Raw genomic sequence first — 41,405 nt, forward strand, 5'->3', positions numbered from 1 at the left:
TACCTCAATTCTTTTGCGCAGAATAATGATCAACGAACTGATGCCAAGCACCAGGAAGAAAAAGAGCATCAGCAAGGAAGAAGCATATCCTAATTGGAAATATTGAAATCCGAGTGAAAAGCCTAGAATATTTAAAGTTTCCGATGCATATCCCGGTCCGCCTTGCGTCATCGCGTAAATAATATCATACGTTTTGACAGCATCGATAATGCGCAGCAATGCGGCGGAGAAAACGGTCGGCAATAACAAAGGCAACGTAATTTTCCAAAACATTTGCCAAGAACTAGCCCCGTCGATTTGAGCGGCCTCGTAGTTGTCTTGAGGAATGGAGGTCAGTCCGGCCAAAGCAATTAGCGTAATCATAGGCGTCCATTCCCATATATCGACTAACGCCAAAGAGGGAATAACCTGCGACGGCGATGCGATCCACATTTGAGGCTTCAGTCCGAACATTCCTATAAACCGATTGGCTACGCCGATAGTCGGCTCAAAAATCAATAGCCAGACTAGCCCGATAGAAACGGGCGTTGCCACCATGGGCAGCAAAAATAACGTTTTGAACAGATTGATTCCTTTTAATTTCCTGTTAAACAAAACGGCAATGATGACGCCCAGCATAAGTTCGACGATAATGGAAATCAATGTAAAATAGAACGTTCGGCCCAAGGCTGACCAAAACCGGGCATCCTGCAGCAATTTGGCATAGTTGCCGAAGGAAACCCATTTGGGCGCTTGCGTGCTGGACATGCTCCACTCGAACAAGCTGATATAAGCGGTATACCCGATCGGGAACACGATCATTACAGCTACAAACAGTACCGACGGCAGGATAAAGATGTATTTAATGTTCCGCTCAACCCAACGTGCCACTGGTAATTACCCCTTCATGATGAATAGAGAGCGGGAGCCATATCGCAAACGATGTCTCGAATGTTCGGCTCCCGCGCTCCTTCAAATTTGGTTATTTTTTCTCTTTATCGATGATAGCCTGGAACTGCTGGTTGGCTTGTTTGGCCGCCTTCTCGACATCTTCCCCGGAAATCGCCGTAACGATAACGGATCCGATCACATCGCGCGCTTCGCCTACGTTGATGAGAATCGGACGGTCATAAGCTTTTCCGAGTTCGTTCGATTTGGAAATGACGTTGACGAGCTCCGGAGGGAAGCTTTTCTTGCCTTCGTCGGTGTTCCAAACGGATTGACGCGGACCGGGAATTCCTTTACCCTGCAAAGCGGTCATCGCCTGTTTGCTTGTCGCCCATTTGACAAACTCCCAAGCGGCAGCCTGGTTTTTCGACTTTGCCTGGATCGCCAGACTCCAGGAGGTTACGTTATACGGGGTTTGCCCCTTGCTTCCGGCCGGGAACAAGGCAAATCCGGTTTTGTCGCCGACGCTCGACTTCTGCGGATCGAGCAGGTTCGGATACAGACTGTCCGCATCGGTATAGAAGGCCGCTTTTCCTTGTCCGAAAATGCCTATTGCCTGCGGCCAGCTCATGTTGAGCACTCCCGGCGGGCCGTAGCTCTTTAACAGTTCGCCATACGTTTTAAACGCGCTGACCGCTTCCGGCGTATCGATTGTCGCCTTGCCGTCTTTCATGAAGTCTCCGCCCATTCCATACAGGAAGCTGGAAAATTGGGTGACGGCTGCGGCACGTTGACCGCGGGCGACGAATCCGTAAAAACCGTTATTCGGATCATTCAGCTTTGCGGCGGCCTGTTTCAGCTCGTCCAACGTTTTGGGAACGGGAATGTTGTTCTTTTCCAAAATGTCTTTGCGATAGTACAAAATCTCCCGCTCGGTAACGATCGGAACGCCGTACAGCTTGCCCCCCTGGATCAATGATCCGGTCGAAGCGTTGGTAAAATCTTTAAAGTCCCAATCCGGATCGTCCTTCTTGGTCATTTCGCCAACCCAACCGTTCTGGATAAACATTTTCCCTTCCTGAAGAGGGCGCATCATAAACACGTCGACCGAGGATGAGCCGGAAGTGAATTCAACGGTAAGCTTCTGCGTCAATTGGTCTTCGAAATACGATTCCAGATTAACCTTAATGCCGGTTTGCTGCTCAAACTCCGGAATTTTGGGCTTGATCAAATCGGTCCACGCATGGTTGGCCGTGACCAACCGGAGCGTAGTCCCTGCATAAGGCTTGCTGTTCTTTTCCGCCGCCGCAGATTGCCCGGCGGCTTGGCCGGCAGATTGTCCAGCGGGTTGCCCCACAGTGCCGCCTCCTCCGCACCCGGACAAAATCGTACCGAACAGCGTAATTGTCCCGGCCAGCATGGCTGCATTTCTTTTCATATTCACGCTTTTGACCACCTTTACGATAATTTTTGATATTAAACGAGGTACTCTGCCACTTTGCCTTTAAGGAAAATGACCGATTCGCGCAAGTCCCCAAGCCCGTTCACGCCATCTTCGATGGAGATCCAGTTGCGGAAACGGACGGAACGGAGCAAATCGAAAATTTGGTCGTAATCGTTTAAACCTTTGCCGATTACCCCATGCGCGAGCGCCTCGGAATATCCTTGCAAAGAATACGTTTTCAAATCCTGAAGCGTGTATCCTTCCTTCAAATAACGGTCGCTGGCGTGCATCGTGACTACCCTGTCCTTGACTTCCTTGAGCAGCCAAATCGGATCCTCTCCCGCGAAGATGGCGTTGGAAGGATCGTAGTTGACGCCGAACCATGGCGACGAGATTTGCTTTACGATCTCCAAATAAATATCCGAAAGCTGGGCAAATTCGGGGTAAACCCAAAATCCGTCTTTATAATGGTTTTCCATGACGAGATGCACTCTTTTTTGTGCCGCATAGGGGAGTAACTCCCGAATGCCTTCAACCGTCCAGCGAATGCCGTCTTCCCTCGACACCTCAGGCCGTTTCTGGCCGGAAAGCACCCGGCAGCTGCGAAAGTCCTCCGGCCCCAGAAAATGCATAACGTCGATAATCGCCTTCATTTTCTCAACTTCTTGTGCCCGGTGCGATGCATCGGGATGGGTAAAATCCGGCGAGGAGCACATCATGGGGATGACCATCCCTTCTTTGTGCGCCGCTTCCTTCACTTTCCCCAAGTATTCCGCAGTCGTCTCTTTCAGGAAGGTCGGGTACAGCTCCAGTCCGTCGGCTCCCAGCGTTCCGGCCATTTGAATCCATTCGAAAACGGTCATTCTGCCATCCGTCAATTCCTCCATGTATCCTTTCGGAAACACGGCAATTCGTGCTTGATTTTGGCTGGACATCGGTTTATTCCCCTTTTCTCGTGCTGCCTTTCACTTTCGCAACCAGTTCCTTCAAAATTCGAAGCAATTCCGTATTATCGGTGCTCGGTCTGAATTCTTCCTTGTCGATGACGAGCGGCGCTCCCACCACAACAAGCGGCGCGCCGTGCTTCGGCATTTCTGCAGCCTGATGGATCGACAAGCCGCCAACCGCTTGCACGGGGATCGAAACCGCATTCACAACCTCGTGCAAATGATCGAAAGGCGTGCGCTGCGGATCTTCGCCTCTTTCGTCAAAGCCCGTATGTACGATAATATAATCGACACCGTTTGCTTCCAGCATTTTGGCGCAGGCTACTTTGTCCGGCGCCGCCAAAATATCCCCCATCACTTGGATATTGTAATCTCGGGCCGCTTTCACCACAGCGCGGATAGTTGCCGGATGGGCTACTCCCATGACCACTACATGGGTAGCCCCGGCTTTTGCCATCATTTCCGCTTCCAGATAGCCCCCGTCCATCGTTTTCAAATCCGCTACAATCGGATGGGATGGAAACGCTTGGCGCAAAGCGGCTACCGCATGCAATCCTTCACCGAGCAGAAGCGGGGTGCCGGCCTCGATCCAATCGATTCCGGCTTCAACGGCGATTTTCGCCATTTCCAGCGCTTCCTCAATATTGGTTAAATCCAGCGATATTTGAACGATTGGTTCCATGTGGCTCACTCCTTATCATTGAATAGCCAGCTTCTAACGGATTAGCGGCAGATTACCGTTTCCCCCGTGAGATAATCGGAAAGAGGACTCGCTAGGAACAATACGATTTTGGCCATGTCTTCAGGCTGGGCTATTTGCTGTAGGCGGGACAGCCCATCCTGGCTTTCGACTGTGCGGGTAGCCAGGAACCGTCCGGTATACGTCGCGGCAGGAGCGATGCAATTGACATTCACATCGTACGGACGCAGTTGCTCGCTGAGACAAAGAGTATAATGAGATATGCCTGCTTTAGCCGCCGAATAAATAATTCCGACGCTGGTCGGCATATGAGCCGCCGAAGAACCGACATTGACGATCTTTCCGGAGCGGCGTTCCCGCATGTGAGCGCCTACAAATTTGCACATATACATCACATTCAGCAGGTTGCGGTTCACCACCGCCTTGATGTCTTCGATTTTGATATCGATCGCATCGTTCGGATCCGGACGCGGCGTATTCGCACCGATATCGCCGCCGGCATTGTTGACCAGAATATCGATGCGGCCAAATTGCCCGATAGCTTGCTGCACGAAAGATTCCACTTGCTCCGGAACGGTTAGGTCGCAGGTCAGAAATGCGGACCGCCGTCCCAAAGCCCGAATTTCCTCGGCTACCGCTTCACCCGAAGCGGCTTCACCGAATTGAGCGGCTGCGGACGAATTCACATCGTGAATAATAACGTCCGCCCCGGCCTGGGCCAGATGCAGGGCGTAATGGCGGCCCAATCCTCGGCTGGAACCCGTCACCAGCGCTACTTTACCTGTCAAGTTGATAGTCATACCCATTCTCCTCATCTGTGTGATGTATATCAGTCATTCGGAACCCAGGCATGCTGGTCACATGTGAGTCCGATTGCCTTCAACAATGACAGAACCTCTCCACCGAACTGCACGCACCGATTACGATGAAACGTTTCATTTCGTCTGCAAAAAAAAAATCAAGACTCGTTGGACGCATTTACATATCCCGATGATTCTCTCACCTTCAGTTCGGGGGTATACAAAATATGGGATACTCCTTCGTCAGCTTCCTGATTCAAGCGTTTAAGCACCAGCTCCGCGGCCTTTCGCCCGATCGTTAACGGAGATTGGCTGACGGAGGTAACCGATGGCGTAATGAGATTCCAGTTATATTCAAGCTCGCCGAACGAAACTACGGATATGTCAAAAGGTATGCGAACGTTTCGGTTTCGGCATGCCTTCAAAATTCCGGCAGTCATATTGTTGTTCGCCGATAGCAATGCCGTGGGAGGGTCTTTCAGATCCAAAAAATAATGGGCTGCGGAAATTCCACCCTCATAGGTAAACAGGCCGGTATATTGCAGTTCGGGAGGAAGAGCGATTCCGTAATCCGAGAACGCTTTAACAACCCCTTCATGGCGGATTTGTCCGTGAACGGTATTTGGATCTCCGTGCACAACGCCGATTCTGCGGTGCCCTAGTTCATGCAAATGGCGGACCAGCAGTTCCATGCCGTACAAGTTGTTGTCCGCGACTATATCGACGGGAAGCGAAACGACTGGACGGTCGACCAGAACAACGGGAATATGATTGATGATCGCCCGTATTTCATCGTTTGCCTTGCCGGTCGTGCAGACAATAAGCCCTTCGACCCTTTTTTCGTAAAGCATTTTCAAATTCTTTTTTTCAATTTCCGAATTTTCTTTCGTGGAGCTGATCAGCAGCTGATAGCCGTGCTGATACATTACCTCTTCAATTCCTTTAGCCAACGTCATTTGAAACGGATTGGTAATATCGGCCAAAAGGACAGCCAGCGTGTGAGTATTCGCGGATTTCAAGCTTCTTGCTACCGCATTCGGATGATAATTCAACCTCTTGACCGCATCCCAGACTTTCATTTGCAAATCCGGTTTCACATTGCCTTCGTTGTTGATGACCTTGGAAGCGGTACCAAGGGATACTCCAGCCATTTTCGCAACATCTTTCAGTGTAGGCTTCATTACACGTACTACCCCATCTTCCTGCACATCGTAAATGAAACGTTTCATTCATTATATTATGTTGGAATAATGGAACTGTCAACCATTTTATTTTTCAATCGCCGACAATATCCAACAATTTTTCGAATGAAATCGCCTCTCCTCTGTTCCGCTCGTGAAGAGCCCGGTAATATCGGCTCACCCGAAGCAAGAAGGCATCGCTCGTTGCCAAGCCGCTGATTTTACAAAGCCCCTCCTCTACTCCGTACTTGTTCAAAAGATCATGCAAGTCGGATTCATCCGGCCCGCGATAATGCAATGCGGCGGCAGCTGCAAGGGCGAGTGCTGCGCAGTCCCCGCCGGCTTCTTCGATGATCTTGGCCGGTGCAATGAGACGTTCCTTCGGGCCGAGCTTTCTCGGCACATCTCTTGCGTTGCGTGAAATATCATCTCGGATGCTCGGATCCTGGAATTTTCGCAAAGCTCTTCGGGCAAAATCCTCTTGGCTCCGCAAAGGCAAATTCATCTTCGCCGATAACGCCCGGTTAAGCGGTTCGAGCACCTGTTCCAACACCGTGCAAATATCCGGATCGGCAGCGGCATCCGCATACATCTCATAGCCTTTTAAAGCTCCCAAATAAGCAATACATGCACTTAAGCAGTTGTAGGTGTAAATTTTTCGCTGCAGCAGCTCGCGAAAACGGGGTTCGGGAACCATGCCAGGGAGCCTGTACGCTTCGGGCAGCACATGGCTGTCGTACGGCAGCTCGTCGTAGCTTTCCGATTGAATGTCCAGCCGGGTGCCGGGCATTTCCACGCTTGAGCAAAAGATAGCCGCTTCGGCAACAATTAAAATCTCAGGGTTGCCGCCCGCTGCTGTCCATGCATCCATAAGCGCCTTTCCTGGATTTACTCCATTCTCGCATGTCACGACATACACCGGCCTACGCTTATGCAATTCCGATCTTCGCTTCATAGCTTCAAGCAGGGGTACAGCCAGGTTGATCAAATTGCTCTCGCCGACAGCCGTAAAAATGAGATCCGCATCGGCCATCCAATCGATAGCAAGATCAGATCCGGCCATGGCTGCGCGGACCCCGTCTATGCGGATCGGACCGCGTCCGCCGCCGAAAAAATGAATCGTATAACCCCTATCTTCGTTTATCATTTTCACCAACTCTTCGGAGCTGTCGATAAAAGCCAGCTCGGCATTTCCCTGTTTCGCGAAGCGCGCCACAAAGCCCCTCCCTGTTTTTCCTGCTCCGACGATGGCAACCTTGATCTTGTCTTTCATGCTTAATTTGTGTGACTGTGCGGCGTTCAAGAGATCCACCCCTTTCGTTTCAATTCGAACACCTTGTCTTTGATTAAGAGAGCCAACCTTTCATCTTCTGCAATGCGACAAACCGACGCCAAAATCCAATCGATTCCTTTTTCTTCACGAAGCGACTTCAACTGTTTGGCGCTCGGGTCTTGGGGGTGATCGTAGTACAACGCTGCGGCTATTGCAGTGGCCACCCCCTCCGGTTCCCCCCCGTATTCCTGAACGAGTCTTGCGGAGCCTACGAGCCTGTCATCCGGTCCCAGCTTGCGAATCGGATCCCTCGCATTGCGTTCGACAAAATCGACGATACCCGGGTCCTGAAGCTTTTTGCGCGAAGAAAGAGCAAACGCCTTCTGCTCCTGCGGCAAAATGCCGTATTTGCGAACAAGTGCCTCCCCCGTTTCCCGATACACTCCATCCAGCACCTTCACGATCTCCGGATCGATTGCTGCGTCATATAACGATTCGTGGCCGCGTAAATAGCCCAGGTAGGATACAGTACCGTTGGCTGCGTTATATGTATAAAACTTCCGTTCGAGAAAGCCGGCAAATTGATCGATATAGCGGATTCCTTCAATCCGCGCAGGCTCGCCGGGTAGCGCTTCGCGGTCCACCGGCAATTCCCAATAATCCGAAACCCTCACACAAAGCGGATCGCCGTTAAGCATCGATTCCGTCGGCTCCACGCCTGAACGCATAACCGCCGATTCGGCGATTCCTACCCACCGGTCAAACGCTTCTGTACAAACACCCGGCAATCGGTTGCGGATTTCCTGCCGAAGCAAGTCCGCCGGCTTTTTCCAATTTTCACATACGATCATATGGATAGGACTGTCGACCTTGTATTCCATGCACCGAATGACAAAAGCTTCCGCGAGCGCCTCCGCAAGAGAAGCCAGGTTTTTGCCGCCTACCGAAATAAAGGCGATATCGGCTGCAGACCATTCGCGGGCGACGGCATGAACATCGGACAGCTCGGTGGCGTCGAAATCTTGGATAAGACCGTTGCGTTCAGGATTGCCCATAACATAAACGCGGTAATTCTTCCGTTCTTTTAACAAAGAGACAAGCTGAGTATTGACATCCACAAAGACAAAAGGAATACGATTTAAATAAAGCAAGTGGCCGATAAAGCCACGGGCAATTTTACCTGCCCCGAATACGATTGCTTTCATGGACGAACCCCACCCTCTTGCAAAGGTTTCAGCCGGGACGTTTTCTCGAAAAGCGGTTCCAAAGTATGATACAGCTCCTCAAAATAAGGGTAGCGATCCTCGTAAAACCGCCGAATCGGCTCGACCGGATCGCAGATATCCTTGACACGAGTCATCTCTGCCGCAGCTTGCTCGAGAGTAGCATACGCGCCTGTGCCGTAGGCAGCAAGCATCGCTGCCCCCAAACAACCGGCTTCCGACGTTTCAAGCGTTTGCACCGGGACTCCCAAAATGTTCGCTTTCATCCCGTTCCAAACTTTCATTTTGCTCGCTCCGCCTGCGATCCGGATCGTGCTGGGCCACCGCCCCAGCCGAACGTAAATCGCTTTCAATGCGAACCCGACGCCTTCGAGTACAGCTCTAGCCATATGAGACCGATCGTGTTTCGGCGACAATCCGAAAAAGACGCCTTTTGCATCGGGGTTCCACCATGGCGATCTCTCGCCTTGCAAGTAAGGAAGGAACAACAATTGCTCGGATCCCGCCGTGACCGCCGCAGCGGCTTCCATGATCGTTTCATATTCGGATTCATCCGCCCGAGAGCGGAACACTTGGCTCGCAAACCATTGCAAAGCGTACCCTCCGGAAGACGTAACCCCGTATACCAAATCTTTATCGCCTGTAAAAAATATCCGGTTAATGCCAGGTTCGGCGCCTGCAGCCTCATCATTGCCGGAGACCACGATGCCGATATGCTCGGACGTACCGGTCATATCGAATCCTATCGTTTCCTCGGATCCCAATAAACCGAGAACGGCGGCGTTCAGATCGTTCCACCCCAGTACGACGGGCAAAGATACGGGAAGGCGCAGAGCCTCGGCCGCATGAGGAAGCAGCTGGCCGACTACTTCCCACGGCTCCCCCGACGGCGGTACGATGCGGGGACTTACGCCGGCCCACTCCAATAAAGGCAAGCAAGCTTTTTTCGTTTGCTGATGCACGATGCCTCGCAGACTGGAAACGTCCGTTTTCCACTGCCCCGTCATTTTCCACAGCACCCAATCTTTCGGCTGCACGATGTAATTGGCCCGCTCTATGATCCCCGGCCGATAACGGTTGAACCATTTCAATTTTGGAACCGGCCAGGAAGCACCGGCAGGCAGGGTGGCGCCAAGCAGCCGTCGAAGCTCCGTCGGCGAAAAGGCCCTCTTCATTTCCGCAGCTTCAGTACTGGCTCGCCGGTCCATCCAACTGACAATACGGGTCAAAGGCCTATGATCGCCATCGACAAAAAAATGGGAGCTTATTTGCGAGCTGATGGATAAAGCGGCCAATTTCGAACGCTGTTCCGGACTTAACCGCAGCCGGACAACAGCGTCGCAAACTGCTTGCCAAATCTCATGCGGATCTTGTTCCGCCGCTCCGATCGGTCCGGAACGATATATCGGGTATCCGCTTGAAGCGGCAGCCGCTTCTCGTCCTTTTTCATCGAACAGAATGGCTTTGCACGATGAAGTTCCGATATCGATCCCCAAAAAGAATGCTTCCATCAACGATCACCCGGTTTGACGGCACCTGAATCGCGCAAATTCCGTTCGGTTTCCTCCAAATGCAGCCGCATCGCTTCGCGCGCCCCTTTCCGATCTTTGTTCGCAATGGCCTGTAAAATGTTTTTATGGGCTTCTAGCGCTAGTCGTGTAGGCCCGATACCGCGATAAGACAACTTGCGGCTTTCCACCATATACTCATTAAGGGATGCCAGCACCATCTCGAAAGCAGGTTGTCTGGCGGCGGCGAAAAGCGCGGCATGAAAAGCGACATCGGCATTGACATACCCCGTTTCGTCTTCCAAATGGTTCTCCATGTGCACAATCGCTTGCTCCATCTTTTTTGCATCTTCTGCATCCGCTCTCTCCGCCGCCAAAGCAGCCGCTTCCACCTCAATCGCTTTGCGCAGTTCTAGCACATCGAGAACGGAGACGCCTTTACGGCGAAACGTCAAAGCAACCGATTCGGTGATTTGTTCATGTGACGGAGGCCGAATCACGATCCGCTTTCCATGTTTGACATCCAGTACACCCTTCGAAGCCAAAATTTGCGTAGCTTCCCGGATCACGGTTCTGCTAACGCCAAGCCATTCGCATAACTTGCCTTGGGATGGAAACGGTTGATCCTGGCGCAACCTTCCTTCACAAATCGCATCCAAAATATGGTGAGCCGTTTGTTCCGCCAAAGAAGCTGCTTTGAGAAAATAAGTATTCTGCATAGACTCATGGCCATCCGGATTCATACACGCAGCCTCCTATTTCGTTAACTTGTAATATAAGATTATAATAATATAATATTATCATATGAGGCAAGTCAACAGTTCTCTAACAGCCGGATGTGAAACACAATTAAGCCGGAATGGGATACTCCGTTCCGGCTTGGTTTGCAGCAGTCTCTATGAACGTTTAATAGCTGATCTCTGATACTACTTTGTACAATTTTCATAATGATTCCCTCAGGCTGCAGAGTGCCGTACGCATAATACATTCTGATACGGACAAAGCGCTGGTCTTGAAGAGCTTCGGTCATGATTTTTGCGATAATGCTTGTTTCCTATCTATATTCCCTCATTAAGAACATTCGTTCCCTCATTATAAATGTTCATGGTCATCTCATAACGATTCATATACGTCATCCAACAAACTAAACCGGGGAGCCACTAGCGCTCCCCGTTAGTCGAATAAATGTTAATCCCCATAACTTCCACATTTGGGATACTATTTACCGCTTCGACTTATAAAACTCATGATACAGCTTCATCAGCGCCCGCTTCTCAATACGCGACACGTAACTTCGGCTGATGCCCAATTCCCTCGCGATCTCCCGCTGCGTCCGCTCCTCGCCGCCGGCCTCGAGCCCGAAGCGGCCCACCACCACTTCCCGCTCCCGCTCGTCGAGGATGTCGAGGTTCTTATAGATCTTCGACCGTTCGATCTTGAGCTGCACCTTATCCACGACATCGTCGGCTTCCGAGCCGAGGATGTCGATTAACGTTATTTCATTCCCTTTCTTATCGGTTCCGATCGGGTCGTGCAGCGACACGTCTTTGCGCGTTTTTTTGAGCGAGCGTAGGTGCATCAAGATCTCGTTCTCAATACAGCGTGCCGCGAACGTGGCGAGCTTGGTGCCCTTATCCGGACTGAACGACTCGATCGCCTTGATCAGTCCGATCGTACCGATCGAGATCAAGTCCTCCATGTCCTCGCCGGTGTTGTCGAACTTTTTGACAATGTGAACAAGAACCGATGTAAGTTATAAGAATCAAAAAAAAGAGAGGACAGCATTCAATTACTGACCTCTTAATTCGTACTGCTTTTATTGTTTGATCCATCAAGGAGCGGAAGAGATAACGAATTTTTCCCATCCGGCAATCGAGATTCTGTTGGCGTACAGCACGCCGCTGAAATTCAAATCGGTGGAAACATAATCGTTGTTCGCTACCGATTGGAAAGAGACCGTACCGTCTCCGTTATCGATCTGCTTGAACTTCTCCCAGGTATTCATCACGTCCGCTTCCGCAATCAGCTTGGTACTCTGATTCAAGTCGGCGGTGACAAACTTATTGTTGATCATCGAAAGGAAGGACACGGTGCCGTCGGCATTAGAATAGATCTTGAAGGTCTCCCAAGTCCCCACTGTAGTACGGTTTGCGATCAGAGGATTATTGCCGTAATTACCCGCACTTACGTAATCCCCGTTTGCCATAGCTTTCAGGCTGGAGTTGCCTTGGGGGCTATTGAGAAACTTAGCGATGGATTTGGTGAAATCCCACTGATTCTGTGCGACACCGCTGCAGGTACTGCTGGTATAGCCGGGATCGATCGGGCTGCATTGATAGTCCCGCTGGCCATCCCAGTATGTCATGCGGGCCATGCCTTTCGAGGATTCATAGTTTCGAATGTTGTTGAAGTCGGATAGGTAAGTGAATTCCCCGGAATCATCTCTGCCGTTCATCAAAGATAGACCGGTCATATGATAGACCTGAGTGTCGGATAGCCAGGAATACTTGCCTTTTAACTGGGTGTGGAGAGAATCGGATGCATTCATGGCGGCCGTACCCATCTGCGTACCGATAGTACCGAAGTCGAACGGCATGATATTCCACGAATTTGGCGTGAACCCGATGTTCACCGCGGTTTGAACAACGTTCAGACCGTTCGAATCCAAACCGCTAGGTGTGGAGGGCAAGGTGATGGAGATGTTCAGGCTGGGATTGTTTTGCTGCAAAATCTGCAAGGCGCCGAGTTCTTTGCTGACGGTCGCAGCATCCGTTTCGTCGGTGCCTTCAGCATCCCATTCGATCGCTTTCAAACTGTACTTGTTAATCACCTGTTGTTCGGCATTGGCCGTGTCCGCAGCGCTGGCGCAGGTTTGGCCGAGCTTAGTGCCGGCCGCTCCACCGAAGGAGACGACAGCATCGCCGCCGCTCGCACGAACACTGTTTATGTAATTGGCCGCCGTCGTATCGGTGGCTACGGCATCTGAGCCATCCCACTCCGGCGTACAACCGCCGCCATTTGGGGCTAAAATAAAGGCTAACGTTAACCCTTTGATACCGGTTGAACTCATGTAGGAACCGGGATCAGGCGGACTGCTTAACACTTCCACATACGGTGCGGCAGCGAACCATTTGTCGTTTTGCAAGGCAGGTGTTGGAGAAAAGCTGATCCAGTTGACATTGAACCCCGTAGTTACACGTAGACCTGCAAGGTTTGCGTACCTGCACTTAGGTTGGCTGTAACGCTGACCGTTGCCCAATTTTGCCAACCGCCGGTTTGCGGGATGTTGGCTGTGGCAAGGACGTTGCCGATACCATCTTTTAATTGAACCTGTTCTCCGCTATTTGGCGAAGCGACGCGGAAAGCTACCGTATAGGAGCCGGAGGAGGCGACGTTGACCGTATAATTCATCCAATCCCCGGCATCGATCCAGCCTACATCCAGTCCGCCGCCGACATCCGTAGTGGCTTCCGTCTGAACCCCGAACATCGAATCCCAGTTCTCGGCTTCGATTTTTCCCGGAATCGGCTTGCCGGTTGCGGCATGGCTCGTTGCTGAGAATAACGGCATCTGAACAAGAAGCAGTGCTGCGGTCAAAAACAATACAATGACTTTGCTTTTAGCCAAACGAAAAAAATTCGTCCTCATACGATTACCTCCTCAATAATTCAGAATTTCAAAGCCGGCCCCCCTCTAGCAACTGACCGCCGGAAACGAATCGTCTCCGGCGGTTTAGCTACTCTATCTACATTCTCCGTATCCGTAAAAAGTTGGTATTATTGATATGCTCTGAATTCTGCAATCGACCACCAGCTGGTGGAGCTCTTCGTTTCGGTTACTTTGATGTACTGCGCCTGCGTGATCGGGAAGTTCACCGTAACGATTGGTCCGGTTCCTTCGCCGACGGCGACCGTCGTCCAGTTCACATTGTCGTTCGATACCTGCACCATGTATCCTCTTGCATAATCGCCCGTGCTGGTTCCGGAATCCATCACGATATGATTGAACCATTGGACCGAGCCCACATTGACCTCGTACCACTGCCCATTCGTTTGGGCTGCGCCGCTGCTCCATCTCGTGCCGGAATTATTGTCCAAAGCGTTGGCCGGCGAGCCGCCCGATTCGGTCGACGATGCGGAGGCGGTCCACGCGCTCCGGCTTTGCTCTGCTTCCCCGTATACATTCAGCTCGGCGATCGACCACCAGCTGGTGGAGCTTCCGGTTTGCACGATTTTCAAATAGCGGGCAACCTGTACCGGAAATTGCACGAGAACCGACGCTCCAGTCCCCGAACCGTTCGCCACCGTCGTCCAATTCGTGCCGTCGGTCGATACTTGAACCTGATACCCGCGTGGGTAATCCGAGACCGAGGACCCTGCATCCAGCAGTACCCGGTTAAAGGTTTGATTTCGGCCCATGTCCAACTGGTACCACTGTCCGTTCGCCTGTGCGGTGCCGGTGCTCCAGCGCGTGCCGGTATTGCCGTCGATAGCGTTTCCGGGAACATCGCCCAATGTATCTGTGTTCGAAGCCGAGGCGCCCCAGCCCGTCCGATCAAGCGCAATCTCCGAATAGGCGTGGAACTCGGCGATCGACCACCAATTCGAAGGACTGGCGCCGGTTTGAATGATCTTGATATATTGGGCATATTGCGGTGCAAACGGGACCACCATTTTATGCCCGAACCCGTTGCCGCTGGCTACCGTCGACCAGTTGGTTCCGTCACTCGATACCCGCACCTGATACCCGCGCGGGTAATCCCAAGTATCACCGGATTTCGTTTCGATGGAAATTTGATCAAAGACCTTCTTAGTCCCCATATTGACCTGGAACCATTGTCCGTTCGATTGAACGGCTCCCGAACTCCACCTGGTGTTCGAATTCCAGTCCAAGGCGTTCGCCGGCGAATCGCCCGATCCCGTTGACGACGCGGTTGCAGTCCAGCCGGTTTCGTCAAGCGGCGTCGTCGCGATCCAGGTCTGGCCGCCCGTAAAGTTGCTGACCGTGTTGATCAGGTCGGTATTGGCCTGGAAATGGCCAGTATCGAACAAGCTCCATTTGGACGAGATGGTGGAAGAAATGTCGCTGTTGAGCACCGGAACCGGGTTGGCATCGTTGTTATAAAAGCCCCAGTTTGCACCGTCTCCCGTGCCTGTTACCTTATACGTCCAGTTGCTCCATGCCGCATGAATGGCATTCAAGCCTGACATCCAGCGGGACCACACGTCGTCGAAGAAATACAAACAGTACTCCCCTGCATACACCGGAACGTTCCATTGCTGCTGATATTGGGCCAACGTATTCAGATTGTTCGTCACCAGATTGTTTTGCGAATCCCAATCCTTCGGATTGTCCATGGCATAGGGATGGATTTCGTAAACCACGTTAGTCCAGCCATACGTGGAAGGTGCTGCGATCTTGTCGAAGCCGAAGAACGCCTCGATAAAAATGGCATGATCCGGGTCGATCTCGCGAACGGTATTGTAGAGCCGGTTGTAAAGATCGCTTTTGGTTGTGATCTCGGTAGAACCCTCGTTATAGCTCAAGATGGGCTCGTTGATCAAATCGTAGCCCGCCACCGCCGGATTACCTTTGTAATGGGTGGCGATCCCTTGCCAGATCGTGTTCGCCATATCCTGATACGATGTGTTCGTCCAGAACGCATTCGGATTCGGCCCTTGCCGGCCGCAGCTTCCCCACGGACAATCCCCGCCGGGCACGGTGTGCAGATCGAGCAGCGCATAGATGCCTCGGGACGAGGCCGCGCTGACGATCGAGTCGAGCTGCGTCCATGGATTCGCCTTCCAGGTTCCGTCATCATTAAGCAATTCATGCCAGCTGATCGGCACGCGAATGAAGTTCATGCCCATATTTTTGATGTTGTCCAGATCGCTTGCCGTAATCCAACTATTCTGGAAACCGCCCAGCAAGCTGTCGGCCGTCGAAGTGCCGAAGCGTTTCTCCAGCATTTCGTACATCGAATAATCATCGTTGTTCAAGTATACGTTAAATTCGCCGATCGACCACCAGTTGCCCGAGGTTCCCGTCTGTGTAATTTTAATGAACCGGGCGCTGACGGCTGTGAAATTGATCGGAAGCTGCTCGTTCGTGCCCTGCCCGCTCGCAATCTGTGTCCAAGAGGTGCCGTCATTCGAAACTTGAACGGTATAACCTCTGGGGTAGTCGCCTGTGGAGCCGGATCCGGAGTCCAGCACGATCTGGTTGAAGGTTTGATTCGAGCCCATATCTACCTGGAACCATTCCCCGCCCGTTTGCGCGGCGCCGGTGCTCCATCTCGTGCTTGCGTCGCCGTCCAGCACATTGCCGGCCGCCGTTCCCGAAGCCGCCGAAGAGGCGCTGGTGACCCAGCCATTCCGGTTAAAAGAACCGCCGGAGAAAACGACAAGCTCGCTGATGGACCACCAGTTGGTTGAAGTGCCGGTTTGCACAATTTTAAAGTAGCGGACAGTCTGGCCCTGGAAGTCGAAGCGGATCGTTCGCGAATTGCCGAAATCGCCGCTTGAGGCCGTCGTCCAGTTTACATTGTCGTTCGATACCTGCAGCTGGTAACCGCGCGGATAATCACCCGTCGACGTCGGACCCGCATCCATCAGAATGCTGCTGATCGACTGCGATTTTCCCATATCGACCTGGAACCATTGGCCGGATGCTTGGGCGACGCCGCTGCTCCACCTTGTGTTCTGGTTTCCGTCAAGCGCGTTTGCCGGGACATCCCCGTACGTGTCTGTGGAGGATGCGGTTGCGGTCCAGCCTGTACGATCGAGTACAGGATCCGAGAACACGTTGAACTCGGCAATCGACCACCAACCGGCGGAACTGCCGGTCTGCACAACCTTGATGTACTGCGCGACCTGTGGCGCAAACCGGACTACCGAATTCGCACTGTTACCGGCCCCGCTTCCGACGTCCGTCCAGTTCGTACCGTCGTTCGAAACGAGAACCTGATAACCCGCCGGAAAATCGCTCGTGCTGGAAGCTGCGTCGATATAAATCCGGTCAAACGTTTGCTTGGCCCCCATGTTCACTTCAAACCACTGGCCGTTAGTCTGCGCCGCTCCGGTAGTCCAGCGCGTCGTACCGTCACCGTCGAGAGCATTGCCGGCCGTCGAGCTGCTGACGGATGCGGTGGCGGTCCAGCCGGTTCGGTCCAAGGCGAACTCGCCCAAGGGCGACATCCAGTTTTCCTGCGACAACCACCCACCGAGATTGGTGCCGCGCAGGGTGACAATGCTGCCGGTACCCGAGCTGTTTTTCAGAAACTTTCCGTCCGCTTTCAGGAAGTCGCTCGCCCCAATAGCGGCAGCATGAGCAACCTGAGTTTGGGGGATCGCGAGCAGCGATTCCAGAATGAGAGCAGCGGCTAATGCAAATGACCAAACTCTTTTCTTCTTCATCATTTTCCTCCTCCTCGGAAATATTTTTATGAAAAGCTCCTCATGTGTGGAAGCGTTTTCATCTAAGTTCGTAAGAGACAGCATAAATGAATCATGCTGCCATCTTTTTCTGTGTCGATGCTTCATACCTCTTGTGTCTTGACTTCAAGCCATTCCACCAGGATTTGATTGTTCCCGCATTTTAAAACAATTTGGTGCAAACCAGGATCGAGCCGAAGCTTTTTATCCAAACGATAGGTTTCCCAAAATAACCCTCTTATCTCGATCAAGTCAACCGTTGTGTCGTCGACAATGACGGCAATTGTACCGCTTCCGTTTATGGCGAGCAATCGCATGTCAATTATGAAGAAAGGCAATTTTTCAACGGAATCTATTCGGAATTTATAAGCCGCCCATTCTCCGGAATTTAATTGGATACATAGTTGCTCGTCCCCCCGCAACGGTTCGCCGGCGGTATGCTGGAAATTGGGGACGGATCGCTCCCCTTCTATAAAGTGAAGCTCCATTCCGTCGTTGATCCGAAAGCCGATGTTCCTCTCCGTAAGCCTATTGATCCCAAAGCTGACGCCTTCACCTTCATAACCGTAATAAATGGCAGGGATGCGGATGGTCGGTCTGCGAAACAGGCTGCGAACCACCTCCGGATGATAGTCGCATCGGTCGAAAGGAAGATGATTCAGGTATTCCCACAAGATACGCTCCGCTTCTGCTTCATCCGGCTTGGATCCGCCTTCCAAATAGTCAACCAAGCGCTGCCATTCCGCCGGTTTTTTGACCGAACACGGCGAGTTGTCGGTGTCCATCTTCTTCCACGTCCAGAAATTCCACGAGATGCCGTGATCTTCAAACAAACGAAATGCGCCGGCATACCAATCCTTGTTGTTTTCACCGCCTTCGCCCATGAAAATCGGTACTTTCCACGCTTCTCTCTTGTCCAGATAAACGCGGATGCTTTCGGTGTCCGGATTGTTCCAATATTTATGGAACTGGAGCATGCAATTGTCATCCGGCTTCTCATCGAATATAGACCAATCCGTTGCCCAGTGTACGCCTTCCAAGATGATCATATGGCGGTCGTCCGCTTCGCGGATCGCCTTCACGATGTCCCGGTACAGCGGCATTACCAGGCTGTTATATTGGGAAAACCAATTCGGCAGCGGCTCATTCAGCAAATCGTATCCCGCTACGATCCATTCATCCTTGTAACGCTCAGCCAGCATCCGCCAGAGTTCTACAGTGCGATTCCGATTGCGTTCATCCGTAAATAATTCAGGCAAGTCACGCTCCGAATCGTCAATATTCGTACCCGTTTGGCCTCCGGGCGCACCGTGTAAATCCAGAATCACATACAACCGGTAGGTCCTGCACCACCCTATGACTCTATCGATGAACCGCAGGCGTTCCGGCCTGAAGCGAACAGGTTCATCCTCCTCCAGCAAAAATCTGGCGTTGATCGGAACCCGGACCGAATTGAAGCCTTCAGCCGCGATTTGACGGACATCCGCTTCCCCAACGTACCGATCATAGTACTGGTTCCAAAACCGAAGCGCCTTCTCCTCTCCAATCAACTCTTCCACCATGCGCTCGATCCGGCGGGGGCGGTCCCCCTCCTTCGGAAACCGCCACATGTACCCTTCCGGCAAAAGCCAGGAGCCGAAGCCGACTCCGCGCAGCAAGATCTCTTGCCCGTCTCCATTGATCAGCTTCGTTCCCGACGTTTTCAAAAAGCCCGTTACCTCGTGAGTGGTCATCCTTTAATCGCACCTTCCGCGATACCGTTTAAAATATATTTTTGAAGAATCAGATACAGCACAATCATAGGCAGCATGGCCAAGATTAAAGAAGACAAGATGGCCGACCAATCATTGTTCCCGTATTCGCCGAACAGCATATTGGTGGACAAAAGGAGCGTATACGTTTTAAAATCGGTCAACATCAGGAGCGGCAGCAAAAAATCATTCCACATCCAGAGCGTGTTTAAAATCGCGATCGTCGCCGTTATCGGCAGGAGCAGCGGAAAAATAACGACGGCAAACAACCGAAACTCCCCACAGCCATCGATGACAGCGGCTTCGTCGAGCTCGCGCGGAACCGATTTCACGAATCCGTGATACAGGAAAATCGCCATCGATACGCCAATCCCGATATAAATCATGCCCAATCCGACTCTGGACCCTTGAACGGCCAGCTCCTTGGCGATCCTCGTCAAGGTGATCATAATCGAATGAAAAGGAATCAACATGGACATCACAAACAGGCCAAACAAGAATCCGCTTAATTTACCCGGAGTGCGGGACAGCTTGTAGCCGGCCATGGCCGCAAATAAGATAATGCCGAACAAACCGACTGCGGTTACGACGACCGTATTCCAAAGACTGCGTGAAAAGCTCGTTTTGTGAATGGCGTCCGCGTAATTTTTAAATTCCAGCTGGGAAGGAAAAGCCATCATGTCGTTCATCATAGCGCCTTGTGTTTTAAACGAATTCAATACCCCCATATAAACGGGGAACAAGGTAAAGACGGCCCCGACTAAAAGGATTAACAGGATCAAGGCGGAGCCCATGCGGCGACCATAGCTTCCGGAATCGCTCATACCTCTACCTCCCTTTTCTTCATGACCCATAACTGAATAAGTGTAACCAGGAACACGAACAGGAAGAGGATCATCGCCTTGGCGCTCGCATAGCCGAAACGGTTGCTCATTTTGAAGGCTTCCTCGTAAATATTTAAGGCAAGAACCTGGGTCGCTCTTCCCGGGCCTCCGCCTGTCAGCGCATAGATGACATCAAACGCCTTAAACGAGGAATTCAGTGTGACAAACAGTCCGATCGTGATCGCCGGATAAATCATGGGCAACGTGATGTTGCGAAGCGTCTGGAAGGAGCCGGCTCCGTCGATGGCGGCCGCTTCCTTTAAGGATTGCGGTACGCCTTGCAAAGCTGCCAAATAAATGACCATCAAATAGCCTGCCCCGCCCCAAAGCGAAACGATCATAATGGCGATAAACGAAAACCGGGGATCGCCGATCCAGGATTGGTCCAAGGCATGAAGCAGCGTATGCTCCGCGATATATGGCAGCACTTTGGTAAAGATAAAGAGCCACATAAACCCGCCGATAATCATACTCATCATGTTCGGCATGAAAAATATCGTACGGAACCACGCTTTTCCGCGCCCCCGGGATTCAATCAGAATCGCAAGTCCAAGAGCAATGAGGTTTTGAAACACCACAATGCACACCACATACTTCAACGTAAACCCGACCGAATTGAGGAAAACCGGATCACCCGTCAGCGCTTCGATGTAATTGCCGAATCCCACCCATTTATAGATGGGATTCAGCCCGTTCCAATCCGTAAAGCTATACCAAATGCCCCCAAATGCCGAAGCAAGCAGAAATACGGCATAGAATAACAGCGCAGGAAATACGAAGGCCAGTAGGGTAACCGTTTGCTTCCATCGTCTTGTTTTACTAGCCATAGCAATATCGCTCCCGGTCAACCGAATGACAGTTTATTTGCCTTCTGCTTTAACGGCGTTAGCCCATGTTTTATCAAGATCTTTGATAAAACCATCCTTGGTAATCGATTTTGCATAGTAGCTTTGCAGCATTTTGGCCTGCTCATCCGTTACGGCTTGAGGTACCGGTAGATCCTGGTAAGCCTTTCCTTGCGACACGTAAGTCATGGCTTCATCAATCCATGGATACGACTTGTAGGTGTGAACCTTCGATACGGGATTAAATTTCAACTGCTCGAACAGGGCGGAGGAATCTTTTGGATCCAGAATGTAGTTCAGCAAATCAAGCGCCACATCTTTATTCTTGGTGGTCGGAGATACGGCGAGTGACGTGGAGGTAGACAGATTGATCATGGCTCCTTTAGGATCATTGCTGACAGGCAATGGCGCAACACCGAATTGTATGTTCGGATTGGCTTTCAGGATGGCCTCCGCCTGCCAAGGACCTTGCACCCACATCGCCGCTTTTCCATTGGCGAAATCCGTAGAGCCTTGAGCGCTGCCAACCTCGAACGGTTTGTCCGTTCCGTTCTGCATAATCAAATCAATGATATTGAAAATACCCTCCACGTCTTTATACGAGGCTTGCCCGGCATTCATCTTTTGGATCCAATCCGGATGTTCCGAGGTCACTAAACCGCCAAGCGATAATGCCGTCATGAGCTGAGGAATCCACGACTCCTGGAAGGAAAGTTCGAAAGGAGTAATCTTCTTCGCTTTCAGCTTGTCAATATCCGCTTTCATTTCATCCAAGGTCAGCGGAGGCGCGGAGATACCCGCATCGCTGAACAATTTCTTGTTATATAAATAGCCCCACTCCAGGCTTTCAAGCGGCAATGCCACTACCTTTCCGTCGTAAGTGACCGTTTTCTTCACGTTATCGAACAGGCTGCCGACAAACGGCTGATCCGACAGATCGCTTAGATAACCCGCTTTATAGAAGCTCGGGATGTCGGCTACGGCATGAACCTGAAACAAATCCGGAGCGTCGTTGGAAGCCAGTCGGGTTTTCAACAACTGGAGTGCTTGTTCGGGGTTGGGCATCTCGAGCTGGATACTGACGTCGATGTTCTTTTCCGCCTTTTCCTTCGCTTTAAACTGCTCGAAATACTTATCAAACTGGTCCTTAAATCTGGGAACACCCATGAATACCTTTAATTCGACTTTCTTGGCCGCTGCCGGCGCCGGCGCCTCTGTTTTTGCCGTCGTGTCGGAAGCCTTTGGGCCGCTGCCGCTTGTCGAGGCCGAGGTGCTTGAATTGGACCCGCACCCGGCGAGTGCCGCCCCCAACAACGTGAGTCCCAAAGTTAACTTAAGCGCTTTCTTCATCTTGTTCGATCCCCCATTAGGTGATAGTTTCATTGCAACTTCAGTATAGGGAAAGCGCCGCCTATAATCTTTCGAAGATATTAGCTTTCACGTTTGTAATTTATTGATGTGAAAAAGGTCCCCCGCCCTTTCGAAGCTCCCCTGGCGTCAACCCGTAATATTTTTTAAATACCTTATAGAAATAGGCCAGATCCGGATACCCTGTCATTAAGGCAATATGCTTGATTTCCTGACGGCCTTCCGCGATCAGTTCACGGGCTTTTTCCATCCTTTTACGGAGGATATAATCCGACAAGTTTTCTCCGGTGTCTGCTTTGAAAACCCGGCTTAAATGCTCTTTGCTTATGAAAAATCGCTGGGCAACCGTTTCCAGTGAAATCGCGTCTTGAAAATGACGGTCGATATAGGACTGGACATCGGAAACCTTGAGCCGGTTCCTATTTTTGCGCATTTCTTCGACGGCTTCAATGATATTTGTATAATATCGGCCCAAATATTCGAAAACCTCCGTTACGGAATTCCAAACGAGCGTTGTTGACCGTTCGTTGTCCCCGGAATCCCCCCAAAGGTGTTTCAATGCTATATCGTTATCCGCCATAAAAGCTTCCAGGATCACAATAAATTCGTGGGCAATTTGAGTGACAATCGCTCCGTCATGAACGGACGGCAGTTTGTCGCGTAAAAATTGTTCCAGCTTGCCGAAGGACCCAAGGACGGAAGCGCCGTCGAGATCATGAAGCTGCTCAGAAACCTGGCGTCTGTATGTCAAATACCGATCCAGGACCGTTTTGTCCGTAAATACATGCGTCGTATTCCAAGGAGTTTGAAGTTGATCCAGTTCTTGGATACTCCTAGCAAGCGCGGCATTCAAATCATCCGGGTTGATAGGCTTCAGCAAATATTCCACTGCCCTGGACCGGATAGCCTGCCGCAAATACACAAAATCGTTATAACCGCTCATGACGATAAGCTTCATCGAAGGGAACCGCGCTTGCATTTGCTGCAGCAGTTCAACCCCGTCCAATCCGGGCATTCTCATGTCGGTTATGACAATATGGGGTTGAATCTCTTCCATTCTCTGCAGTCCCTCCGTTCCGCTTTCGACCTCTGCAGCGACGGTCAATTGCATAGTATCCCACGCCACGAGCGATTTGACCACTTCCCGTGACCATGGCTCATCGTCGATGATAATAACCTTATACATGGCTGCCCACCTCCAGATCTGTTACAGGAAGCACCAAAACGATTAATGTACCTTCCCGTTCTTTGCTGAACACGCGAATTCCAAAAGTTCCGCCGAAATGCAGCCGGATACGGGCATGGACGTTCTGCAATCCGATACCCGAGTGTTTAGGCGATGCTTCACGCGTGATTCCGGCACCCGCCTTCTGACCGCTCTGAAGCTTAGTCCTAAGCCGCCTAACCCCTTCCCCATCCATGCCGATCCCATTATCTCTTATCATCGCAAGGATCCGGTTTCTTACCCGAATCAGCCTGATCTCGAGACTCCAGTTGCCCATTTTCGGCTGCAAGCCATGTTCAAACGCATTTTCCACAATCGGCTGAAGCGAAAATTTGGGAAGCACAGTGTTTAAAACTCTCTCGTCTGCAGTAATGTTAATGGTGCAGCGGCCGGCAAAGCGCTGTTCTTGTATAAAGATATAGTTCCTGGTGTGCATAAGTTCATCTTCCATTTTCACCACTTCTCCGGCAGCCCCGATCGAGTACCGCAGCAAATCTCCGACTACCTGCACGATCCGATAAATGTCCGGAACTTGCTTCACCAGAGCCATACCTCCTATCAGATGCAGGGTGTTGTTGAGAAAATGGGGGTTGATCTGCGCCTGCAGCGCCATCAGCTGCGCATTTTTCAATTCGATTTCATGGCGGAATTCCACCTCGATCAGCTCCTTGATTCGCTGCATCATCGAATTATAACCGTTTTCCAGCAGTCCGATTTCGTCGCTGCTTTGCACCGTTTTCATCTCGAAATGATCGAGCCGCGTCGTTCGCATTGTTTTGGCCAGCCTCACGATCGGACGGCTTATCCTTAGCGAAACGATGATCGAAAGGAGCAAGGACACGATGGCAAAAGATCCGCCCGTTACGATGCCCGCCTCTATAGTGGGGCTTGCGCTTTTATTCACCGTTTCCACCGGAACCGCCTTTACCACGGTCAGCTGGCCGTCGGCTACCCGTTTCATAAAATAAAAAAAGTGCGGGGTTTGCTTGAATTCCAATTCCGAACCGGACAGCCGCAAATGAGCCAGCTGATCTTGAAGCTCCGGATTTTCGCCGGTCGAGGTAGAACCCGACAGCAGCTCTCCGGTATCATTAATGAGAAATACCGCGCTCTCCGGCTCCGATTTTAAAATATCGGCGACCTCTTTCCATACTTGCTTATTGATACGCAAAGAAAATCCACCTATCAGTTGCTTGTCCTCGAAACTGTTGATGCCATGAAACGCATAAATACCGTCTCCCGATTGCTTAAAAAATAAATTGATCGGGCCGTTCAGCATTCTGCTCCATGGACCCGAACGAATGGAAAGCGAATAGGTCATGCCGCTATTTGCATAATCAACGCTGAATGCCCGCTGGCTTTGGTGACTATAGAAATTCAGGTTGTCCACCTTACGGGAATTCGCATAGAAAGCCTTCAACAAGGTATCCTTAATGTATTGTTGAGATTGATACTGAATGCTCAGATCCGCGCTATCCATATTGGCAATACTGGTCATGAGCTGGTCGTTGATTTGCAAGGAATAGAACAATGTCTCCGTTTGTTGGATCAGCTCACTCAAGTATTGGTCGACCCACATCATCCGCGAATTATTGGCGTAAATCATTTCTTTTTGCACGGAGGCTCGGGTATTATACGCAGCGACCCAGGTCAGTGTAATTGCAGGCAGCATGGCGATCATCATCATGACGACCATAATTCTAAGCCTGATACTCATACGCCTCATCATGTTATCCTCTACCTCTCAGATAATGAAATCCATGCATGCAAAAAGAAAAAACCCTGTACATATAAAGGGTTTCTGAACTTGGTCAGGGGCATCATGGCAATTTTTTTATGCGGAGCTGTCATCGCCGGATTTTCCGCCTATCTGTAAAGACATTTTCCAACTACGCACTAAATATAGCATACAATATAGCTGAGTGTTAGGTGTTGTTTTTCAGATTTTCATATAATACGGACAGTCACAGCGCGTTTCGTACGGACAAAATATACTTGGCCTGATCGAGCGGATTGATGCCTTGGCGTTTACGGTCCACGCTTACATCCGTCGGACATTCCCGGTAGCATGCGAACGTCGTAGACAAAATGCCTCGCCCTTTCGTCATCGATCCGAGTCGAGCCGGAAAATCAAGCGAAGTCGCGACCGGCAGCAAACCTTCTATTTCCAACCTCCCGCTGCGGATCCATGGCGAATCGAACTCGCCGCGCATGATCACGAGCTCGTTCATGACTTTGCCACCGAATTCCTCCGGTACGGATAGGCGAAAATGCAGAAGCGGCTCGAGCAGCGTGGTACCGGTGTTCGCGAGACCGTTCATAATGCCCATGGGCGTCGCCACGACGAAATCGAGCGGATGAGTGTGCCACACATGATGTTCGCCTTCCACGAGCGTAACTTTCAAATCAGTGACCTCCCAACCGCGCAGCCCTTGACGCAGCGCCTCGGGCACTCGCCGCGCGACCTCGTTCTGGTAGCTCTCGAGCAATCGCTCCGGCCGTGCCATAGAGCTGTACTGCAGACCGCTTCCCCTTTCCCCGGGCTCAATTCGGAAACGCAAAATGGCCCAGCATGGCTTCGGCATAGTGTACGAAACGAATCCTTCGCCGGCCCTGGTTGGAGTCTCCTTATAGATGACGGAAGGGGGATCGAAGTCGACGTCGAGCCCGAATCGGCTCTTCAGCACCGAAGCGAGCACCTCAATCTGAATCGGTCCCATCACCTTCAAATGCAGCTCCCGATCCTCTTGCTGCCATTGCAAGTCAAGCAGCGGGTCTTCGTCTGCCAATTCCTGAAACGCCGCCACCACCTTCGGATAGTCGGCCTCGCTGCGCCAGCGTACCTGTACCGTCAGCAACGGCACGGCCAGCTTGCGCTCGCCCGGTATTCCGGCAGCCGAGCCGAAGATATCGCCGATACGCGCGCGGCTCAAACCGAATACCGCTGCCAGATCCCCGGCCTGCAAAATTCCAACGTCCTCTGACTTGCGGGCATCGATTTTGCGGATTTGGGTAACCTTCTCCCGAATGTCCTGCGTCACGTTATGCACGATTTCGCGATTGCGGAGCGTGCCGTTGTACAATCGCACGTAAGCGACTCTGCCCATGTCCGGATCACGTTCGAGCTTAAAGACAATACCTGCAACCGGCGCCTCAGAGTCCCCAACCGGGCCCGGCAGCCAGCGCAAGATCGCGTCCATTAGATCAGGGATGCCGATCCCCCGATTCGAGGCACCGAATAGCACCGGGAACAGCTCCGACCGGAAAATACCGTCCTCAAGCTGTGGCAGTAACTCAGCCCTTGTTAGATGGCCCTTCTCGATATAACGCTCCAACAGCTCTTCGTCCCTTTCGGCCACCGTCTCGACAAGCAGATTAAGGTATAGCTCTGCCCCGCTGGGAAGACCGCTCGTATCTTCCCGAAGCAAATTCGCGCTTCCAGTAAAATTCTCATCTGCCCCGATTGGTGCCTGCAGCGGTATTGCTCCGTTGGACAGCAGGCGGCGGATGCTTTTAATCGCGCGCATCGGATCGGCCCCGACTCGGTCGAGCTTGTTGACGTAGAAGATTGTCGGAATGCGGAGATCACGCAGCGCCTGCCAAATCAATTCTGTCTGTGCCCGCACGCCCTCAACCGCGGAAACGATCAGTACCGCCCCGTCCATTACACGCAGCGACCGTTCCACTTCGGACAGGAAATCAACGTGCCCTGGTGTATCGACAAGATTAACCTGAACGCCGTTCCGGAAGAATCGGGTAACAGCGGCGCGCACCGAGATACCGCGCTCCCTTTCCACGTCCAACCAATCCGTCAGTGTTGTCCCGTCATCGACGCTACCGAGCGTGCGAATGCGTCCGCTTTCGTATAGGATGTGCTCGGTCGTCGTCGTTTTCCCAGCATCAACATGGGCGAAAATGCCTACATTCCGAATCTGTTTCTGCTGTGCTTCATCCATGATAACGCTTCCTTCCGGCTAGTAATAAGCTCATTTTATCATATAATTCGCATTTGCCGCTCCGGTCCAACCATTGGCGAGATGTCAGAGGACCCGAGTAACGCAGCCGGCATCTTCAATGGAAAGGCGAATCACTTTCATTTTCTGGGAGTATGGCAATCACAATTTGGGTATAATACTCAAAACTGAAGTCCGAAGGCAGAGGAAAGAAATGGACCTATTTGGAAAGCGGGGGTTAAAACTTAATACCGCTCCTAAACTATCAAGTGAAAATGTAAGCCAGAATATAAGCAGTGACATCATGGAGAATGAAAAAATCTTAAAACATGTATTTCATCTTTGTTCGGACATTATTTTTCGTGAAATGACAATTCACGGACAGACCAAATTACTTCTTGTCTATGCTGAAGGTATGATTGATGCGAATCTCATCACCTCAAACGTTCTAAAGCCTTTGATGTACAGTGGGCTTCCTCAAGGTCTCGGAGCAATTGATAGTTTAGCACAGATGTGCGAGCAGGAGCTCTTTTCCATTTTGCAAACGAAAAAGCTTTCTAATTTTGAAGATATCGCCGAGCAGGTTTTAAAGGGGAGCGTCGCCTTTTTTGCAAATGGAGAGACCGTCGCATTACTTGCCAAAGCCGAAAAGTTCGAAACACGAAGCATAGAAGAATCAGGAAACGAACCGACCATTCGAGGTCCCAGAGAAAGCTTTACGGAAAAATTGCAGACGAATATCACCATGCTGCGCAGAATATTTGCAACACCAAAGCTGAAAATGGAAACTTTTAAAATCGGGAAACTGACGAAGACCGATGTAGTCGTAACTTATATTGATGGGATCGTATCCGAGTCCGTTTTGAACGAGGTTCGCAAAAGTGTCGAACAAATCCAGCTTGACGGTATTCTTGAATCGGGCTATATCGAGGAATCCATTGAAACTTCCCGTTATTCTCCTTTTCCGCAAATGCTGAATACCGAGCGACCGGACGTGGTTGCCGCCGGGTTGCTTGAAGGAAGAGCGGCTATTTTGACCAATGGAACCCCGTTTGCGTTGGTCGTTCCAATGACGTTTTGGTCAGGATTGCAAGCGCCCGACGATTATTACGAACGATTTATTTTCGTATCCTTGAATCGGTGGGTTCGTTATGTTTTGGCTTTGTTTTCGGTATTGTTCCCTTCCATATATGTTGCTTTAACCAATTTTCATCCCGAGATGGTTCCGCCAAACTAATGTTGAGTATTGCTACGCTGCGGGAAAAGGCGCCGTTTCCGACTGTGATTGAAGTCTTTATGATGGAGTTTATGATTGAAGGTTTGCGTGAAGCGGGAATCCGCTTGCCCAAACAGATCGGTCCGCTCGTCAGTGTGGTCGGGGCATTGGTTCTTGGGGAGGCGGCAGTCCGTGCCGGGATTATTTCCGCCCCTATTGTCATCGTCGTTTCGGCCGCCGGAATCTCATCGTTTATCATTCCGCGTTATCGATTCGGTTTCCCGCTTCGGATGATTAGATTCCCTCTTTTGATACTTTCCGGAGTATTTGGCCTATACGGCTTGGCAATCGGGATGATTGCGATTTTGATTCATCTGATTAATCTGGCTCCATTCGGAACACCTTATCTTACACCGGTGGCTCCGATTATCGCCCAAAGACTTAAGGACGTCTTGCTGCGTTGGCCTCGAAGTCCCGCAAGAAAAAAGACCTGAACAATGAGGCAGATTACAATGATGAGAGCAGGCAAACTATGCTTCGTATTGCTCCTTATCGTATCCAACGCAAGCGGTTGCTGGAACCTTAAGGAACCGGATCAACTCGCATTCGATGTCGCGTCCGGGATGGATATAACGAAAGACGGGCAGTTTGAATTTAGCGCTCAAATCGCAATTCCCGCGGGAATCGGAATGGCTCCGGAGGGCGGCGGCGGGGGGAAAAAGGACTTCATTGTCATAGGCTCTGCCGGAAAGAACATTTACGATGCCATCCAAAATTTACAAACCAAGGTATCGCGAAAGATATTTCTCGGGCATCGCGAGGTCATCCTTATCGGGCGACGAATGGCCGAGCAAGGAATAGGCGACTTGCTGGATGAGTTTGTTCGTAATCCAAAATCGGAGATGCGCTCTAGGATGTATGTAGTAAAGAATGCCGACGCGAAAGATATTCTTTCCCTTGAGCCGATTTTTGACCCCATTACCTCCACGGGAATAGTGAACAAACAAGAAACTTCAGGTTTGAAAAAGTATTACTTCCGGGATTTTTTGTCGGATGCGTTAAGTCAAAAATCAGCAATCATGCTGCCGGCGGTTAGCCTGACAAGAACCCCCACGTATCTTTATACTGGAAATGCGATTTTCACCAAACATCATGGCTTGAAATTAGCGGGATTCTTGAATACTCAAGAATCGTTCTATGCCAATTGGATTGTGAACAAGCAAGCCGAGCTTGCCATTACTTCTTTCGTCTACCAAGGGAATGGAAACGTTAGCTTGCACCTGGAATCGGTAAATCGGCGTATCATTGTGAAGATGCTCGATCAACAAATCCAAATTGATGTCCGTCTCACCGGAAAAGGAAGCATTGTCGAAAACAATTCTAGCTTGAATCCCGCCACACCAAAGGATCTCCAAATCATTCAAGACTCACTGAATCAGTCAGCTCATGCCTCTATCCAACAACTGATCGCAAAAGCTCAAAAACAGCTCAAGACAGACTTTTTCGGATTCGATGAAAGTGTCCGTCAGAAATATCCTCATCAGTGGAAAACTTTGAAAAGTAAGTGGAACGAAACCTTTCCTGATATTGATGTTTCGGTTCATGTGAATCTGCAATGCAAAAATATGGGCCAAGCTAATTCGTCAATTAAGGCGATCCCGTAATCCGTAATACAAGTTCAGTTCGTATATTTTGATTTAGGAGTTGGCAGGACTTTTGAAGCTGTCAGGGGCGCAAATTTTTTGGATTGTCGCTACGATTGAAGTCGTAATGGGGACCTGGCTAACGATAACGCCGGCGATTCAGACATCCCAACAAGATGCTTGGATTTCTATGCTGATTGCAGGCGTTACGGCTGTGGCTTTATCTTTCTTTTATGCTCGTTTGAGCACTCTTCACCCGAACCAAACCTTGGTCCAATTTAGCAAAACTCTGCTCGGCAAATGGTTGGGCGGAGCCATTGTCTTCCCGTATTTCATTGTCTGGATTACGCTGCCTGCCGCCTTGCTGCGATCATTCGGGGATTTTATCCATCTCGTTTTTCTCGACAGGACTCCCGTATCCATCATCATGATACTTCTCATAGGTTTATCGACTTATTTGACCTATAGCGGAGGGATTACGGGTATCGGACGATTTGCAGAAATAGCGGGTCCGTTTCTATATTTATCGCTTATTCTCAGTTTCGTTTTAAATGCAATCAATCTGAGATGGAATCACTTGCTGCCTGTCTTTTCCGAATCCGGATGGGTAACCATTTTTAAAGGATCTTTGATGCCGGCTTCTTATCTTGCAGAATCGTTCACGTTATTGGTAATCGTATCTTTTATGAACAATCCGCGAAATGCACCTTCACAATCCATGCTCGGTGTAGGCATGGTCGCTCTTATGGTTTTTATCGCGACCTTCATGACGATACTTGTTTTTGGGCCGGATGTATCGTCCAAGCTAAGATTTCCTTTTTTTATGATGGTTAGATCCATCAATATCATGGAATTTATCCAAAACATCGATGTTTTCGTTATTTTTGTCTGGATTTTCGGTGTGTTTGCCAAATTAGCTTTATATTTGTTTATCGGCAGCTATGAAATGGCAGCTTGGTTAAACATAAAAAATTGGCGAAAAACCATTTGGGTAGGGGCAGCGGGAATTTTTATCCTTGCTTATCTGATTCCGAATCAAACCTTCATCGGCATTTACCCCATATATTGGATGTATATCCTCGTACCCGTTTGTGGTATCGGGATTCCTCTTTTATTATGGTCCGTAACGGTCATGAAAAAGAAATTAGCGAAATCATCGGTGGAATAGAACCGTGCACGCCCATTCTCGGAGAAATAAAAATGAGCCTATCACGGAAATCTCCTGCCATACTCACACGGCAAGCTTGTCGGCATTATCGTCAGGCCAAATCGTGAGCTCGTTCGGCTTCTGCGGCATATTGCTCTTTTTGGCATCATCCGTCGCTTTCGAATTCTCAGTCGGTTTTGCGCTTTCAGTTGCTGCGTTCGTTGCCGGCTTAGATGCATCTTTCTGCGTCGCTCCGCATCCAGACAAGCCTGTTGCGGCAATTGCAGAACACATGGCAAGCATTAGCATTTTCTTGTGCCTGGTAGACATCGAGTGATCCCCATCCTTGTGTTTGGTATTGGTGGAAAGGCTGCTGTGCGTTTAGCGGCGATCCAATGACCTTATCATAGAAAATTCGGGGGATTTCAAACTACCAAGATCGTGACCTAAACAAACAAGATTGTGACCATATGGCGGCTACTGTAACAATAATTTGAGCCATTGCATTGACCTGCTTTTGATTGATCTTAGAAGGTTGTGGGTCACTCCTAAGAGAAATCCTCGACGGTGTTGTTGTTAACAGACATATGTAAAAACAAACAGGAAGGGCTTCCGCCCTTCCCCAGATTGTCGAGAAACCCCGTCTTTGTTAAAGATGGGGTTTCTTCTTTATTTCAAGAAGTATCAAAATTTGAGCTCGGGGGTGGGATTAACCCCCTCTTTCTTGCCTCCACAGGTGGAGGGCAATCTTTTTCATGTTCTGTACCGCTGCGGTCATCAGCGCTTGTTCGCTGACGTTCCGTAATCCTCGCAAACGGCAATAGCGAAACCCGTGGAGCTCTTTGGCATCCGCGAAGCTTCGCTCAATGGTTTCTTTTCGTTAGCGATACAGCATTTTTCCAGACTTGCTTAGCCGATTCTCACGCACTCGTTCCTTGCTGTCTTCCCAAATGTGACGAGTGAGCACCTTTCGGCTATTCTGCGACCGTGTGCATTTATGGAGCATCGGACACGTTCGGCAATGGTTGGAATCGGAGGCATATTGCCGGTAGCCATGCCGGTCCGTCGTCCGGTAAGCAAGTTCGTGCTTAGCAGGGCATACGTAAACGTTCCGCTCGCTATCATAGGTAAATTGCCCCTTATGAAACAGTCCCTGTGTTGGATGGAACCTTCGGTGTGCGATCACAGCAAAAATCTTGCGTTTCTGCAAACCTTTACAAATCGGCGTTGTTAGGTACCCCGAATCAAGGGCTACCGCTTCTACCTCAAAACCAAATCGCTTCATCTGGCGATCCAAACGGGACAAATACGGAACCGAATCATGAACATTTCCGGGAGTGACATGAACATCGGTAATAATGTTGTACTTCATATCCACCGTACGGTGGTCCAGATAAAAGAAGCCCTCTGGCTTGCCGTCACGAATCATATAACCGCTCTCCGGATCCGTTGTGCTGACCTTGATTTCTTTTTCCCCGATCACGTCCTCTCTTGGTTTCAGTTCTTTTTTCCGCGTGCCTTCCGTTCTGCGTCTACCGCTGCATTCAGTTCCTCAATATACTCCTTCGTATTTTGCAATACGTACTCTTTGGTGTATTTGTGTTTATTCGCATTAGCCTTTACATGAGTGGAGTCCGAAATCAGTACGCGGCCGCCGACCATTCGGTGCTGGATGGCCTGCAATACGATTTCATCGAAAATGTCCTGGAAGATCGTCGTATCGGCGAAGCGCTTGCGTCTGTTCCAGCTAATCGTAGTATGGTCGGGTACCCGGTCGGTGAGACTAAGTCCCAAAAACCAACGATAGGCGAGATTGGTTTGAATTTCACGTTCGAGTTGACGTTCGGATCGAATGCCGTAGAGATAGCCAAGAAAGATCATCTTAAACAATTGGATCGGATCAATCGCCGGTCAGTCGTTATCTTCGCAGTATAGCGGCCGAACCTTTTCATCGATGAACGAGAAATCCATGTATTTGTCGACCTTGCGTAGCATGTGATCTTGAAAAACCAATTCCTCGAGCGAGACAAATTCGTAACTTTGCTGCTTATCCCGATTTGAACGTAACATAACGACACCTTCCGCACGTTTAGAGTTACTTATATTATATTATATCACATTAACGCGGTGCCGTGATAAATATAATGAACAAAATGAAAGCTGTCGAGACTTTCTCGACAGCCTGAAGAGGGGGTTCCCCCTCCTCACCGTTTCGCCTTATAAAACTCATGGTACAGCTTCATCAGCGCCCGCTTCTCGATCCGCGACACGTAACTTCGCGAGATCCCCAGCTCTCGCGCGATCTCCCGCTGCGTCCGCTCCTCGCCGCCGGCCTCGAGCCCGAAGCGGCCAACAACGACTTCCCGCTCCCTTTCATCAAGAATATCGAGGTTCTTATAGATTTTCGACCGTTCGATCTTGAGCTGTACCTTATCCACGACATCGTCGGCTTCCGAGCCGAGGATGTCAATTAACGTTATTTCATTCCCTTCCTTATCGGTTCCGATCGGGTCGTGCAGCGACACGTCTTTGCGCGTTTTCTTGAGCGAGCGTAGGTGCATCAAGATCTCGATTCTAATGTCATTAGAGTGCCATGTCAATAATAAAGTGGATAAGCTATTATTACACGATATGAAAAAGATTCAAAGAAAATACGATAATAATTAATAAGGGGAAGGAGTGACGAATTGAACCTTAAAACGAAAATACTCGGCGCGTCAATCGCGTTAATAATCGCCGGGGGCGGCGCTACTTTTGCGACAATTGATTTTCTAACGCCAGCGAAGGGCGCCGAAGACGCCAAATACAGCGAAACCCAAACCGCGAAGTATAAGGACGGTTCAACGTTCGAATACGTCGTTAAGAAGCCTTATACAACGCAATCACAATCTAAAACCGAATATTAGTTCACGTATTGCTTTATCAGATTAAAATACAAGTATACCAAGACTAAAGGGACTAGATAGGAAACAAATGTTCCAATGATGTTCCATCCATGCCCATATACAACCATACCAAATTTCAAATACACCCATTCCGCAAACGTTACTAGAAACGCATTTGCTACGATGAACCAATATGGATTGCAACGTATACGTGGAAAATTTGTAATAGCGATTATCATTAAACAGGCTTGGATTGGATATAACCCCAAATCGAACGGTAGGGCCGAGAACGATTTGTTCATTCTAGGCATTAAGCTCCACAATCCGAAGTGAAAACCAAATTGATTTATTGTAAAAGCAAGCATTGAGGAAAAAGGGAATATCAATATTAATATCTTTCGACCTTTTTTCAAAAGATAAGTGCCGCCGATTATCCAAGGCAACACAAATCCAAATAATACGTTTAGGAACATACTCATTCTTTACACCTGCCTTGATAACCATTTTTTCCAGACGAGCGTTACATTAGAACAACCACAAAGTTAGATTTTTAAACTCCTTGCAATGGTGAGTAACTTTTGTACAGTAGTATTATGAATAAGGAAAGGAAAGTACACTACATGGAAAACTGTTGCGTAACAAATCACAATAACATCTCGGAATCCTTTGTTTGTCCATCATGCAATAACAGCGGGAAACAAGTAGGCATCATTACGCTTAAAAGCTTGCTTACTCCTACTGCTCTTGAACAGTTAAATCCAAATAACAATTATCGTTTTTGTTCAACATCGACGTGTGAAGTTGTCTATTTTGACCAAGTAGGCCAGTTCTTCAATACAGCGCAAATAAAAGTTTCGGTTTTTCAAAAAGACAGTAATGAAAATACGTCTGTTTGCTATTGTTTTAACTGGACACGACAACGATTAACAGAAAGCGGAAAAACGGCAATTGATAGCATTTCATCACATGTCAAGGCTGGTCGTTGCGGTTGTGAAGTAAATAACCCGCAAGGGTCTTGTTGTTTGGGTAATGTAACGCAATTCGTTCGGAGTAAATAAATATCGTTGCCAATGCTTTTCCTTTTCATTTATAATAATTATTATTCAGTTTTACCCGGCTCCCACCCGCGATATTGTGCGCGGAAGCAACGCCGGGAATGAAATTCCCCTTTCGGAAATTCCCAATCCCCATACTAAGAAGTGAAGACGTACAAGCGCCATGTGGGGGCGCTTGTTTTTGTTTTCACCGATTGATTGGAAACTTAAATCAGCCAAGGGTCGTAATGAAGGACGGTGAACCTTGGTTCGTTGCTACAGACGTATGCGACATTTTGGAAATAGGGGACGTTTCAAAAACTGTTTCGCGATTAGACCACGACGAAAAGCTGACCCGAACATTATTCGTATCAGGTCAAAATCGTGAAGTTTGGCTTATTAACGAATCCGAGCTTTATTCAATCATTCTAACGTCACGCAAACCCGAAGCCCGAACGTTTAAGCGTTGGGTAACTGGCGAGGTTATTCCTTCAATTCGTAAGCAAGCAGGATTCCGGAAACAAAAAAGGAACCCCGGAGGATTCCAACAGTATGACGCGCTATTGACGTTTATTCATTTCTAGGACGAATAAGGTCGCCTTGCCCTTCGAACACTTCGAGCATTATTGACGCGCCGAGCTTAAAACCGTATGCAAATGACGCCGCGGTGTCCATGTCGTGCATTGAATGATGATAGTCCAACAATTCCACAAGCTTGTCGTAATCTTCTTGCGTCAATTTCGCTTTCCATTCAGCCATTAAATCGTTAATCTTTCCGCCTGTTTCGCGATAATTAGGGTCTTTCGAAACAATTCGCGCACTTGGGTAAAGATTATCGTTATACAGTTCTTCAATAATGCTAACCCTGCTTACCTTGCTTGCGTTGCTTGGCTTGCTTATTTTATTTGTCACATTACGCCCGCCTTTCGTTCTTCTTCTCGTTCGTGCCGTATTCTCGCGTTCATAGCCGTTTTGAACGTTACAAGCTGTTCAATGCGCGTACTTCGTTCGGCCCCCGCGCGTAACTCGGACGCCCGCCGAGCTTCTCGCGTATACCATACGATAAGGTCAACGATTGGCGTTGTTTCGACCGGAGGGAAACTAATTTCAACACTCATAAGTCAAACCCCTTTCGTTATTGTTACGTTACAGCGTCACACAATCATTATATGACGTTACAACGTAACACGCAACGATAAATTATCCAATCATGGTATACTGATTCATATATCAAACGGGAGAATGGACAATGAAAATAAAAGTAAGGTTACAGGAAATATTAGATGAACGGGGAATTTCTCAACGCCAATTAGCTCTAATGGTTAATATGCGCCCCGGAACCATAAACGCATTATGCAGAGGAACAACCGACAGGATTTACATAAGCACACTTGAAGACATATGTAGGGCGCTGAACATACATATACACGAATTGATTGATATGGAAGAAGCATAGAGACGTTTGCAAAAAAAAAATGCCCCCGCCGCTTTCCGTTTACGATTTCAACGGTTAGCAGTCGGGGGTTCATCGTTATTCGAATATCGTCGGATTTACACCGTCAACCTTCGCCGCTATTTCCGCGGCGGCTTTTTCTTCGTCTTCCATACGCTTTATTTCGGCGTCGGCCTGTTCTTCCGTCAAGCCGTCAAGCTTCATAAGCGCCGTTTTCCGCGATACCGTCGCCTTACCTCCGGTACGAATTGCGTAAATGTTCGCCTGTTCTGCGTCGTCGTCAGGTAAGCCGTCTTTGAAGTTAATTTTCGGTTCGTCATAGGCGGGCTTCCTTCCGCTTCGAGCGTGTTCAAGCATTTGCGCGATAAGTAACGCTTCCTTCAATCCTTTATCGTAATATTGGCGTTTGCGGTTAATCTTCGCCAAAAGGCTATTCATACGGAATTTTATCGCAAGCCCCGACGACCCGGACGTTCCAGAATCGCCAGAACCAAGCGCAATTTCCGGTATCTCGGCGTTTATCAGAAGAAGTTTAATCAACGTTCGCAATTCCTCGAAGGCCGCGGTTAATTGCCCGTTCCAAGTCACGTAAGAAGGCGTTACGTCGTCTTTTCCCATAACTTCGAAAACCTTGTCGCGCCCAGTTACGAAAGTCGCGTTTCCGTTTTCGTCTTCCGCAAGCGTTCCAGACGGTACGACAAGCGCAGGGTCAGCATGTTTATCAAGAATATCGGCGATTTTCGAAAGTCGGTTATTGATTTCGTCGAATACGGATTTATGTTCCGTCAGGTCGTCGATTCCTTCCCAATTATCGTCAGTCGTATAGTTCGGAATATGAACGACAAGCGGCATAGGAACGCCCGTTTCGACGGTTCGCCGTGCTTCTTCGATTTCGGCATAAATCTTCCATTCCGTCGGCGTCCCGTCCGTTTCGTTCGCCTTAACGTTCGCACGGTATTGAGCGTATTGGATGAAGCCGGGGTAATGGCTTTCGACGGAAATAATCCAATCCCGGCGCCCACGGTCGTCCTTGACTTCGACCGGAATCGCGATATGGAAAACCATGATTTGCGTAGCGTCCCCCGGCATTGTTTCGGGGAAGACATATTCAGCGTTTTGGTTTTCGATAAAGACGCGGAACGGGTCAACGGAAGAAGGAAGCGCCCCGTTGTATTTCTGCCCCCAACGAATCTTAACGAAGGAATCGCCGCGGTATGCGTTCCCGAGCGCCGACTTATACGCCATTGTGTTTAAGTGGTTCGTTGAAACCAAACGTTCAAGCGCTTTTTGTTCCGGGGCGTTGTCTTCGCGCCCTGCCGAATAGGTCGGTACTTCCCCAAATAAAAAATCCGCCGACTTCTTGGCGATAATGCCCGGAAGGTTGACGGATAGGTAAAGCAGTTCTTTTTGAGAATGCGAAAGGCGGTCGTTGCTTTGGAACACGTCGTAATGCGCTCCAAGGAACAGCTTCTTATTTTCCCGGTATCGTCGGATACGCCGCCTATGTGAATAAGGCGGGAATACCGCGCCAATATCGAACATTGACATTTATTTCACCCCGTTAGTTAAGCCCATAATCCTTGTTGCTATGCGGCGAAGGAAGGGCGATTTCGATTCGCTTCGGTCTTGCGTCTAGCTGGCGTTGAATCTCCGCCATCCGCGCGGCGATTTCGTCTTTGCTCATGTCCTCATAGCTGCTTGGCGCGGTTTGCGTTGTTGCGGTGATTTCCTTACGGTCAATTAGAAGCCCCTGCATTTGGAAAAGCAGTTGAGCCGCCTTAACGTCGCCATTTTTCGCTTTCTTTGTCAGCGCCCGCACAATATCGGGCATGGCAAGAATAACGACTTCCGACGAATTTTCGTTCGAAAGACGTTTAAGTTCGGCCTTTACAGCGGGTTTTTGTCTTATCCGATGTAATTGGCGAACCGAAATGCCGACGGCTTCGGCGATTTGTTCAAACGTTCGCCCGTTTTGATTGGACAATTCTTCAATAACACGTTGGTCGGTTTCGTTGAAATGCGTCAATATTACCGCCCCCCACATTTATCAAGTTCCTGGTTTACTTCTTCCAGTTGAAGCAAAAGTAATTCCGTTTCAAGGTCGTAAATGCGGCGTTCTTCGGGCGTCATGCGTTCCCGACGTTCCTCGTATTCCTTTGCCGCTTGCGCTTGTACCAATGCGCGTAATTCCGCCGCTTCATCGGAAACAACGAAGTCCATGCGTTCCCTTACATCGGTGAACCGCTTGAATAAGTCGAATCCAAACATCATAAACGATAGTTCACGAAGGGAAGGTTCACCGTCGTTACCGTCGTCAGGAAGCCCCCAACCGAATAGACGCCGCAAGGTTTCGCGGTGTTCGCGTTCGTCAAATTGTCGCGCCATAATTAACCCCCATTATACGAAAAAGACGCCGGGGAAAGTCCCCGACGCCCTTCGCGTTTATTACGATTCATATTTTGCAAGAATCGCGTCAAGTTGTTGACGTAATGCTTGAATAGCGGCCTTATCGCTTTCTTCAAACTGGAATTTAACGCCGCCTTTGTCTGCGTTAACGTTCTTGTCAGATTCGCTTTTTCCCGCAATTTGTTCGGCGGTTAGTGTCGTTGTCGTCGCGGCTTCCTTTTCTGCGCGTTCTTCGTCCACTTTTGCGTATCCATACGAAAGTAAATCCATAACCGGAACTCTTTCCCCGGCTTCTATTCTACTGCGGATGTATTCGACTTGTGCTTTTTGACGCGCTTCGGCTTCTTTTACGACTTTCCCCGACGTTTCGGCGTATCCTGCGGAAAGCTTGTCAAGAGTTCTTTTAATCTCGGCGTCTTGCTTTGCGCTTTCGTCCCGAATTTGTTCGAATGATTTTGCATTGCTCATATTCAACTTCCCCCTTTTTTCGGCGTGAATGTAGTTATTTCGAAAAGTCGATTTCTCCGGTTGACATATAGTGTCTTACCCAACCCGGAACGTTGCCGTTGTAAGCGTTGCGGGCGGGTTCCTCTGGAACGGAAAGAATATCTTTGAAGTCGGTTGTATAAGGGCCGAAATCGAATTTCAACGATTCCCGGCTTCGGTAGTTTGTATAGGTCATTCCCTTTTTGGCTTCGTGGGAATCCGGGTCAGCTTCCGCCATAAGCGCGGTATATTCCGCTAATACGTTTTGACCCTTCTTTCCAACGTCTCCCAACGCCATGAGCGAAAGAATCAATTCAGCCTTCGCCCTTTGTACCGCTTGAAGCGCGTCTTCCCATTCATTGTCGACTTCTTTTCGTTGGGCTTCCAACGCCTCCCGAAGTAACGGAATTTGCGATTTCATGGCTTGCGTTTTACCCTTTCGAACAATGTCAATCTTTTGGTCGACCTTTGCGATTTCCGCCTTTACTCGGTTCGTTTCCTTTTCAATTTTCAATTCGTCAGTAAACGGCGCGATTCCAAGAGCGTCCTTTTCGATTCCTACCGCGAATTGACGTTCCAGTTCAGCAAGTTGCGCTTCCAGTTTCCGACGTTGTTCTTCCAGTTCTTGAACCTTAACGTCGTAAGCCGCCCGCGACGCAAATAAATCCTTGAAAAATTTCACTTTCGGTTCCCCCTTTCGTCTTTGTAAATGGCAAGCTTCGTAAGTAAAACGTCAAGTCCTTCGTCAACGACTTCCGCCAACCGAAAAAGGTCTTCGGCGCTTTGTAAAATAACGTTCGCTTCGGGATACTTCGCCCGCGTAAGTTCTTCGTCGCCTTTCGAATCCGCTGCGATTCCTAGCGAAACGATTTTCAGTTTCGACCGGATTCGCTTCAACGAAGTCTTTCGACGAAGGAACCAAGGCGTTCCGTATTGTTCAATCATTCCACCGCCCCCCGGTTAAACTTCGATTCGACCGTTCGAATTGCCGTTTGAACCGCCGCAAACTCCCGCGGGGTCAGGTTCAGCGCTTCAATAAGTCGCGCGGTATTTTTGGCGCTCATGGCTTTCGTTTCGCCGTTTTCAAGTAAACTTATCGCCATTGGCGTCAGCCCGATAAGGTTTCCGACGTCGGTTTGACTTAGCCCTAATATTGCGCGAATGACAACCAACGTCTTCCCGTTAAGTCGCACATTTTCCAAGAGCGTTACACCCCCGTTAATTCGTTTACGGGCGACCCTTTTCGTTTTCGCCCCGATACTTACCAGTTAGGCAACGTTTAGGAATTACAAGCATTACAGAAAGAAAAATATAAAAATTAAAGTCATTACTTGTTAACGAACCCCTTACGCCAATTGGTTTACTGGAAGCGCCTTGTAAACGTCACGCGGGCGGCTCCGAAAACGACAATAAATAAGGGGGTAATCGCAAAATGAAAGATTTGCGGGACATTGACGCGCTTGGAACGATAACCGTTGAATTACGTCCGGGCGATAGAATCGTTCGCCGGGAACAAGTCGAAGCCCTGCGCGAAAAAGAAAAGCGCGACCGTCGACGTGAAGTGCACCCCTTAGAATAGACATTGGAAAAACCCCTAGGTTAATCCGATGATTTCTAAGGGGTGCATTTTATTGGACAGTCAAGGGTCAGAAGTTTAAAAAGTATCCAGAGGAATTGAAGAAAGAAGCTATTCGCCTTCATATGGAGGAGAAGTGGACGTATCGGCAGATTAC

Annotated in this window: 38 protein-coding genes and 3 pseudogenes (1 of these 41 only partly in view); 8 read left to right on the top strand and 33 right to left on the bottom strand. The window is 49.7% G+C overall.

Going from position 1 to position 41,405, the window contains the following annotated elements:
• The 21 genes and pseudogenes from SD70_RS13510 to SD70_RS13610 all read right to left on the bottom strand — a co-directional run.
• Positions 1-870: the 5' portion of a carbohydrate ABC transporter permease gene (locus tag SD70_RS13510; RefSeq protein WP_041048077.1), read on the bottom strand. It extends 9 nt beyond the left edge of the window; the window shows 870 of its 879 coding nt (coding positions 1-870); its start codon is at positions 868-870; its stop codon lies off the left edge, out of view.
• A 91-nt stretch (positions 871-961) separates the two neighbouring features.
• Positions 962-2,305 (bottom strand): ABC transporter substrate-binding protein, encoded by a 1,344-nt coding sequence (locus SD70_RS13515; RefSeq protein WP_052487411.1) that lies wholly within the window; start codon positions 2,303-2,305, stop codon positions 962-964.
• Between the two features lie 38 nt (positions 2,306-2,343).
• The gene (locus SD70_RS13520; protein WP_041048078.1) at positions 2,344-3,246 is read right to left on the bottom strand and encodes a sugar phosphate isomerase/epimerase family protein; all 903 of its coding nucleotides are present in this window, start codon (positions 3,244-3,246) and stop codon (positions 2,344-2,346) included.
• Between the two features lie 4 nt (positions 3,247-3,250).
• Positions 3,251-3,940 (bottom strand): orotidine 5'-phosphate decarboxylase / HUMPS family protein, encoded by a 690-nt coding sequence (locus tag SD70_RS13525; RefSeq protein WP_041048079.1) that lies wholly within the window; start codon positions 3,938-3,940, stop codon positions 3,251-3,253.
• Positions 3,941-3,981: 41 nt separating this feature from the next.
• Positions 3,982-4,758 (bottom strand): SDR family NAD(P)-dependent oxidoreductase, encoded by a 777-nt coding sequence (locus SD70_RS13530; protein ID WP_041048082.1) that lies wholly within the window; start codon positions 4,756-4,758, stop codon positions 3,982-3,984.
• Positions 4,759-4,916: 158 nt separating this feature from the next.
• Positions 4,917-5,987: a LacI family DNA-binding transcriptional regulator gene (locus SD70_RS13535; protein ID WP_052487403.1), complete on the bottom strand. Its 1,071-nt coding sequence runs from the start codon at positions 5,985-5,987 to the stop codon at positions 4,917-4,919.
• Positions 5,988-6,033: 46 nt separating this feature from the next.
• Positions 6,034-7,212, bottom strand: a complete 1,179-nt coding sequence (locus SD70_RS13540) for a mannitol dehydrogenase family protein (RefSeq protein WP_394297968.1) — start codon at positions 7,210-7,212, stop codon at positions 6,034-6,036.
• A 26-nt stretch (positions 7,213-7,238) separates the two neighbouring features.
• Positions 7,239-8,417 carry a mannitol dehydrogenase family protein gene (locus SD70_RS13545; RefSeq protein ID WP_041048085.1) on the bottom strand — a complete coding sequence of 393 codons (1,179 nt, stop codon included), beginning with the start codon at positions 8,415-8,417 and terminating at the stop codon, positions 7,239-7,241.
• A complete protein-coding gene (locus SD70_RS13550) occupies positions 8,414-9,946 on the bottom strand; it encodes a xylulokinase (protein WP_041048086.1) in 1,533 nt (510 codons plus the stop codon). The genes SD70_RS13545 and SD70_RS13550 overlap by 4 nt, the downstream gene beginning before the upstream one ends.
• The gene (locus SD70_RS13555) at positions 9,946-10,686 is read right to left on the bottom strand and encodes a FadR/GntR family transcriptional regulator (RefSeq protein ID WP_041048087.1); all 741 of its coding nucleotides are present in this window, start codon (positions 10,684-10,686) and stop codon (positions 9,946-9,948) included. The genes SD70_RS13550 and SD70_RS13555 overlap by 1 nt, the downstream gene beginning before the upstream one ends.
• Positions 10,687-11,165: 479 nt before the next feature.
• A pseudogene (gene sigK / locus SD70_RS13560) lies at positions 11,166-11,687 on the bottom strand (RNA polymerase sporulation sigma factor SigK); the annotation flags it as partial.
• An 87-nt stretch (positions 11,688-11,774) separates the two neighbouring features.
• The gene (locus SD70_RS38015; protein ID WP_231571208.1) at positions 11,775-13,202 is read right to left on the bottom strand and encodes a chitinase; all 1,428 of its coding nucleotides are present in this window, start codon (positions 13,200-13,202) and stop codon (positions 11,775-11,777) included.
• The gene (locus tag SD70_RS36920) at positions 13,136-13,591 is read right to left on the bottom strand and encodes a carbohydrate-binding protein (protein WP_041048088.1); all 456 of its coding nucleotides are present in this window, start codon (positions 13,589-13,591) and stop codon (positions 13,136-13,138) included. Before SD70_RS36920 ends, SD70_RS38015 begins: the two co-directional genes overlap by 67 nt.
• A gap of 128 nt (positions 13,592-13,719) precedes the next feature.
• Positions 13,720-17,361 carry a discoidin domain-containing protein gene (locus SD70_RS13575; protein WP_082053334.1) on the bottom strand — a complete coding sequence of 1,214 codons (3,642 nt, stop codon included), beginning with the start codon at positions 17,359-17,361 and terminating at the stop codon, positions 13,720-13,722.
• Positions 17,362-17,480: 119 nt separating this feature from the next.
• Positions 17,481-19,034, bottom strand: coding sequence for a glycoside hydrolase family 5 protein (locus tag SD70_RS13580; protein WP_331436783.1), 1,554 nt, complete (start codon positions 19,032-19,034; stop codon positions 17,481-17,483).
• Between the two features lie 71 nt (positions 19,035-19,105).
• Complete coding sequence (locus tag SD70_RS13585) at positions 19,106-19,951, bottom strand: carbohydrate ABC transporter permease (RefSeq protein WP_041048090.1); 846 nt, start codon at positions 19,949-19,951, stop codon at positions 19,106-19,108.
• Complete coding sequence (locus SD70_RS13590) at positions 19,948-20,838, bottom strand: carbohydrate ABC transporter permease (RefSeq protein ID WP_041048091.1); 891 nt, start codon at positions 20,836-20,838, stop codon at positions 19,948-19,950. Before SD70_RS13590 ends, SD70_RS13585 begins: the two co-directional genes overlap by 4 nt.
• A gap of 33 nt (positions 20,839-20,871) precedes the next feature.
• Positions 20,872-22,206 carry an ABC transporter substrate-binding protein gene (locus SD70_RS13595; protein WP_052487405.1) on the bottom strand — a complete coding sequence of 445 codons (1,335 nt, stop codon included), beginning with the start codon at positions 22,204-22,206 and terminating at the stop codon, positions 20,872-20,874.
• A 100-nt stretch (positions 22,207-22,306) separates the two neighbouring features.
• A complete protein-coding gene (locus SD70_RS13600; RefSeq protein ID WP_041048092.1) occupies positions 22,307-23,410 on the bottom strand; it encodes a response regulator in 1,104 nt (367 codons plus the stop codon).
• Entirely contained in the window at positions 23,403-25,145 is a 1,743-nt protein-coding gene (locus SD70_RS13605) for a sensor histidine kinase (RefSeq protein WP_041048093.1), read from the bottom strand. Before SD70_RS13605 ends, SD70_RS13600 begins: the two co-directional genes overlap by 8 nt.
• A 268-nt stretch (positions 25,146-25,413) precedes the next feature.
• Positions 25,414-27,405: a GTP-binding protein gene (locus tag SD70_RS13610; protein WP_041048094.1), complete on the bottom strand. Its 1,992-nt coding sequence runs from the start codon at positions 27,403-27,405 to the stop codon at positions 25,414-25,416.
• 364 nt (positions 27,406-27,769) lie between these two features.
• Here SD70_RS13610 and SD70_RS34850 point away from each other — a divergent pair.
• The 3 genes and pseudogenes from SD70_RS34850 (at position 27,770) to SD70_RS13625 (ending at position 31,429) form a co-directional block, all read left to right on the top strand.
• Positions 27,770-29,112, top strand: a pseudogene (locus tag SD70_RS34850) (spore germination protein).
• Positions 29,113-29,130: 18 nt separating this feature from the next.
• The gene (locus SD70_RS13620) at positions 29,131-30,282 is read left to right on the top strand and encodes a Ger(x)C family spore germination protein (RefSeq protein WP_041048095.1); all 1,152 of its coding nucleotides are present in this window, start codon (positions 29,131-29,133) and stop codon (positions 30,280-30,282) included.
• Between the two features lie 52 nt (positions 30,283-30,334).
• Positions 30,335-31,429 (top strand): GerAB/ArcD/ProY family transporter, encoded by a 1,095-nt coding sequence (locus SD70_RS13625; RefSeq protein WP_041048096.1) that lies wholly within the window; start codon positions 30,335-30,337, stop codon positions 31,427-31,429.
• A gap of 63 nt (positions 31,430-31,492) precedes the next feature.
• Here SD70_RS13625 and SD70_RS13630 read toward each other — a convergent pair whose 3' ends face one another.
• The 3 genes and pseudogenes from SD70_RS13630 to SD70_RS13645 form a co-directional block, all read right to left on the bottom strand.
• Positions 31,493-31,738 (bottom strand): hypothetical protein, encoded by a 246-nt coding sequence (locus tag SD70_RS13630; RefSeq protein ID WP_041048097.1) that lies wholly within the window; start codon positions 31,736-31,738, stop codon positions 31,493-31,495.
• A gap of 379 nt (positions 31,739-32,117) precedes the next feature.
• Positions 32,118-33,478 (bottom strand): annotated as a pseudogene (locus tag SD70_RS34855) (IS1182 family transposase).
• Positions 33,479-33,612: 134 nt separating this feature from the next.
• Positions 33,613-34,041 carry a sigma-70 family RNA polymerase sigma factor gene (locus tag SD70_RS13645; RefSeq protein WP_394297970.1) on the bottom strand — a complete coding sequence of 143 codons (429 nt, stop codon included), beginning with the start codon at positions 34,039-34,041 and terminating at the stop codon, positions 33,613-33,615.
• A gap of 54 nt (positions 34,042-34,095) precedes the next feature.
• On the opposite strand from SD70_RS13645, the gene SD70_RS13650 reads away from it, so the two are divergent.
• Complete coding sequence (locus SD70_RS13650) at positions 34,096-34,314, top strand: hypothetical protein (RefSeq protein ID WP_041048098.1); 219 nt, start codon at positions 34,096-34,098, stop codon at positions 34,312-34,314.
• On the opposite strand, the gene SD70_RS40355 is transcribed toward SD70_RS13650, so the two are convergent.
• Positions 34,311-34,772 carry a CBO0543 family protein gene (locus SD70_RS40355; protein WP_052487408.1) on the bottom strand — a complete coding sequence of 154 codons (462 nt, stop codon included), beginning with the start codon at positions 34,770-34,772 and terminating at the stop codon, positions 34,311-34,313. The two genes, SD70_RS13650 and SD70_RS40355, sit on opposite strands and share 4 nt — an antisense overlap.
• Before the next feature lie 141 nt (positions 34,773-34,913).
• Between SD70_RS40355 and SD70_RS36925 the strand changes: the two genes are divergently transcribed.
• Together SD70_RS36925 and SD70_RS34865 are read left to right on the top strand one after the other, a co-directional pair.
• A complete protein-coding gene (locus SD70_RS36925; RefSeq protein WP_082053339.1) occupies positions 34,914-35,351 on the top strand; it encodes a putative iron-sulfur cluster-binding metallochaperone in 438 nt (145 codons plus the stop codon).
• 224 nt (positions 35,352-35,575) lie between these two features.
• Positions 35,576-35,911 carry a BRO-N domain-containing protein gene (locus SD70_RS34865; RefSeq protein ID WP_197081035.1) on the top strand — a complete coding sequence of 112 codons (336 nt, stop codon included), beginning with the start codon at positions 35,576-35,578 and terminating at the stop codon, positions 35,909-35,911.
• Here the strand turns inward: SD70_RS34865 and SD70_RS13665 are convergent.
• A complete protein-coding gene (locus tag SD70_RS13665; RefSeq protein WP_052487409.1) occupies positions 35,898-36,239 on the bottom strand; it encodes a DUF6809 family protein in 342 nt (113 codons plus the stop codon). The two genes, SD70_RS34865 and SD70_RS13665, sit on opposite strands and share 14 nt — an antisense overlap.
• A gap of 337 nt (positions 36,240-36,576) precedes the next feature.
• On the opposite strand from SD70_RS13665, the gene SD70_RS13675 reads away from it, so the two are divergent.
• Complete coding sequence (locus SD70_RS13675; protein WP_041048100.1) at positions 36,577-36,783, top strand: helix-turn-helix domain-containing protein; 207 nt, start codon at positions 36,577-36,579, stop codon at positions 36,781-36,783.
• A gap of 75 nt (positions 36,784-36,858) precedes the next feature.
• Here SD70_RS13675 and SD70_RS13680 read toward each other — a convergent pair whose 3' ends face one another.
• Genes SD70_RS13680 through SD70_RS13710 form a run of 7 tightly spaced genes read right to left on the bottom strand, consistent with a single transcriptional unit; the run spans position 36,859 to position 40,865 of the window.
• On the bottom strand, positions 36,859-38,328 hold the full coding sequence (locus tag SD70_RS13680) for a phage portal protein (protein ID WP_041048101.1): 1,470 nt from the start codon (positions 38,326-38,328) through the stop codon (positions 36,859-36,861).
• 13 nt (positions 38,329-38,341) lie between these two features.
• A complete protein-coding gene (locus SD70_RS13685; RefSeq protein ID WP_041048102.1) occupies positions 38,342-38,806 on the bottom strand; it encodes a phBC6A51 family helix-turn-helix protein in 465 nt (154 codons plus the stop codon).
• 2 nt (positions 38,807-38,808) lie between these two features.
• Positions 38,809-39,165, bottom strand: a complete 357-nt coding sequence (locus SD70_RS13690; RefSeq protein WP_041048103.1) for a hypothetical protein — start codon at positions 39,163-39,165, stop codon at positions 38,809-38,811.
• Between the two features lie 60 nt (positions 39,166-39,225).
• Positions 39,226-39,654, bottom strand: coding sequence for a hypothetical protein (locus SD70_RS13695; protein ID WP_041048104.1), 429 nt, complete (start codon positions 39,652-39,654; stop codon positions 39,226-39,228).
• A gap of 34 nt (positions 39,655-39,688) precedes the next feature.
• A complete protein-coding gene (locus SD70_RS13700) occupies positions 39,689-40,354 on the bottom strand; it encodes a hypothetical protein (protein ID WP_041048105.1) in 666 nt (221 codons plus the stop codon).
• A complete protein-coding gene (locus SD70_RS13705) occupies positions 40,351-40,617 on the bottom strand; it encodes a hypothetical protein (protein ID WP_041048106.1) in 267 nt (88 codons plus the stop codon). The genes SD70_RS13700 and SD70_RS13705 overlap by 4 nt, the downstream gene beginning before the upstream one ends.
• The gene (locus tag SD70_RS13710; RefSeq protein ID WP_231571210.1) at positions 40,614-40,865 is read right to left on the bottom strand and encodes a helix-turn-helix domain-containing protein; all 252 of its coding nucleotides are present in this window, start codon (positions 40,863-40,865) and stop codon (positions 40,614-40,616) included. Before SD70_RS13710 ends, SD70_RS13705 begins: the two co-directional genes overlap by 4 nt.
• 239 nt (positions 40,866-41,104) lie before the next feature.
• Here SD70_RS13710 and SD70_RS36015 point away from each other — a divergent pair, with 239 nt between their 5' ends.
• The gene (locus tag SD70_RS36015) at positions 41,105-41,251 is read left to right on the top strand and encodes a hypothetical protein (RefSeq protein WP_156158017.1); all 147 of its coding nucleotides are present in this window, start codon (positions 41,105-41,107) and stop codon (positions 41,249-41,251) included.
• The last annotated feature ends 154 nt before the right edge of the window (positions 41,252-41,405 follow it).

The sequence above is a fragment of the Gordoniibacillus kamchatkensis genome, from assembly GCF_000829455.1.
GTDB classification, from domain to species: domain Bacteria; phylum Bacillota; class Bacilli; order Paenibacillales; family NBRC-103111; genus Gordoniibacillus; species Gordoniibacillus kamchatkensis.

Coding starts and splice junctions, on each gene's coding strand:
- SD70_RS13515 (WP_052487411.1), bottom strand. CDS start 2,305: ATGAAAAGAAATGCAGCCATGCTGGCCGGGACAATTACGCTGTTCGGT.
- SD70_RS13520 (WP_041048078.1), bottom strand. CDS start 3,246: ATGTCCAGCCAAAATCAAGCACGAATTGCCGTGTTTCCGAAAGGATAC.
- SD70_RS13525 (WP_041048079.1), bottom strand. CDS start 3,940: ATGGAACCAATCGTTCAAATATCGCTGGATTTAACCAATATTGAGGAA.
- SD70_RS13530 (WP_041048082.1), bottom strand. CDS start 4,758: ATGACTATCAACTTGACAGGTAAAGTAGCGCTGGTGACGGGTTCCAGC.
- SD70_RS13535 (WP_052487403.1), bottom strand. CDS start 5,987: ATGAAACGTTTCATTTACGATGTGCAGGAAGATGGGGTAGTACGTGTA.
- SD70_RS13540 (WP_394297968.1), bottom strand. CDS start 7,212: ATGAAAGACAAGATCAAGGTTGCCATCGTCGGAGCAGGAAAAACAGGG.
- SD70_RS13545 (WP_041048085.1), bottom strand. CDS start 8,417: ATGAAAGCAATCGTATTCGGGGCAGGTAAAATTGCCCGTGGCTTTATC.
- SD70_RS13550 (WP_041048086.1), bottom strand. CDS start 9,946: ATGGAAGCATTCTTTTTGGGGATCGATATCGGAACTTCATCGTGCAAA.
- SD70_RS13555 (WP_041048087.1), bottom strand. CDS start 10,686: ATGAATCCGGATGGCCATGAGTCTATGCAGAATACTTATTTTCTCAAA.
- SD70_RS36920 (WP_041048088.1), bottom strand. CDS start 13,591: ATGAGGACGAATTTTTTTCGTTTGGCTAAAAGCAAAGTCATTGTATTG.
- SD70_RS13575 (WP_082053334.1), bottom strand. CDS start 17,361: ATGATGAAGAAGAAAAGAGTTTGGTCATTTGCATTAGCCGCTGCTCTC.
- SD70_RS13585 (WP_041048090.1), bottom strand. CDS start 19,951: ATGAGCGATTCCGGAAGCTATGGTCGCCGCATGGGCTCCGCCTTGATC.
- SD70_RS13590 (WP_041048091.1), bottom strand. CDS start 20,838: ATGGCTAGTAAAACAAGACGATGGAAGCAAACGGTTACCCTACTGGCC.
- SD70_RS13595 (WP_052487405.1), bottom strand. CDS start 22,206: ATGAAGAAAGCGCTTAAGTTAACTTTGGGACTCACGTTGTTGGGGGCG.
- SD70_RS13600 (WP_041048092.1), bottom strand. CDS start 23,410: ATGTATAAGGTTATTATCATCGACGATGAGCCATGGTCACGGGAAGTG.
- SD70_RS13605 (WP_041048093.1), bottom strand. CDS start 25,145: ATGGTCGTCATGATGATGATCGCCATGCTGCCTGCAATTACACTGACC.
- SD70_RS13610 (WP_041048094.1), bottom strand. CDS start 27,405: ATGGATGAAGCACAGCAGAAACAGATTCGGAATGTAGGCATTTTCGCC.
- SD70_RS13620 (WP_041048095.1), top strand. CDS start 29,131: ATGATGAGAGCAGGCAAACTATGCTTCGTATTGCTCCTTATCGTATCC.
- SD70_RS13630 (WP_041048097.1), bottom strand. CDS start 31,738: ATGTCTACCAGGCACAAGAAAATGCTAATGCTTGCCATGTGTTCTGCA.
- SD70_RS40355 (WP_052487408.1), bottom strand. CDS start 34,772: ATGAGTATGTTCCTAAACGTATTATTTGGATTTGTGTTGCCTTGGATA.
- SD70_RS36925 (WP_082053339.1), top strand. CDS start 34,914: ATGGAAAACTGTTGCGTAACAAATCACAATAACATCTCGGAATCCTTT.
- SD70_RS34865 (WP_197081035.1), top strand. CDS start 35,576: ATGAAGGACGGTGAACCTTGGTTCGTTGCTACAGACGTATGCGACATT.
- SD70_RS13675 (WP_041048100.1), top strand. CDS start 36,577: ATGAAAATAAAAGTAAGGTTACAGGAAATATTAGATGAACGGGGAATT.
- SD70_RS13680 (WP_041048101.1), bottom strand. CDS start 38,328: ATGTCAATGTTCGATATTGGCGCGGTATTCCCGCCTTATTCACATAGG.
- SD70_RS13690 (WP_041048103.1), bottom strand. CDS start 39,165: ATGGCGCGACAATTTGACGAACGCGAACACCGCGAAACCTTGCGGCGT.
- SD70_RS13695 (WP_041048104.1), bottom strand. CDS start 39,654: ATGAGCAATGCAAAATCATTCGAACAAATTCGGGACGAAAGCGCAAAG.
- SD70_RS13705 (WP_041048106.1), bottom strand. CDS start 40,617: ATGATTGAACAATACGGAACGCCTTGGTTCCTTCGTCGAAAGACTTCG.
- SD70_RS36015 (WP_156158017.1), top strand. CDS start 41,105: ATGAAAGATTTGCGGGACATTGACGCGCTTGGAACGATAACCGTTGAA.